At 59.2% G+C, this 57,671-nt stretch carries 49 protein-coding genes (1 of these 49 running past the window's edge); 24 read left to right on the top strand and 25 right to left on the bottom strand.

Going from position 1 to position 57,671, the window contains the following annotated elements; translation table 11 throughout:
* Positions 1-849, top strand: partial view of a LysR substrate-binding domain-containing protein gene (locus D3P04_RS02795; RefSeq protein WP_119745756.1) — the 3' portion only. The gene continues 117 nt to the left of window position 1, outside the view; 849 of the gene's 966 nt are visible here — the last part of the coding sequence; its start codon lies beyond the left edge, outside the window; its stop codon occupies positions 847-849.
* On the opposite strand, the gene D3P04_RS02790 is transcribed toward D3P04_RS02795, so the two are convergent.
* Positions 788-1,690, bottom strand: a complete 903-nt coding sequence (locus D3P04_RS02790) for a LysR family transcriptional regulator (RefSeq protein ID WP_119745755.1) — start codon at positions 1,688-1,690, stop codon at positions 788-790. The genes D3P04_RS02795 and D3P04_RS02790 overlap by 62 nt on opposite strands.
* Positions 1,691-1,793: 103 nt before the next feature.
* Between D3P04_RS02790 and D3P04_RS02785 the strand changes: the two genes are divergently transcribed.
* Positions 1,794-2,864: a tartrate dehydrogenase gene (locus D3P04_RS02785; protein ID WP_119745753.1), complete on the top strand. Its 1,071-nt coding sequence runs from the start codon at positions 1,794-1,796 to the stop codon at positions 2,862-2,864.
* Positions 2,865-2,974: 110 nt separating this feature from the next.
* On the top strand, positions 2,975-4,048 hold the full coding sequence (locus D3P04_RS02780; protein WP_119745751.1) for a tartrate dehydrogenase: 1,074 nt from the start codon (positions 2,975-2,977) through the stop codon (positions 4,046-4,048).
* Positions 4,049-4,096: 48 nt separating this feature from the next.
* On the opposite strand, the gene D3P04_RS02775 is transcribed toward D3P04_RS02780, so the two are convergent.
* Positions 4,097-5,104, bottom strand: a complete 1,008-nt coding sequence (locus D3P04_RS02775) for a LacI family DNA-binding transcriptional regulator (protein WP_119745749.1) — start codon at positions 5,102-5,104, stop codon at positions 4,097-4,099.
* A 211-nt stretch (positions 5,105-5,315) separates the two neighbouring features.
* Between D3P04_RS02775 and D3P04_RS02770 the strand changes: the two genes are divergently transcribed.
* From D3P04_RS02770 to D3P04_RS02750, 5 genes are all read left to right on the top strand, one after another.
* Positions 5,316-6,401: a Gfo/Idh/MocA family protein gene (locus D3P04_RS02770; RefSeq protein WP_119745747.1), complete on the top strand. Its 1,086-nt coding sequence runs from the start codon at positions 5,316-5,318 to the stop codon at positions 6,399-6,401.
* A 20-nt stretch (positions 6,402-6,421) separates the two neighbouring features.
* A complete protein-coding gene (locus D3P04_RS02765) occupies positions 6,422-7,336 on the top strand; it encodes a sugar phosphate isomerase/epimerase family protein (RefSeq protein ID WP_119745745.1) in 915 nt (304 codons plus the stop codon).
* Between the two features lie 65 nt (positions 7,337-7,401).
* Positions 7,402-8,580 carry an aldose 1-epimerase family protein gene (locus D3P04_RS02760; RefSeq protein ID WP_119745744.1) on the top strand — a complete coding sequence of 393 codons (1,179 nt, stop codon included), beginning with the start codon at positions 7,402-7,404 and terminating at the stop codon, positions 8,578-8,580.
* Complete coding sequence (locus D3P04_RS02755; RefSeq protein WP_119745742.1) at positions 8,577-9,329, top strand: SDR family NAD(P)-dependent oxidoreductase; 753 nt, start codon at positions 8,577-8,579, stop codon at positions 9,327-9,329. The genes D3P04_RS02760 and D3P04_RS02755 overlap by 4 nt, the downstream gene beginning before the upstream one ends.
* 14 nt (positions 9,330-9,343) lie before the next feature.
* Positions 9,344-9,556 carry a hypothetical protein gene (locus D3P04_RS02750; protein ID WP_119745740.1) on the top strand — a complete coding sequence of 71 codons (213 nt, stop codon included), beginning with the start codon at positions 9,344-9,346 and terminating at the stop codon, positions 9,554-9,556.
* A 31-nt stretch (positions 9,557-9,587) separates the two neighbouring features.
* Here D3P04_RS02750 and D3P04_RS02745 read toward each other — a convergent pair whose 3' ends face one another.
* The 10 genes from D3P04_RS02745 to D3P04_RS02700 all read right to left on the bottom strand — a co-directional run bounded on the left by D3P04_RS02745 (position 9,588) and on the right by D3P04_RS02700 (position 20,518).
* On the bottom strand, positions 9,588-11,105 hold the full coding sequence (locus D3P04_RS02745) for an aldehyde dehydrogenase (NADP(+)) (RefSeq protein WP_119745738.1): 1,518 nt from the start codon (positions 11,103-11,105) through the stop codon (positions 9,588-9,590).
* Positions 11,106-11,148: 43 nt separating this feature from the next.
* Positions 11,149-11,910: an SDR family oxidoreductase gene (locus D3P04_RS02740; protein ID WP_119745736.1), complete on the bottom strand. Its 762-nt coding sequence runs from the start codon at positions 11,908-11,910 to the stop codon at positions 11,149-11,151.
* Positions 11,910-13,085: a fumarylacetoacetate hydrolase family protein gene (locus D3P04_RS02735; protein WP_119746482.1), complete on the bottom strand. Its 1,176-nt coding sequence runs from the start codon at positions 13,083-13,085 to the stop codon at positions 11,910-11,912. The genes D3P04_RS02740 and D3P04_RS02735 overlap by 1 nt, the downstream gene beginning before the upstream one ends.
* Positions 13,086-13,093: 8 nt before the next feature.
* The gene (locus D3P04_RS02730; RefSeq protein WP_119745734.1) at positions 13,094-13,864 is read right to left on the bottom strand and encodes an enoyl-CoA hydratase/isomerase family protein; all 771 of its coding nucleotides are present in this window, start codon (positions 13,862-13,864) and stop codon (positions 13,094-13,096) included.
* Between the two features lie 13 nt (positions 13,865-13,877).
* Complete coding sequence (locus D3P04_RS02725) at positions 13,878-15,029, bottom strand: type 2 periplasmic-binding domain-containing protein (protein ID WP_119745732.1); 1,152 nt, start codon at positions 15,027-15,029, stop codon at positions 13,878-13,880.
* The gene (locus tag D3P04_RS02720; protein ID WP_232844867.1) at positions 15,026-16,228 is read right to left on the bottom strand and encodes a CaiB/BaiF CoA transferase family protein; all 1,203 of its coding nucleotides are present in this window, start codon (positions 16,226-16,228) and stop codon (positions 15,026-15,028) included. Before D3P04_RS02720 ends, D3P04_RS02725 begins: the two co-directional genes overlap by 4 nt.
* Positions 16,229-16,286: 58 nt before the next feature.
* Complete coding sequence (locus tag D3P04_RS02715; protein WP_119746478.1) at positions 16,287-17,432, bottom strand: ABC transporter ATP-binding protein; 1,146 nt, start codon at positions 17,430-17,432, stop codon at positions 16,287-16,289.
* A 40-nt stretch (positions 17,433-17,472) separates the two neighbouring features.
* Positions 17,473-18,300, bottom strand: a complete 828-nt coding sequence (locus D3P04_RS02710) for a carbohydrate ABC transporter permease (protein ID WP_119745730.1) — start codon at positions 18,298-18,300, stop codon at positions 17,473-17,475.
* A gap of 1 nt (position 18,301) precedes the next feature.
* Positions 18,302-19,219: a carbohydrate ABC transporter permease gene (locus D3P04_RS02705; protein ID WP_119745728.1), complete on the bottom strand. Its 918-nt coding sequence runs from the start codon at positions 19,217-19,219 to the stop codon at positions 18,302-18,304.
* Positions 19,220-19,303: 84 nt separating this feature from the next.
* Complete coding sequence (locus D3P04_RS02700; protein ID WP_182912717.1) at positions 19,304-20,518, bottom strand: extracellular solute-binding protein; 1,215 nt, start codon at positions 20,516-20,518, stop codon at positions 19,304-19,306.
* Between the two features lie 240 nt (positions 20,519-20,758).
* Between D3P04_RS02700 and D3P04_RS02695 the strand changes: the two genes are divergently transcribed.
* Positions 20,759-21,571: an IclR family transcriptional regulator gene (locus tag D3P04_RS02695; protein ID WP_119745724.1), complete on the top strand. Its 813-nt coding sequence runs from the start codon at positions 20,759-20,761 to the stop codon at positions 21,569-21,571.
* Positions 21,572-21,731: 160 nt separating this feature from the next.
* Here the strand turns inward: D3P04_RS02695 and D3P04_RS02690 are convergent, their stop codons facing one another.
* The gene (locus D3P04_RS02690; RefSeq protein WP_119745722.1) at positions 21,732-22,604 is read right to left on the bottom strand and encodes a helix-turn-helix domain-containing protein; all 873 of its coding nucleotides are present in this window, start codon (positions 22,602-22,604) and stop codon (positions 21,732-21,734) included.
* A gap of 444 nt (positions 22,605-23,048) precedes the next feature.
* On the opposite strand from D3P04_RS02690, the gene rfbC reads away from it, so the two are divergent.
* The 9 genes from rfbC to D3P04_RS02645 all read left to right on the top strand — a co-directional run bounded on the left by rfbC (position 23,049) and on the right by D3P04_RS02645 (position 36,063).
* Positions 23,049-23,621, top strand: coding sequence for a dTDP-4-dehydrorhamnose 3,5-epimerase (gene rfbC, locus D3P04_RS02685; RefSeq protein ID WP_119745720.1), 573 nt, complete (start codon positions 23,049-23,051; stop codon positions 23,619-23,621).
* A complete protein-coding gene (gene rfbB / locus D3P04_RS02680) occupies positions 23,618-24,667 on the top strand; it encodes a dTDP-glucose 4,6-dehydratase (RefSeq protein ID WP_119745718.1) in 1,050 nt (349 codons plus the stop codon). Before rfbC ends, rfbB begins: the two co-directional genes overlap by 4 nt.
* A gap of 46 nt (positions 24,668-24,713) precedes the next feature.
* Positions 24,714-25,565 (top strand): dTDP-4-dehydrorhamnose reductase, encoded by an 852-nt coding sequence (gene rfbD, locus D3P04_RS02675; RefSeq protein ID WP_119745716.1) that lies wholly within the window; start codon positions 24,714-24,716, stop codon positions 25,563-25,565.
* Positions 25,562-26,452, top strand: coding sequence for a glucose-1-phosphate thymidylyltransferase RfbA (rfbA, locus tag D3P04_RS02670; RefSeq protein WP_119745714.1), 891 nt, complete (start codon positions 25,562-25,564; stop codon positions 26,450-26,452). Before rfbD ends, rfbA begins: the two co-directional genes overlap by 4 nt.
* 25 nt (positions 26,453-26,477) lie before the next feature.
* Positions 26,478-28,625, top strand: a complete 2,148-nt coding sequence (locus D3P04_RS02665; RefSeq protein WP_119745712.1) for a glycosyltransferase WbsX family protein — start codon at positions 26,478-26,480, stop codon at positions 28,623-28,625.
* A 4-nt stretch (positions 28,626-28,629) separates the two neighbouring features.
* Positions 28,630-29,550, top strand: coding sequence for a glycosyltransferase family 2 protein (locus D3P04_RS02660; protein WP_119745710.1), 921 nt, complete (start codon positions 28,630-28,632; stop codon positions 29,548-29,550).
* A 144-nt stretch (positions 29,551-29,694) separates the two neighbouring features.
* Positions 29,695-33,570: a glycosyltransferase gene (locus D3P04_RS02655; protein ID WP_119745708.1), complete on the top strand. Its 3,876-nt coding sequence runs from the start codon at positions 29,695-29,697 to the stop codon at positions 33,568-33,570.
* Positions 33,567-34,508 carry an NAD-dependent epimerase/dehydratase family protein gene (locus D3P04_RS02650; RefSeq protein ID WP_119745706.1) on the top strand — a complete coding sequence of 314 codons (942 nt, stop codon included), beginning with the start codon at positions 33,567-33,569 and terminating at the stop codon, positions 34,506-34,508. Before D3P04_RS02655 ends, D3P04_RS02650 begins: the two co-directional genes overlap by 4 nt.
* Before the next feature lie 157 nt (positions 34,509-34,665).
* Complete coding sequence (locus D3P04_RS02645) at positions 34,666-36,063, top strand: sulfotransferase family protein (protein ID WP_147391871.1); 1,398 nt, start codon at positions 34,666-34,668, stop codon at positions 36,061-36,063.
* 60 nt (positions 36,064-36,123) lie between these two features.
* On the opposite strand, the gene D3P04_RS02640 is transcribed toward D3P04_RS02645, so the two are convergent.
* From D3P04_RS02640 to D3P04_RS02615, 6 genes are all read right to left on the bottom strand, one after another.
* Positions 36,124-37,077, bottom strand: a complete 954-nt coding sequence (locus D3P04_RS02640; protein ID WP_119745702.1) for a hypothetical protein — start codon at positions 37,075-37,077, stop codon at positions 36,124-36,126.
* Entirely contained in the window at positions 37,074-37,901 is an 828-nt protein-coding gene (locus D3P04_RS02635) for a sulfotransferase family protein (protein ID WP_119745700.1), read from the bottom strand. The genes D3P04_RS02640 and D3P04_RS02635 overlap by 4 nt, the downstream gene beginning before the upstream one ends.
* A 200-nt stretch (positions 37,902-38,101) precedes the next feature.
* Positions 38,102-40,165 carry a hypothetical protein gene (locus tag D3P04_RS02630; RefSeq protein WP_119745698.1) on the bottom strand — a complete coding sequence of 688 codons (2,064 nt, stop codon included), beginning with the start codon at positions 40,163-40,165 and terminating at the stop codon, positions 38,102-38,104.
* Between the two features lie 3 nt (positions 40,166-40,168).
* The gene (locus D3P04_RS02625; protein WP_119745696.1) at positions 40,169-41,488 is read right to left on the bottom strand and encodes an HlyD family type I secretion periplasmic adaptor subunit; all 1,320 of its coding nucleotides are present in this window, start codon (positions 41,486-41,488) and stop codon (positions 40,169-40,171) included.
* Positions 41,485-43,212 carry a type I secretion system permease/ATPase gene (locus D3P04_RS02620; protein ID WP_119745694.1) on the bottom strand — a complete coding sequence of 576 codons (1,728 nt, stop codon included), beginning with the start codon at positions 43,210-43,212 and terminating at the stop codon, positions 41,485-41,487. The genes D3P04_RS02625 and D3P04_RS02620 overlap by 4 nt, the downstream gene beginning before the upstream one ends.
* A gap of 176 nt (positions 43,213-43,388) precedes the next feature.
* On the bottom strand, positions 43,389-43,778 hold the full coding sequence (locus D3P04_RS02615) for a hypothetical protein (RefSeq protein WP_147391870.1): 390 nt from the start codon (positions 43,776-43,778) through the stop codon (positions 43,389-43,391).
* Between the two features lie 415 nt (positions 43,779-44,193).
* Here D3P04_RS02615 and D3P04_RS02610 point away from each other — a divergent pair, with 415 nt between their 5' ends.
* Entirely contained in the window at positions 44,194-46,173 is a 1,980-nt protein-coding gene (locus tag D3P04_RS02610; RefSeq protein ID WP_147391869.1) for a polysaccharide pyruvyl transferase family protein, read from the top strand.
* Positions 46,174-46,257: 84 nt separating this feature from the next.
* Positions 46,258-46,980 carry a class I SAM-dependent methyltransferase gene (locus D3P04_RS02605; protein WP_147391868.1) on the top strand — a complete coding sequence of 241 codons (723 nt, stop codon included), beginning with the start codon at positions 46,258-46,260 and terminating at the stop codon, positions 46,978-46,980.
* Positions 46,981-47,084: 104 nt separating this feature from the next.
* Here D3P04_RS02605 and D3P04_RS02600 read toward each other — a convergent pair whose 3' ends face one another.
* Positions 47,085-47,891 carry an FkbM family methyltransferase gene (locus D3P04_RS02600; protein WP_182912716.1) on the bottom strand — a complete coding sequence of 269 codons (807 nt, stop codon included), beginning with the start codon at positions 47,889-47,891 and terminating at the stop codon, positions 47,085-47,087.
* Between the two features lie 160 nt (positions 47,892-48,051).
* The gene (locus D3P04_RS02595) at positions 48,052-48,873 is read right to left on the bottom strand and encodes an ABC transporter permease (protein WP_119745684.1); all 822 of its coding nucleotides are present in this window, start codon (positions 48,871-48,873) and stop codon (positions 48,052-48,054) included.
* A gap of 170 nt (positions 48,874-49,043) precedes the next feature.
* On the opposite strand from D3P04_RS02595, the gene D3P04_RS02590 reads away from it, so the two are divergent.
* From D3P04_RS02590 to glf, 3 genes are read left to right on the top strand one after another with little or no spacing between them, the layout of a single operon-like run.
* Entirely contained in the window at positions 49,044-50,318 is a 1,275-nt protein-coding gene (locus D3P04_RS02590; RefSeq protein WP_119745682.1) for a hypothetical protein, read from the top strand.
* Positions 50,315-50,983 carry an ABC transporter ATP-binding protein gene (locus D3P04_RS02585; RefSeq protein WP_119745680.1) on the top strand — a complete coding sequence of 223 codons (669 nt, stop codon included), beginning with the start codon at positions 50,315-50,317 and terminating at the stop codon, positions 50,981-50,983. Before D3P04_RS02590 ends, D3P04_RS02585 begins: the two co-directional genes overlap by 4 nt.
* Positions 50,984-51,017: 34 nt before the next feature.
* On the top strand, positions 51,018-52,163 hold the full coding sequence (gene glf / locus D3P04_RS02580; RefSeq protein ID WP_119745678.1) for a UDP-galactopyranose mutase: 1,146 nt from the start codon (positions 51,018-51,020) through the stop codon (positions 52,161-52,163).
* 67 nt (positions 52,164-52,230) lie between these two features.
* Here the strand turns inward: glf and D3P04_RS02575 are convergent, their stop codons facing one another.
* The 4 genes from D3P04_RS02575 to D3P04_RS02560 all read right to left on the bottom strand — a co-directional run bounded on the left by D3P04_RS02575 (position 52,231) and on the right by D3P04_RS02560 (position 56,861).
* The gene (locus tag D3P04_RS02575; RefSeq protein ID WP_119745677.1) at positions 52,231-53,229 is read right to left on the bottom strand and encodes a hypothetical protein; all 999 of its coding nucleotides are present in this window, start codon (positions 53,227-53,229) and stop codon (positions 52,231-52,233) included.
* A 28-nt stretch (positions 53,230-53,257) separates the two neighbouring features.
* Positions 53,258-54,160: a glycosyltransferase family 2 protein gene (locus D3P04_RS02570; RefSeq protein ID WP_119745675.1), complete on the bottom strand. Its 903-nt coding sequence runs from the start codon at positions 54,158-54,160 to the stop codon at positions 53,258-53,260.
* Positions 54,161-54,167: 7 nt separating this feature from the next.
* Complete coding sequence (locus tag D3P04_RS02565) at positions 54,168-55,793, bottom strand: glycosyltransferase (protein ID WP_119745673.1); 1,626 nt, start codon at positions 55,791-55,793, stop codon at positions 54,168-54,170.
* A 111-nt stretch (positions 55,794-55,904) separates the two neighbouring features.
* On the bottom strand, positions 55,905-56,861 hold the full coding sequence (locus D3P04_RS02560) for a glycosyltransferase (RefSeq protein WP_232844865.1): 957 nt from the start codon (positions 56,859-56,861) through the stop codon (positions 55,905-55,907).
* A gap of 488 nt (positions 56,862-57,349) precedes the next feature.
* Between D3P04_RS02560 and D3P04_RS02550 the strand changes: the two genes are divergently transcribed.
* On the top strand, positions 57,350-57,671 hold a 322-nt coding region (locus D3P04_RS02550), incomplete at its 3' end, for a hypothetical protein (RefSeq protein ID WP_220475259.1).

The raw sequence follows: 57,671 nt of genomic DNA, 5'->3' as shown, positions 1-57,671 counted from the left end.
GAGGAATGGTGCGGTTCGACCTTGATCGACCGCAGCACGCACCGGCTGAAACTGACCCCAACAGGGGAGATCATGCTGGAAGCCGCGGCGGATGTGATGCGTCGACTGGAACGGGTTCAACAGGAACTGGAACTGGCCCGCGCCGCGACCGCAACGCTGACCTTTGCCGCGACTCACGCGCTTTCCTTCATCTTCTTTCCCCAATGGGTACAGAAACTGGGGGCGGCAGCATCGACCATACCGATCCGGTTACTGTCGGATAACATGAATGAATGCGAAAGGATCATGCTGTCGGGGCGCGCGCAGTTTCTGTTATGCCATCATCATCCCGACAGCCGGATCAATCTGCCGGCAACCGATTTTCAGCATATCGGACTTGCGCAGGACCGTCTGATTCCCATTAGCGCAAAAGATCATGACGGGTTGCCATTGCATCGCCTGCCGGGATCCGCCGCAGCACCCGTTCCGGCCATCATGTTCGAGCAGACATCGGGTATGGGGCGGATTCTGCAGTCGAATCTCTTTGACCGGACAACCGAGTTGCATCTGACTCCGGTGTTCAGCTCTCACCTGGCGATGGTTCTCAAGGCGCTTGCCACGGATGGCAAGGGCGTGGCATGGGTTCCTGAAAGTCTGGTCGGCACAGATATCGCACCGCAGGGACCGCTGATCCTCGCGGGCACGCAGGACTGGACAGCAGAGGTTCAGATATCCCTGTTCCGTCCGCGCATCCGCATGCCAGAGATGGCGGAAGAGTTTTGGGAACTTGCGTGCAGCATAGCTCAAGCTATCCCGGAAGTTGAAGCAAGTCAGCTTTCGCCCGAATCCGATCGCGCAGAAAATCAATGAACAGGCGGACCTTTGCGGATAAATTCAGCCGCTCGGGGTAAACGGCCATCACATCCGCACGGGTAAAATATCGCGGCAGCACGACGAGCAGACGCCCCGAGCGGACATGAGGGGCAATATCCCATTCCGAACGCAACATGATTCCATGCCCATCCAGCGCCCATGTAACGGCTGTTTCCCCGTCATTGGTGGATAACCCGCCCATCACGCGTACGGTTTTGTCGCCGCCGAAGCGCCAGACATCATAGGCCGCATGTTCCTGACGCAGGACGATACAGGAATGTCGGGTCAGATCCACCAGCCGTTCCGGAGCGCCAAACCGTTCAAGATATGCAGGCGAGGCCACCAGCAGGCGGCGATTGCGCAGCAACAATCCCATCACCTGCCGTGTCGCCGTCGGCTCGCCAAAACGGATCTGCAGGTCGAAGCCTTCCTCGATGAGGTTCAGCGGCGCATCGGTCAGGATCAGCTGAACCTGCACATTCGGGTGCCGGAGACAAAATGCGGATACCGCAGGAGCAATATGTTTCCGCCCGAACTGAAAGGTCGCATTGATCCGCAGCAATCCCTGCGCTTCGCCCCGCGCGGAGGCGATTGCTTCTTCGACGGTCGCGATTCTGTTGATGATGTCGAATGAGGCAGCAAGATATGCCTCGCCCTCACTCGTCAGGCTCAACCGGCGTGTCGTGCGGTTCACCAGTCTGACGCCAAGACGATCCTCGATCCGGGCCAGACGGCGGCTGACTGCCGATGCAGTCAGCCCCAGTTCCAGCGCGGCTTCGGACAGGCTGTTTCGCTGTGCTAATACCGCGAAAAACTGCATGTCGGATTCACCGGTCATAAACGCCCCATTTATTCGCAAGATTCAATAATGAAATGAATATATAGAAATTCCCAGCATTCATATCAGCAGTTATTCTGCCCGCCAAGGCAAGGAGAATCCAATGACCAGCAACCGCATGAAAATCGCCGTCATCCCCGGTGACGGCATCGGCAAGGAGGTGGTGCCCGAAGGCGTCCGCGTATTAGAGGCCGCCGCACGCCGCTATGGCCTTAGTTTCGATTTCGACGATTTCGATTTTTCCTCTTGCGATTATTACGCGAAACACGGGCAGATGATGCCCGATGACTGGAAAACCCGGATCGGCGGCCATGATGCGCTGTATTTTGGCGCCGTCGGCTGGCCCGAAACCGTCCCCGACCATATCTCGCTATGGGGCTCGCTGATTCAGTTCCGACGCGAGTTCGATCAATATGTCAGCCTGCGCCCTGCCCGTCTGATGCCGGGGGTGTCCTCGCCATTGGCGGGGCGCGAACCGGGCGATATCGACATGATGATCGTGCGCGAGAATACCGAGGGCGAATATTCGTCGATCGGTGGCAGGATGTTTCCCGGAACCGAGCGCGAGCTGGTCATGCAGGAAACGGTCATGACCCGTACAGGTGTCAACCGCATCCTGCGCTATGCCTTTGAACTGGCGAAAAAGCGCGGCGGCAAACTGACATCGGCCACCAAGTCGAATGGCATCTCGATCACCATGCCGTATTGGGACGAGCGCGTGGCCGAGATGGCCGAGAACTATCCCGATATCAGTGTCGACAAATATCATATCGACATCCTGACCGCACTTTTCGTGCTGCATCCGGATCGTTTCGATGTCGTCGTGGCCTCGAATCTGTTTGGCGACATTCTTTCGGATCTCGGTCCCGCCTGCACCGGAACCATCGGCATTGCGCCCTCGGCGAATATCAACCCCGAACATACCTTCCCTTCGCTGTTCGAGCCGGTCCACGGATCTGCGCCCGATATCGCCGGAAAAGGCCTCGCCAATCCGGTCGGGCAGATCTGGGCGGGCGCGATGATGCTGGATCATCTTGGCCACCCCGAAGCCGCCGCCGGCATCGTGGCCGCCATCGAGCGGGTGCTGTCCGAACCCGCCTTGCGTACGCGTGATCTGGGCGGAACATCCGATACGGCGACCTGCGGAAAAGCCATCGCCGACGCTCTTGCGTGAGTTACCGGTTCAGGTCGCGCATATTGGTAAACCTGATCTCCGCCACCTGATTTCCGGGTCGGGATCATAGAGGCCACGATCTGTGCGCGGAATAAATCAAGGGAGTTTCCATGAGAGAATACAAGATCGCCGCCATCCCCGCCGATGGGATTGGCCCCGAAGTCATCGCAGCAGGGCTTCAGGCATTGGTGGCGCTGGCCCGGCGCGACGGCGGTTTCGGCTTTGACGTGACAAGCTTCGACTGGGGCTCCGACCGTTACAAGAAAACCGGCACGCTGATGCCGGAAGATGGTGTCGAGCAGTTGAAAACCTTCGACGCCATATTCTTCGGTGCCGTCGGCGCGCCGGATGTGCCCGACCATATCACGCTTTGGGGTCTGCGCCTGCCGATCTGTCAGGGTTTCGATCAATATGCCAATGTCCGCCCGACCAGAATCCTGCCCGGCATCCACTCACCGCTGGAAGGCGTCGGCCCCGGTGATCTGGACTGGGTTATCGTGCGCGAGAATTCCGAGGGCGAATATGCGGGCAGCGGCGGCCGCGCGCATAAGGGACTCCCCGAGGAAGTCGGCACCGAAGTCGCCATCTTCACCCGTGTCGGCGTCACAAGAATCATGCGCTACGCCTTCAGGCTGGCGCAGTCCCGCCCACGCAAATTTCTGACGGTGGTCACCAAATCCAATGCGCAGCGTCACGGCATGGTGATGTGGGACGAGATCGCCGCCGAAGTATCGGAAGAATTTCCGGATGTTAGCTGGGACAAGATGTTGGTCGACGCGATGACCGTACGCATGGTCAAGCAGCCGCAAAGCCTGGACACTATCGTCGCCACCAACCTGCATGCCGATATCCTTTCGGATCTGGCGGGTGCGCTGGCGGGTAGTCTGGGCGTGGCGCCAACCGCAAATATCGATCCCGAGCGCCGCTACCCGTCGATGTTCGAGCCGATCCACGGCTCTGCCTTCGACATTACGGGTAAGGGCATCGCCAATCCTGTCGCGACCTTCTGGACCGCCGCGCAGATGCTGGACCATCTGGGAGAGGCAGATGCCGCCAAACGCCTGATGATCGCGGTCGAGCAGGTTTGCGCCGATGGCGTGATGACACCGGATGTAGGCGGCACCGCCACCACCCGGCAGGTCACGGATGCGGTCTGCGAGGCGATCCGGGGCGCAAATCTGTAAGCGATGGGCCGATCCGGCGGATGCCGGGGCGGAACAATCGGCGGCGGATCAGATTTCAGGGATATTCTCGCGGAAGATCACCTGGAGTCGCGGCAGATAGAGGCTGCTCGTCACGTTGCGGACGGCATCGGTCAGCAGCCTGATCACCTCTCGCGCTTCGACCCGCGCATTCTGGTCAATCACCGCATCCATGGTGCGATCGATCAGCATGATACGCGTGGCATCGGTCAGGTCGTGGCCGATGAATACCGTCTTCCGGCTTGTCCGGGCCTCGTGCAACGCCTGTGCGATCCCCTGATTCCCGGATCCGACATTGTAGATCCCGGCAACCTGCCCCGAATTCAGGATCCGCTGCATCTCGTGATAGGCACGATCCCGATTGTCGCCGACTTCGGCATAGGTGGTGATCCGCAGATCCGGAAATTCGTCGGCAAGGATCGAGCGGAAGCCCATCTCTCGCTCCTCGTGGCCGCGATAGGCGCGCAGCCCGACCAGCAAGGCAACGTCCCGTCGCGTGCCTGCGCCGATCAGCCGCCCCAGCAACAGCCCCGCCAGCCGCCCCGCGGCGCGGTTGTCTACCCCGACATAGCCAACCTTCTCGACCGAAGGCAGGTCCGACACCAGTGTCGCGACCTTGATACCGGTCCGGGCAAGTGTGTTCAGTTCCTCGCGCACTTCCGGACGGTCGGGGGCGACGATCCCGATCGCATCTGTCTGGCCGTGCAGCTCCCGCAATTTCTGCGCGACACGGCCGCTGCTCCATTGCTCAACATCGTGGATGCAAATGGTCAGGTCGGGCTTCCCTCCCGCCTCGCCGATCAGATGCGTCCGCAACTGCCGCATGAAACTGTTGCGGCCCGCTGGCAGGACAAAATCGATCCTGACGCCCGTTGCGGCGCTATCGGTCTGCGGTCCGAAATAACCAAGATCGCGCGCGATGCGCAAAACGATCTCACGCGTGCGGGGACGAACGCCTTCGCGCTCGTTCAGAACCCGGTCGACTGTCGCGGTCGAGACACCTGCCTTGCGTGCAATTTCAGCGATGGTGGTACGCATATGTGCGGGAAACCTTGATGATGCGGATCGGCGGATTATCTCACATGATTCCATCAAATTATATCATTCAGATTCATGATTTTGAATATCATTCCACAAATGATCTGAAATGATGCTTTATGATTGATTATGATGATTGTTTTTGTGTGGATCGGCTGTCAGCTTCCCAATAGTTTCGGGACCGGGAGGGTCCTGCATCAGGGAGGAAAGGATGACCGCATCGGATCTGCAGCCGGATCCCGGAATACGCTGCCGCGATTTCAGGATCGGTGCCATTGGCGCCGGGATGATCATGGCGGAGTGCCATTTGAAAGCCTACCAGCTTGCAGGTTTCCCGGTTGCGGCCATCGCTTCGCGCACCCGGTCACGGGCGGAAGATCTGGCGAAGCGCTATGACATCCCGGTAACCCACGATACGCCCGAGACACTGATCGAGGATCCGCAGATCCAGATCGTCGACATCGCCTATCCGCCGCATCTGCAACCCGCGCTGATTCGCCTTGCTCTGCGACAGCCGCATGTGAAAGGGATATTGGCGCAGAAGCCTTTGGCCCTGTCACTCGATGAGGCGCGCGCATTACGTGACGAGGCCAGGGCAGCAGGCAAGCTTCTGTCGGTCAACCAGAACATGCGTTACGATCAGTCGATCCGGTCACTGAAGCAGCTTCTGGATCGCGGCAGCCTTGGCGAGCCGGTCTTCGCGCAGATCGACATGCACGCAATCCCGCACTGGCAGGGCTTTCTTCAGGGTTACGACCGGCTGACCTTGGCGAATATGAGCGTGCATCACCTTGATGCATTGCGGTTCCTGTTCGGCGAACCCACCGAGGTGACGACGATCACCCGCACCGATCCCCGCACCGATTTCGCGCATGAGGACGGTATCGTCGTGACCACGCTGCGCTTTCCTTCGGGGCTTCTGGCGCTCTCGCTTGAGGATGTCTGGTCGGGGCCGCGCGCCGGGGATTATGATGACGACCAGCAGATCACCTGGCGGGTCGAGGGGACGAAGGGCGTCGCCAAGGGCTCGATCGGCTGGCCGACCGGCGCGCCGTCGACCCTGTCCTATGCCTCGCAGTTGGAAACCGGCGGGCAATGGGTCAGTCCGGAATGGGACACGATGTGGTTCCCGCATGCGTTCATCGGCGTGATGGAACAATTGCAATGGGCGATCCGCAGCGGCACTGCCCCTGCCCTATCCGTGGCCGACAATGTTCGCACGATGGCACTGATCGAGGCCGCCTATCGCTCGATCGCGCAGGGACGCAGCGTCGATTTCGACATCTCACAAGACTGAACCGCAAGGAGAACGGCACCATGATGCAAACCGGCATCTTCACAGGGTATTTCCCCTATGATCTGAAAACCACCGCGCAGAAGATTCGCGCGCTTGACTTCAACACGGTGCAGCTTGATCTGCATTTCACCGATATCGACGTCTCCGACGGGCAGGTCACGCCGGATAAATGCCGCACTATCCGCGACACGTTCCGGGATCATCATCTGCCTGTAAGCTGCATCTCGGCCTATACCAATATCGTTCATCCCGACGCGGCCGCGCGCAAGGCGCGGCTGGACCGGCTGAAGGAAATTCTGGCCCATGCGCAATATCTGGGCTCACCCTATGTCATCTCGGAAACCGGCACATTCGCAACCGACAGCGACTGGGTTCACCATCCGAAGAACAAGACCGAGGAAGGCTGGGAGGATTGCCGCGCCGTCATCACCGACCTTGCGCAATTCGCCTGGGATCACGGCGCGGTCTTTCTGCTGGAAACCTATGTAAACAACGTCATCGGATCGGTCGAGGAAACCTTGCGCATATTCGCCGAGGTCGACCATCCCGGTCTGGGCCTGCTGATGGATCCGACCAATTATTTCGAGGCCCATAATATCGACCAGATGGATCAGACGCTGAATCGGGTCTTTGACGCGCTGTCCGACAGGATCCTGATCGGCCATGCCAAGGATGTGAAACGGTCAGGCGACGACAAGTCCGAGAAACATTCGGATATCGGCGACAGCTCGGCCGCCGAAAGCCATACTTTCCGGGGCGTGGGCGAGATCGAGCTGCCAGCACCGGGTCTGGGCGAGTTGAACTATGACCTTTACCTGAAGCGTCTGGCGCAAAAGCATCCCAACATCCCGATGATCATCGAGCATCTGGACGAGGCGGATGTGCCCCGCGCCAAGGCTTTCCTTGACGCCAAACTGCGCGAAAACGGCTGCTGAAACCGACAGGCAGGGCGCCCGCGCCGCCCTGCCGCAACGGTGCGTGAAACGGATCAGGACAGAGAATGGTTGAACTATACGGAAAGACATTCACCCGCCGCGAGATCGAGGCCCGCAGCGGTGGACTGAGCCACGCCGCAGGCGTGCGGCTGATGGAGTTACAGAATGGGCTGGAACGCGGCAACCGGTTGCTGGAGTTCCGCACCGGCTCGGGTCTTCGCTTCACGGTGCTGGTCGATCGCTGCATGGATATCGGCGATTGCGATCATAATGGCCGCGCGATCGGCTGGCACTCGCCTGCAGGCTTCCGCCATCCTTCACTGGCCGAATACGAAGGCGAAGGCGGTCTTGGCTGGATGCGCAATTTTTCCGGCCTGATGGTGACATGCGGACTGGATCATATCCTGTTCATGAACGAGGTATCCACCGAAAGCTACATATACGGCCCCCGCAAGTCCGCTTCCCATTCGCTGCACGGTCGCGCGGGCGCGATCCCGGCGCATCTGACCGGCTATGGCGAAAGATGGGAGGGGGACCGCTGCTTCCTTTGGGCCGAGGGTATTGTCACCCAGGCCGCCGTCTTTGGCGAGCATCTGGAACTGCATCGCCGCATCGAGGCCGAGGTCGGTCGCGATGAAATCCATCTGTCCGACCGGGTGGTGAATCGCGGCTTTTATCGCACGCCGCACATGTATTGCTATCACATCAATGTCGGCCATCCGGTGCTGGAGGAAGGCGCGCGTTATCTGGCGCCTATCGCGGAAACACTCTGGGCGGCACATGCCGATAATTATCGCGATCAGGAAGTCGGCTATCGCAGGCTGCCCGCACCGCAACAGGATTTCCACGAACAGGTCTGGCAACACGAGCTGGTCGCGGACGGTTTGGGCGAGGTGCCGGTGGCGCTGGTCAACGACCGTCTGGCACTGGGTTTCATGGTCGTCACCCGTAAAGATCAGTTTCCCTGCCAGTATCAATGGCAGAACCTTCAGGCCGGGCAATATGCAATGGGGATCGAGCCGTCCTCGCATCACGTCCTGGGCAATCTGGCCGCGCGCGAACGGGATGAGATGATCTGGCTGAACCATGGCGACGAACGCCGCTATGACAGCCGTTTCTTGATCCTGCCCGATCAGGATTCGGTCGCCGGGGCCGAGGCACGCATCCGCGCGATCCATGGTCAGCCGGACGAGGACTATCCTGCCCCCTCCGGAAATTTCCGAAAGCTGGAGGGTCGGGCATGAGCAGTCTGAAGGGGCGGCGCATCCTCTATACCGGGGCCTCTGGCGGGTTGGGCCACAGGACAACGCTGGATCTGCTGAATGCCGGGGCAGAGGTCTATGCGCTGGATCGCGACCACAGCAAGAACGAAGCATTGCTTGCCGATACGCCAGCACCCTTGCAATCGCAGCTTCATCTGATCGAGGCCGATCTGGCCGATCAACCCGGCCTGCAATCCCTGCTCGCCCAACTGACGGTGGACCGGGCACTGGACGCGGTGATCAATAACGCCGCCATCTATCCGTCGAAAGCTTTCGAAGAATACAGTCTTCCGGAACATGCTCAGATCCATGCGATCAATGTCGAGGCGGCACTGATCTGCACGCTTGCGGCGCTGCCCGGGATGCGGAAGCAAGGCTGGGGCCGGATCATCAACGTCACCTCTATCACCCTGTCGGGCGAGTGGGAAAACCTCGCGCCCTATATCCAGTCAAAAGGAGCGTTGCTGGGGCTGACCCGGGCCTGGGCGCGGGAATTCGGCAAATGGGGCATCACCGTGAATGCCATTGCTCCAGGCGCGTTTCCCACCGATGCCGAGAAGATCCATCCCGATCCCGAAGGCTACAGCGCCATGGTGCTTGATCGGCAAGCAATCAAACGGCGCGGTCACGCCGGAGACATCGCGGCTGCCATCCGCTTCTTCCTGTCGGAAGAAGCAGGCTTCATCACCGGACAAACCCTTGCCGTCAATGGCGGCTGGACGATGCAATAGGGAGCCGTCCTTATATGAATATTCTCGACGGAATCATCGCCCCAGACCGTTCGATCTCGATGGCCGGACCCTTTGCCGCGCGGCCTCCGGGCGATCCGGAGACGAATGTTATCAAGATCGAGCCGCTGGCAGGCGGCATTACAGGGAACAGAATCATCGCCCTTTGCGACCGCGTCACGCTTCTGTCGAAAGGACGGTTGCGGGCTCAACGCCGCTCCGCCCCATAATGGTTCGCCCTCGAATCTCCGCGCTATATCTTTACTGACGAAGCTCCTCTGGAAGCAGCGCCTGGGGGAAGTTCTGATAGCTGACCGGCCGCAGGAAACGGCGGATCGCCAATGTGCCGACCGAGGTTGCCCCGAAATTGGTGGACGCCGGATAGGGTCCGCCATGAACCATGGAATCGACGACCTCGACTCCGGTCGGAAAACCGTTAATCAGAATTCGGCCTGCCTTGCGTTCCAGGACCGGGCGGAGTTTCTGGGCCTGAGCCAGATCGCCCTCATCCATATGCAGGGTCATGGTCAACTGGCCTTCGAAACCCCTGGCGAGCGTCAGCATTTCATCGACCGATGCCACCCGGACGATCAGGCCAAGCGGGCCGAACACCTCTTCGCCCAATGCGCGATCCTGCAAATAGGCTTCGGCGGTGGTTTCATAAAGATTCGGGTTGGCCTCGCGTCCCGCGGATTCGGTCACATGAACCGGCTTTACCGAATTGCGGGATTCGAAGCGTTGCTTGCCGTCGCGATAGGCTGCCGCAATGCCCTCGGTCAGCATCGGCTGAGAGCCGGTTTTCTCCAGACCCGACTTTGCCGCGGCAATGAAACGGTCGGTATCGGGGCCGTCTATGATCACCGCGATACCGGGATTGGTGCAGAACTGACCGGCACCCATGGTCAACGATCCCGCCCAACCGCTGCCGATTTCCTCGGCCCGCGCGGCCATGGCTTCCGGCATCAGGAACATCGGGTTGACCGAGCCAAGCTCGCCGAAGAACGGGATAGGTTCGGGCCGCTGGGCGCAAAGATCGAACAGCGCACGTCCGCCGGCAAGCGAGCCGGTAAAACCCACGGCCTTGATCAGGGGATGCTGGACCAAAGCCTGTCCCACGTCGCGCTTACCGCCCTGAACAAGACTGAAGACACCCTTCGGCATCCCGGTCCTGTCAATGGCAGCAAGAATCGCCTCGGCAACGATCTCTCCGGTGCCGGGATGGGCGGAATGGCCCTTGACCACAACCGGACAGCCTGCGGCCAAGGCGGCGGCGGTGTCGCCACCCGCAGTCGAGAAGGCCAGTGGGAAATTCGAGGCCCCGAAAACCGCGACAGGCCCGACAGGACGCTCCACCAGCCGGATTTCCGGGCGCGGCGCGGGTTGCCGGTCGGGCAAGGCGGGATCCATGCGGCGATCCAGATATTCGCCCTTGCGGATATGTTCGGCGAACAGCCGAAGCTGGCCCGTGGTACGACCGCGTTCGCCCTGAAGCCGCGCTTCGGGCAGGCCGGTTTCCTGCGTGCCGATTTCGGTGATGGCATCCGCGCGCGCCTCTATCTCATCGGCGATGGCGTCAAGGAAAGCCGCGCGGTCCATGCGCGAACTATAGCCATAGGTCCAGAAGGCATCCTCGGCCGCCTGCACCGCGCGATCCACCAGATCGACGGTCCCAATGCTGAAATCATGTGCCGGGCCGTGGGCGGGTTCGGATCTGAAATGCTGATCGGTCGCGATCCATTCACCTGCGATCAGATGCTTGCCATGGGGGGTGAAGGTCATGATGCACCGTCCTTTGTCCGTGAAGGGTAGATATGGGTGAAGATTACATAGCGGCGAGGAAACCGCCATCAACATAGAGGGTCTGGCCAGTCACGAAATCCGACGCGCGCGAAGCCAGAAACACGGCAACACCGCCCAGATCCCGAACCTCACCCCATCGTCCGGCGGGCGTCCGGTGCCGCGCCCATGCCTCGAAATCGGGTTGCGCCCGCGTCGCAGCGGTCATCTCGGTGACGATATGCCCGGGCCCGATCGCATTGACCTGGATCCCGAAAGGAGCCCATTCGACAGCCATCGCTCGGGTCAGCATCCGAAGCCCGCCTTTGGCCGCCGTATAAGGGCCGACATCGGGGCGCGCGACTTCCGCGGTCAGAGAGGTGATATTGACAATCTTGCCACGCCCCCGCTGCCGCATCCCCGGCACCACATGGCGGGATACCAGGAATGCCCCGGTCAAATTGATATCGATGATACGCCGCCAGTCTGCCGGGTCCATGTCCAGCAGGGACTGGCGAAGTTGCGATCCGGCATTATTGACCAGAATGCTGATCATGTGCCCCGTATCCGCCAGTTCCCCGAAGCCCTCCGCGACCGAGCTTTCATCGGCGATATCGAAACAGGCGCAACCCGCGACCCGATCCGGCGCGAACTGTCCGGCGGCGACTTCCAGCTTCCCACGATCGCGCCCATGCAGCAGAACCCATGCCCCCGCTTGCGCCAGAGCATGGGCGATACCCAGACCGATCCCGCTTCCCGAACCGGTCACCAGCGCCAGCTCACCGGTCAGATCGAAATCCGTAGTCATCAGATCGCATCGCCAAGACCACGCCGGACAAGGCTGCGCATCAACTGCCGCAGCCCGAAATTCCAAGGCGGGCAGCGGTCGGAGGTTTCGACGGTGTTGACCAGACATCCCAGCATAGGCGCGGAAATCTCGACCAGATCGCCGCGATGATGCGTAAAGCCCTGCCCTGCGCCATCGCGATCCTTCACCGGCGCGAACATCGTGCCGGTGAACAGAACGATCCCGTCGGGATATTGGTGGTTCGCCCCCATCGCCTGCCCGACCAGATCGGTTACATCGCGGCTGATCTGCGCCATCGACGACGATCCGTCCATCACGAATCCGTCCTGTCCCTCGACACGCATCTCGACTTCGGTCCGGCGCAGGTCGTCCAGCCCGAAGCTGTCATCGAACAATCGCATGAAGGGGCCGATGGAGCAGCTGGCATTGTTATCCTTGGCCTTCGACAGCAAAAGCGCCGAGCGCCCTTCGAAATCGCGAAGATTGACGTCATTGCCCAATGTGGCCCCAACGATGCGGGCATCCGGTGACACTGCAAGAACCACCTCCGGCTCGGGATTATTCCAGACCGATTGCGGGTGTATGCCGACATGGGCGCCGCAACCGACCGAGGCGAACACGGTGGTCTTGGTAAATATCTCGGCATCCGGTCCGATGCCGACTTCCAGATACTGGCTCCACATCCCCTTTTCGACCAGCACCCGCTTCATCTCGGCCGCCTGTTCGGATCCCGGACGCAGCGCGGCCAGATCATCGCCGACGATCCGGCGCACCTCTGCGCGAATATCTGCGGCATCGGCGGCGTTACCCCGCGCCCGTTCCTCGATGACGCGTTCGAGCATCGATACCACAAAGGTCACGCCCGCAGCCTTGACCGCCTGCAGGTCCAAAGGCGGCAGCAGATAGGGCCGGTCGCCGCCAGCTGCGCCGGGGCCGGAATTCTCCAGCACCTCGGCAAGCGAGGCGATCCGCTCGCCCGCAACCGCGTTCAGTGCGGCCGCCGGGTCAGGCAGGGCGTAAAGATGGCTGGTGGTGGGAAAATGCGCAGTGACGTCATGCAGGCCGGTTTCCCGCACCGCGACCAGCGAAGGTCCCTGATGGCGGGGATCCCACAGCCGCGCCAGCAGTGTTCCGCGATAACCGTCTTTCGGCAGAACTTGCTCGGGAGTCATCATATTGGGCCTCATTTCCGTTGAAAGACCGGAGCGCGCTTCTCGGCAAAGGCCCGACGGCCCTCCTGCGCATCCGCCGTAGCGAAACAAATGGTCTGCAGGTCACGCTCGTATTCGATTGCCTTTTCAAGCGGCATCGTATGCGAGGCACGCAGGTTCAGCTTGGCCGTCTCGGCCGCGATCGGCGCACGCGATGCGATGATCGCCGCAAGCTCATGCGCACGCGGCAACAGATCCTGCCCGGCCACGATTTCAGAGATCAGGCCCCAATCCAGACCGCGCTGGGCCTCGATAGGTTCCCCGGTCAGAAGCATCAGTGCCGCATTGGACATGCCGGCAGAATGACTGAGAAAGGCCGCCATTCCACCGCCGCCGATCCATCCCAGCCTGATTTCCGGCGATGCAAGCGTTGCGTTGGGCGAGGCGATGCGGATATCGCAGCTCATCGCCATTTCCAGGCCGCCACCAAAGGCATAACCGTTGATCGCGGCGATGGTTGGCTTCAGCAGCTTGCGGATCGCATCGCAATAATCGGGCCGGTTACGAAAATTCCACGGCGTATCGTAGCCGTCCAGTTCCCGGATATCCGAGCCTGCACAGAAGGATTTCTCGCCCGCGCCGGTCAGAATCACGCAGCGGATCGTATCGCTCGCGTTGCATTCGGCCACCGCCTCCAGCAGGGCGTCGGCCATCTCGGGCGTCATCGCATTCAGTTTGGCCGGCCGGTTCAGCGTGATCTGCGCCACATGGCCGCTGATCTCGAAAAGGATATTTTCACTCATGTCGTCCTCATGCTCAAAGCGCCGCACCGGGCCTGCCGGCCTGCGGGCGGTGGTTGCGATAAAGCCGGTTCAGATGGTCAAGCAGATCCCGATGGGCGCATCGCGTCGTGAAGCCTTCGCGCAGCAAAGCCGACGCGGCTGTCTGGAAAGCGATATATCCGTCAAAGCGCGGCCTCACCCAAGCCGCTTCCAGCGTGGCTTCGGTATCGCGGTAGAAGTTGCCCCACCGCGCGTTGACCGCCTTATCCGTCCAGGCCCGGCGCAGACTTGGCTGGCCGTCATGCGCGGGGATGAAATCGCATTGCGCAGTCTCGGACATCAGCCATAGCAGATGCCGGATCAATGCCTCCGAGATCTCGGTGCGGCGACTGACGGCCAACCCTGTCCCTCCAAGAGTCGAACCGATCCCTTCGGGTCCGGCGGGGGCATCAGCGAAGGCGAGCGGGCGATGTTCCGGATCATCCGGCGCGGCGTAATTCACATAGCCGTAGATCAACGGGCAATAAGCAGCTTCGTCACTTGTCGCCATCAGTTGCAGGATCCCGATCGGGTTCAGGTTCAGGACGGCGGCCGGAATATGCGCGTAAAGTTCGGCAAGGATATCCAGCGCTTCAAGCCCCGGTTCGGTCCCGATATAGCCCTCGTCCAGTCCCGGAAACGCACCCAGCGCCACGCAAATCGAACCAAAGCTCAGCAATGCATGCGGGCCAGAGACCGACAAGGCGACACCCCCCGATTTCGACAGGCGCAGCACCTCTGGCCAGGTCGTCGGCACGGTAGCGTCAAGCTGGTCCGGACGCGATGCGGCCACCTGCGTCGCGGCATCCAGCGGCAGGGCCCATAGTCTGCCCTCGTAGTGATACGATTGAAGCGAAGGCCCGATCACTGCGCCGGAAACCTTTTCCAACGCATCGGCTGGCAGGATCGCGTCGATCGGCGTCAGGCAGTCCTGCGCGAAAGCTTCGCCGACATGCGGGTGATCCAGCACAACCAGATCATAGCGCTCGCAAAGATCGGCGATGGGCGCGCTTTCGAAGCCTTCCAGCGGCTGCTTGTCCCAATCGATGGCCAGATCGTCATGTTCCGACAACCTCGCCGCAGCGGCGGCCAGCGCGTTATAACCGCGCGGATGATCCCAGGTCAGGCCCTTGTAGCGGTGCTTCATTGGCTGTCCCCCAGATGGATCGCACCCGATGCGGAAAGCGCCTGAATCCGGGTGTCGTCATAGCCAAGGGCACGCAATACCTCTGCGCTGTGCTGTCCGACCAGTGGCGTCGGGCGGTCGATGGCCGGTGGCGTTTTCGAGAATTTATAGGGAAACCCGGGCGTACGCACCCGACCCTCGGTCGGATGATCATATTCGACAATCGTCCCATTATGCCGAATCTGTGCGTCATTTTCGAGATCGGCATAGCTATAGACGGGGCCGCACCAGATATCCGCTGCCCGGAACAGTTCAAGCCATTCCGACGATGATCTTTGCAACAGCTTCTCGCGCGTCAGGGCAAATATTTCGTCGCGCCGCGCCCAGCTGTCGGTTTCGTCATCCATGTTCAGGAATGACGGTTCCCCGATAACCTCGCCAAGCGTCTTCAAGGGGGGGAAAGCAAGCGTGATGTAACCATCGGAGGTCGCAAAGGCACCATAAGGCGCGCGGATATAGACATGGGCATGAGGCTCGGCCGAGCGTTCCTGCGGTTTGCCGGTCTGAAGATAGACGGACAATTCCTGCATCTGAAGCGTGGTAATCGCATCAAGCATGTTCACCTCGACCTTCTGACCCTCTCCCGTCCGTTCGCGGTGGAGAAGCGCCGCAAGAACCCCCTCGAAAGCGGTGGAAGCGGCAACGGCATCAACCAGGAACTGGCCCGCCGCGGTCGGCGCCTCATCCGCGCGTCCGGCAGACAGCATCGCCCCCGACAAGCCCTGCAGGATCAGATCCTGACCGGGATGGTTCACATAAGGCCCGTCCTCGCCATAACCCGACATCGAGACATAGACGAGCCGGGGATTCAGCTTCGACAGCGTTTCGTAATCCACCCCCAACCTGTCCGCGACTCCCGGACGGTAATTCTGGATGAAGACATCGGCGGTTTTTACCAGCTCCAGCAACAACGCCTTGCCGTCTGCGTCCTTCAGATTGACGGCAAGCGAGCGCTTGTTGCGGTTCAGCGACAGGAACGAGACGTTGATCTTGTTCCCGCGCGCGCCGCCGGCGGATACATGGCGCTGCCATTCGCCGCTGATGGGTTCGATCTTGATGACATCCGCCCCCAGATCGCCCAGGCGCTGGGCCGCGAATGGGCCCGCCATGGCGATGGAGCAGTCAAGAACACGGTAACCGGACAAGATATTTTTGGTCAATTCGGAATTCCCTGATCGATCGGAGGATGGAAATCCGGCAGGTGCCGGATGACTGAAGTCAGTCGATGCGCAGACCGCTGTCGATGTCGAAATAGGAGGCCTGCGCGATATCGAGCGTCAGCCCGACCCGATCGCCTGCCACGATGCCGCTGTAGCCGCTTTGTGTCGCCATGATGTCGGATTGCCCGTCCTCGTCCCGAGCTACGCGCAAGCTACCCGGATCGAAGGCCAGCAGCGATTCCGCCCCCGCATGCTCGACCAAGGTCACCCGCACCGGCAGCGCATCCGCAGCATCGGCGGTGGTCAACGAGATCGCATCGGGGCGAATACCCAGCCAGACCTTGCGATCATCGCCGCGCGGCGCTGTTTCCGGCAGCGGCAGAAGCCGGTCGCCGATGCGGAGAGAATCCCCCTGAAACTGCGCCTCGATCAGATTCATCGGAGGTGTTCCGATGAATCGGGCGACATAGGTATTCGCCGGGCGCTCATATATCTCGCGCGGGGTTCCGAATTGCTGGATATCGCCGCCGCGCAGCAGCGCGATCTTGGTGCCCATCGTCATGGCCTCGACCTGATCATGGGTCACATAGACGAAGGTGCCGCCAAGGCGATGATGCAACCGGGTGATCTCGGCCCGCATGGCGGTACGCAGCTTCGCGTCCAGATTAGACAGCGGTTCGTCCATCAGAAAAGCCGCAGGCTGCCGCACCATCGCCCGGCCAAGCGCAACCCGCTGGCGCTGGCCGCCCGAAAGCGTGCGCGGATGCTTGTCCAGAACCTGCGTCAGGCCAAGAGTTTCGGCAGTTATCGAGACCAGCTCGCGAATGTCGGGTTTGGTTTCGATCCGCCGCTTGGCCAGATAGCCGACAAGCGGGATATGGAACCACCATTTATGTTCACGCATGATCAGCGGGAAGGTAATATTCCGCCGAACCGTCATATGCGGATAAAGAGCATAGGACTGGAATACGAAAGCCATGTTCCGGTCGCTGGGCGGCAAATGCTCGACCTGCCTGCCGTTCAGGTGGATCTCGCCCGAAGTCACCTCTTCGAGGCCGGCGATCATCCGCAGCAGGGTCGATTTGCCGCAACCCGACGGTCCAAGAAGGACAAGAAAATCGTCATCCCCCACATCCAGCGAGATGTCGCGGATGACCGTAAGATCTCCGAATTTCTTTTTGATATTCTGAAACCTGAGAGCCATGATCAGTGCCTGTTTGACAAATTTCCGGGACGCGACGGCATCATCCTTTGACACCCCCGCTGGTCATGCCCGCCACGATGTAGCGCTGCACGAGAAGGTAGAAGACGACCGCCGGAAGCGTATAGGTCAGACCCACGGCCATGACGGTATCCATAGGTGTGGACAGTTCGCCTACGAAACTGGCCAGCCCTACCGAGGCGACCTTGAGGGATTCGTCCGAGATGAAGGTCTGCGCGAAGACATATTCGTTCCAGCCCTGAAAGAAGGCGATCACCGCGACCGCGGCCAGTGTCGGCGCAATCAGCGGAAGCACGATCGTCAGCACGATCCCGACACGGGAGCAGCCGTCGATCCGTGCCGCTTCCTCGATCTCGGTCGGGATGCCGTCGATTGCGCCCTTCAGGATCCAGGTCACCACCGGCACCGCAAAAGCGGTATTTGCAAGGATGAGCCCGGTCAAACTGTCCAGAAGCGCGAAACGCGAGAAGATGTCGTAAAGCGGCACGACCAGCATCGCCTCGGGCAGCATCTGGGTCACGAACAGGCCCAGCGCCAGCAGCAGCTTGCCGCGAAAGCTCATCCGCGACAATGCATAGGCGGGCAGGATTGCAAGCAGCAGCGACAGCGCCGTCGTTCCAAGCGCAATGATCAGGCTGTTACCAAGCCATGTCAGCAGCGGGGTCGAGACAAGCGCGCGGGCATAAGTGCCGATCTGCGCCGGATCGGGCAGCAGACGGGGACTGCCGGCGAAAAGCTCCTCCGAAGAGGTCATCGAGGTAACCGCCATCCAGTAAACCGGAAAGGCGGCTATTCCCAACACCGCCAGAACGGCAAGGATGCGAAAATGGAAGGCCCAGGATCGGTTCATCTTATTTCCCCGCTGCCCGGTCGGCACGTGCCGACAACCAGAAATAGATGAAGGTCACTACCAGCGCGATGCAGACACCGATGACGCCGACAGCCGCCGCATGACCAAGATCCAGATAAACGAAGGCGCGGCGATAGAGATCAATGACCAGCGTGTTCGTCTCGCCCAGAGGACCGCCTTGGGTCATCACCCAGATCACATCGAACCGGCGCAGGGACCAGACGGTCAGCAACAGCGCAAGAATCGCGACCGTGGGCCTGATCGTAGGCCAGACGACCGCCTTGAAGACGCTTAGTTTATCGGCCCCGTCGATAATCGCGGCCTCTCGCAGCTCGGACTGGACGCCCTGAAGCGCCGACAGGATGACGACCGATGAAAAGGGAAATATCTGCCAGATCGTGGCGAAGAGAACTGCTGGAAGCGCCCGTTGCGGATCGTCCAGCCAGTTGATCGGTTCGGCGCTGATTCCCAGCCCGGAGAGGATGTCGTTGAAGATGCCGAATTGGGCGTTGTACATCCAGATGAAGATAAGCGCGACGGCGACCGGCGGAGCAGCCCAAGGAATGGTGATGAGCGCACGGGCGAGGCCACGCCCCCGGAAGTTGAAATCCAGAAGCAGCGCCACCAGCAGGCCAAGACCGACCCCGCCGGATACACAGATCACGGTATAGATTGCGGTGATGCGCAGTACTTTGTGGAATTCGGGATCTCCCAGCACGTCACGATAATTGTCGAGACCGACGAATTCGCGAAGAGACGGATCCAGCAATGATGTATAGGTCGTGCTGAGGATAAATTCCTGCATCAGAGGATATGCATGGAAGATCAGCAGGTAAGCCGCCAGAGGAGCAATGAAGGCATAGGGCAGGAAACGCGCCGGGTCCTTGCGCCTTGTCTGAATCTTCACCGAATTGCGCATAATGCCAAAGGTCCGTGAGCGAGGGTACGAAAATCAATTCTGCAAGGATTGGCAGGCCCTGCTACGAAGGCCCGCCAGCCGCTTTCAACGCCGGAGGATACGGGTTTCGACATGCTCCTGGACCCGGTCCATCGCGTCCTGCGGGCTGACCCCGCCCTGAAGCACCCGCAGCACCTGCTCGACCACGATCTGCTGAATTTCGGGCGATTTCTCTTCCAGTCCCTGGGCAAGCGCCGGAACAGAATTCGGGGTCTGCGCGTCATAGGCGGCAAGCCATGGATTGGCGGCCAGTTCCTCTTCGCTACGCTCGACTACCGTTGCGACATTCGCCGCACCCAGAAGCTGTTGCAATTCCTGCTGCTGTTCCGGCTCTAGCGCCCATTTCAAAAACGTTCCGGCCGCCTCTGGCGCCTTGGTGTTGGCGTTGATCGTCACGGGCGCGAGAATCATCCCCTGTTCGGGATGCGGAAAGGGTGAGGCAGAGGCATGGATCGGCTTATCGGCGCCCTGTGCGGTCAGGATTGTGGCGACGCCGCCATTGTCGATCTCCATCGCAACCCGGCCTTCCCAGAACATCCGCCGGTAGGTCGCGGCATCGGTTCCGCGCGGGATCACTTCGGCATCGTATACCTGCTTGTATGCCTCGATTCCCGCAACCACCTCGGGACTGTTGAAAGTGGGCGTACCATCGGGAAGCGACCAGCGCCCACCGAAGCCATAAACGAAATTGGTAACGTCATACCAGACACCGCCGCGTTCCGCCATCGTCGCACGATACGCAAAGCCATAATTGTCGTTACCTGTCGCGGCCTTGGCATATTCCAGAAATTCATCGAAATCCTTCGGAGGCTCTCCACCCGGAAGCAGGTCGGCATTATAGATCAATGCGTAATTGGCGCTGTCGAAAACCACCCCGAAGCGGGTATCGTCCACCTTCATATAGGCATCGGCGCTGGTGAAGTCATATTGGGCATCATCGATGACGTCATCCATCGGAAGCAACCGGCCGGCATTGGCCGCCGCGTAGAACTCTGGCAGGTCGAACCGGACCAGATCAGGTCCCGCACCCCCGCCCATCTGGGTAAAAATCGTCGAGGCATAAGAGGAGAACGGGATGGTGATGGGCTGGACCTCGATCTCATCCTGACTGCCATTGAATTTCGCAACCCATTCACGCAGCGCGTCACCGCGCCCCACCTCGGCAAAATGCGACGCCGAGAACGTGATCACGGTCTTCTCCTGCGCCGACGCCTGGGCCAGCGACAAAGCGATGGCGGCAGCGCCGATTACAGGAACCATCCGGTATCCTCTTGATTTCTTAATCATATTCCCCCCTTTGCATTCGGCGAGACGCAATTTTCAGGCAGAACACCAGATCACGATCTTGTTGCCGCCTCGCATCTCGCCGTTTAATATTTAAAATTAATTTTTACAAGTAAAATTTATTTACCTTGCGGAACAGGACAACTTGCAGGAAATGCTGCTATCCAACATGCACCGGGGCCTTCCCGGCCCAGCGTTCAGAATGGTGAGGTAAAAATGACAGCCAGCGAAAATGGAGATGTCGATGTGAGCGGCGGCAAAAAATCTCAGGCCGGCAGCTATGCCGCACCGGCGCTGGAGAAGGGGTTGGACATTCTTGAACTGATCTCGGCCTCACCGCAGGGAATTTCGCAACAGCAGATCGCCAAGCGACTAAACCGCACCACGACCGAGATCTTCCGCATGCTGAATGTTCTGGAACGGCGGAACTATCTCAGCCGGGACAGCGATGGCTCCTATCAGCTGACACTGAAGCTGTTCGAACTGTCACATCGACATCCGCCGACCAAACTGCTTCTGCATGTGGCCCTGCCGCTGATGCAGCAACTGGCCGAAGACAGCCGGCAATCCGCGCATCTCGCCGTTTACCATCAGGGCTGCATTCTGGTCATCGCGCAGGTCGACAGCCCGGAACCTCTGAGCTTTGGCGTGAAGCTGGGCACCCATTTTGTGATAAAGCCGGAACGAACCTCTGCACTGGTCCTGACGGCATTCGCGCAAAACGCGCGTGCCGCGCAGATGGCCGAGGAAATGCTGCAAAATGACGATTCCGGGCTGACAGCGGAAGAACTCGAACAGAAACTTCGCGGCATTCGTGCGGCACGTCATTACCTGAACCCCAGTCAGACAACGGCCGGAGTCGTTGATGTCAGTTGCCCGATCTTCGGGCTGGATGGCACAACTGTCGCGGCACTTACCGTTCCCTTTCTCAGCCAGAACAACATCACTGTGCAGGTGGAAGATGTCCAGCATATGTTGCAGAATACTGCATATCTGATCTCGGAAGGCATCGGAATGCGCAGGAAATGATCCAGATGACACATCTGCCCTGCCCCGCAACAGAATCGACCGCCTGAAATGGAAATTTACAGGGGCTGTTCTCCTGCTGCCGGTCAGACAAGGAAACGCATGTAAAACGTTTCGAATAACCTCTGCCCTTTACAATTCCCGCAAAGGGCAGAGGTTATGATCAATCGGATGATTTACGTAACCCCGCCCGCAACATACGCCGGTAGATCGTCGTCCGCCCTATTCCCAAAATACGTGCCGCTTCCGAGACTTTCCCCCCGGAACGAGCAAGAGCCCGCAGCAAAACGGCGCGATCAGTCATATTCAAAGTGAGCTCCGGGTTATCCTCATTGAACCCTAAAAGCTCGGCTGCGGGAATATTCTTGATGTCCCCTTCCACATCCAGATTCAAAGCACGACGCGCGGTGCGGGTCGCGCCAATGGCAATATCGTCACTATCCACAGCCAGAAGCGCTGCCGGATCGCCGCCGTCTTTCGAGATGGAAATAATCCGTGACTTCGGATGGATAGCCCGAAAATACATTGCCTCGACGATCTTGGACATAAGGGTGATCTGGGACAGAATAAGCCGGTTATATTGTGTATTCTGTTCACAGCGGGTCGAGGTAACATCAAGGACCGCAAGCGGTCGCCCATCCGGTCCCCAGATAGGTGTACTCATACAGGACAGATCGATATTGCGCGCACGAAAATGCTCGTCCTGGTGAATGGAAATCCTCCGCTTTTCCACAAGGCAGGTGCCGATTCCGTTCGTTCCCTGTACCACCTCGGACCAATCTGCGCCATTCCACAGATCCCATTCCTGAAATTGCGTCTTGTCGGAATCATTCACACGCTGATCAATCACAACGCCTTCGGCATCTGTCAAAAGAATGCCTTGCCCGTCCCTACCCACCAATTTGAAAAGCTGATCGAGCTGAGAGGATGCAATATTCAGAAATCCCCCCAGCGCTTCTCGCCGCAACGACACTTCTAATTGCGTCAAACGTTCCGGGCGATAATCATCCGCCGGATCAATGCCATATTTTAGCATCGACCGCCGCCAGGATGCCGTCAGTCCGGATCCCGCAAGTGATGAACTACAGCTTTTTAAGACGTCTGAAACGTGTTTTTTTTATACATAACCAACTACCGTGAACTGTTTAACATTTACCGATTTTCTGACAGATCAGCACGATAAACAATAAGATCGATAATATTTGATATATATTCCATATAGTCACCCAACGTTTTTCCAAAATTTGTTTCGAAAATGGAACGTCTCTAAAAAAAACATCTCCCCCTGTGCAGTCACCAGGACGACAGGCCACAATGTGCAAAGCGTAGTCTGATCGCCCGCCCAACGGGATCTTCGTTGGCATCCGGATGGCCGAAGGCTTTATGTCCTGCAAATCTCCTGATAAGGTCGCCGCCGACGCGGTTTCCCTACCGGGATCTCTCCGCGATTATTCTGAATAATTGTTTCTGCTGACCGATCATGAAAATTGACCCCACCTCGTTGCCTGATGTCGTTGTCGTCGAACCTGTCAGGTTCGGCGATGCCCGGGGCTGGTTCTCGGAAACCTGGAATGCGGCGCAAATGGCTTCGGCTGGCTTCGATCTTTCCTTCGTGCAGGACAATCATTCCTTCTCGGCCGCGCAATACACGCTGCGTGGTCTGCATTACCAAAGCCCGCCTCATGCGCAGGATAAGCTGGTGCGTTGCAGCCGTGGGGCGATTTTCGACGTGGCGGTCGATATCCGCCTTGGCTCGCCACATTACGGCCGATGGACCGGGGTCGAGCTAAGCGCCGAAAACATGCGGCAGTTGCTGGTGCCGAAAGGCTTCCTTCACGGATTCCTGACCCTGACCCCCGATTGTGAGGTGCAGTATAAATGCAGCGATTTCTATGCTCCGGATTGCGACGGCGCCATTCGCTGGGATGATCCCGATATCGGCATTGACTGGCCCCTGCCTTCAGGCGTGCAGCCTGTGCTTTCAGCCAAGGACAGCGCCGCCCCCCGGCTGGCGGGCTTTGATACCCCTTTCAAATGGACAATGACAGAATGAAGCTGCTGATTACCGGCGGAGCCGGGTTCATCGGATCCGCCGTGGTCAGGCTGGCAATCGCGCGCGGCCATCAGGTCGTCAATCTGGACGCGCTTACCTATGCCGCCTGCCTTGAGAATGTGGCGGGCGTCGCCGAAAGCCCGCTTTACGCCTTCGAGCAGACCAATATCCGCGACCGGGCGGCGCTTGACCGGATTTTCGCCGCGCATCGCCCCGATGCGGTGATGCATCTCGCCGCCGAAAGCCATGTCGACCGCTCGATCGACGGGCCGGGCGCATTCATCGAAACGAACATTACCGGCACCTATAACATGCTGGAATCCGCCCGCGATTTCTGGGTGGGCGAAGGGCGTCCTGAAGCTTTCCGCTTCCATCATATCTCCACCGACGAGGTTTTCGGATCCCTGCCGAACGATCCTTTGGTGAAGTTCACCGAAGATACAGCCTATGATCCGCGCAGCCCCTATTCGGCATCGAAAGCCGCTTCGGACCATCTGGTCAGGGCCTGGCACGAAACCTATGGCCTGCCGGTTGTTCTGACCAATTGTTCGAATAATTACGGCCCCTACCATTTTCCCGAAAAGCTGATCCCGGTGATCATCCTGAACGCGCTGGCCGGCAAGCCATTGCCCATCTACGGGGACGGTTCGAACATTCGCGATTGGCTTTTCGTCGAGGATCATGCCGATGCGCTTCTGCTGGTGGTGGAGAAAGGCCGCGTCGGCCGCAGCTATAATATCGGCGGCGAGAATGAGCGGACCAATCTGGAGCTTGTGCAGACGCTTTGCGCGATCCTTGATGAAAAGCGGCCGAAGGCGCAGGGGTCTTACACGGACCAGATCACCTTCGTTGCCGATCGTCCCGGCCATGATGCCCGCTATGCGATCGCGCCCGGACGTATCCGCGAGGAACTGGGATGGCGGCCCTCGGTCACGGTCGAGGAAGGGCTTGCGCGGACCGTGCAATGGTATCTGGACAATGAGAATTGGTGGAAGCCATTGCAGGGCCGTAAGGGAATCGGTGAAAGACTGGGGGTGAAAACGTGACCGGCAGGCAGGTCTGCGGCCCTGCGGACGGCATCGGAGAATCCGGATGAAGCTTCTTGTCTTTGGCCGCAATGGGCAGGTTGCCACTGAATTGCAGCGTCTGCGGCCGGAAGCGCTGTTTCTCGACCGGGCAACAGCCGATCTGTCGGTTCCCGCCGCCTGTGCCGCCGCGATCCGCGCCCATCAGCCAGAGGCCGTGATCAATGCCGCCGCCTGGACTGCTGTGGACAGGGCCGAGACCGAGGAGGCCGCCGCGACCGTGGTGAACGGGGACGCTCCTGCCGCCATGGCGCGGGAATGCACCGATCTGGGGATTCCCTTCATCCAGATTTCCACCGATTACGTTTTCGGCGGTAGCGGTGAGACTCCCTTTGCTCCCGACAGCCCGACCCGCCCCTTGGGCGCCTATGGCCGCTCGAAACTCCGGGGGGAGGAAGCTGTCCGGCTGACGGGCGGCATCTATGCGATCCTGCGCACCTCATGGGTATTTTCCGCCCATGGCGATAATTTCCTGAAGACCATGCTGCGGCTTGGACGCGAGCGTAACAGCCTGAACGTTGTGGCCGACCAGATCGGCGGCCCCACCCCGGCACGCGCTATCGCGAACGCCTGTCTGACCATTGCGGAACAACTTGCAACAGAACCGGGAAAATCCGGGATCTATCACCTTTCGGGAACGCCCGATATATCCTGGGCAGGCTTTGCCCGCGAGATCATGGCGCAGGCCGGGCTGGATTGCGTGATAGAGGATATCCCGACCTCGGAATATCCTACCCCGGCGAAACGGCCGCTCAATTCCCGGCTGGACTGTGCGGGCCTTGCCGGTTTTGGACTTGACCGCCCCGACTGGAAACAGGCAGTCCATGAGACGTTAACCGAACTCGAGGCGATCCGATGACAACAGCTCCCTTTCCGGCCCGCAAGGGCATAATCCTCGCGGGCGGATCGGGCACAAGGCTTTACCCGATCACCATCGGCGTGTCGAAGCAACTTCTGCCGGTCTATGACAAGCCGATGATCTATTATCCGCTTTCCGTGCTGATGCTGGCTGGCATCCGCGAGATTGCCATCATTACCACGCCTCATGACCAGGAACAGTTCCGTCGCACTCTGGGGGATGGCAGCCAATGGGGCATCGGCCTGACCTGGCTGGTTCAGGACAGCCCCGACGGGCTTGCCCAAGCCTATCTTCTGGCCGAGGATTTCCTTGCCGGCGACGCTTCGGCGATGATTCTCGGGGACAACATGTTCTTCGGACATGGCCTGACCGAGCAGATGGAGACTGCTACGGCCCGTCAGACCGGCGCCACCGTCTTTGGCTATCGCGTCTCGGATCCGGAACGCTATGGCGTGGTGGGATTCGACGCGGCAGGAAAGGTCGAAAGCATCATCGAGAAACCGGCGAAACCGGCCTCGAACTATGCCGTTACCGGGCTGTATTTCATGGATGGAACAGCTCCGCAAAAGGCAAGATCGATCAAACCCTCGGCCCGGGGCGAGTTGGAGATCACCTCGCTTCTGGAACTGTACCTGGCCGAGGACAGGTTGATGGTGGAACTTATGGGGCGCGGTTATGCTTGGTTCGACACCGGAACGCATGGAAGCCTGCTTGACGCCGGAAATTTCGTCCGCACCCTGGAACTGCGTCAGGGCCTGCAGGTCGGAAGCCTTGATGAGATCGCTTTTGAAAAAGGCTGGATCAGTGCTGCTGTTCTGCGTGAACGCGCGGCATTTTTCGGCAAGAATGAATATGGCGCCTATCTGTCGGGCCTAATTCGGACGTAAGGTCCGGGAACTGCAGGAGGGGCACATGTCGGAAATCACCTGGGATCTGAACCAACTGACCGAAGGGCCTGCCTGGCGCGGTGCGGTCGACGGATTCACCGATGAATGGATTTATGGCTGGGCGGTATCGGCATCCGAGCCCCAACGGCCGGTCGAGCTGGAGATTTACCTGTTTGGCGAGCCGGTCCTGACCGCGATCAGCACCATCTTTCGGGAAGATATCGCCGGACTGTTGAAACAGCCGGTCCGGGCGGGATTTTCCGTTCCTTTGCGCGACATGACACAATCGGCTGCGCAACAGGTCCTGGATCACCTGCGCAAGGCCGGACCGGGCGAGGCACGGATTGCCGATATCCTGCGCATCGAAGTCCGCGGCACTGGCCTTGCCTTGCCGCTTTCCTCCAATCTGGCCGGGATCGACCGGGGGCTTTTGCAGCGCGCCATTACCCGGCGCGCCAATGGGATTTCCAAGCGCGAGGAAGACCGGTTGCGCCAACGCGATCGCCTGCTTGAATCGACCCTGGACGGTGGACCTGTATCCGCACCGGTGACTGTCCTGGCCTTCTATCGGTCACAATTCTATCCCTATGCCCTGCATGATGGCTGGTATGGCCGGGACACGACCGATTGGGCGGATGTCGCTGCCGCGCGGCCTCTATTCGATGGTCACACCCAGCCCAGACTGCCGGGAAATGGCGGTTTTTACGATCTGCGCGTCGATGCCGTTCAGCAAAGCCAGATCGCGATCGCAAAAGATCACGGGCTAAGCGGGTTCTGCTATGACTATCACTGGGCCGCCGGACAGGCCCGGATGACCCTGCCCATCGACCGCCATGTCGCGCAGGATTACGATTTCGGCTTCTGTCTGTGCTGGACGAATGAGGGCCTGCTGCGCGCGCCCTCTGGTGACGGAGGGGCAACCGTCCCTCCGCATGAACACAGCTATGGCGGCGATAATGATTTCATCCGGTCCTGTCTGAAATATTTCCGTTCGCCGCGTTATATCCGCATCGACGATGCCCCGCTTCTTCTGATCCGCGGCATTTCATCCCTGAAAAGCCCCCCCGAAACCATTCGCCGCTGGCGCGAGATCATGCGAGACGAAGGATTCCCGGATCTGCATGTCTGCATCGTCGAGACCGAACCCGATATGAATCCCCATGATTACGGCGGCGACAGCAGCTGTCAGTATCCGCCCATCGGCCTTGCGGGGGCTGCGGAAGGACAGGGTGAACATGACATGGCTCCGGGATGGCAAGGGGACATCCGGGATTATGCCGATATCGTGCAAGGAGAGATTTCCCGGCCAGCGGCAGGGCATCTGCGCTTCCGAACCGCCATGCCGGGCTGGGACGATACGCCCCGCCATGGCCTCCGGGGCACTGTTTTCACCGGCGCGCGGCCAGAATTGTTTGGCCTGTGGATGCGCCATCTGGTTGCCGAAGCGCGCGACCAATTGCCCGAGGGACGGCGTTTCGTCTTCGTCAGATCGTGGAATGACTGGGCCAGCGGCGCTTGTCTGGAACCCGATCGCCAAAGCGGGACGCAGATCCTGACCGCGATGCGTGACACCCTCACGCCCCAGGCGCTTGCACTTGCGCCGCTGCGCCCGCCACCCGACGGACAGCCCGACCCACTGGCGGAAACCCGCCGCTGCGTTGAAAACCTTATCGCCGCCAATCAAGCGCTTGACGCTCTGGTCGCGCGGCGTGGCCGGGGACTCTGGAGCGGGGACGCCTCGGTCTTCGTTCCTGTTGCGGCACAGTTGATGAGGGTCGAACGACAACCGGGCCAGCCAACCGGAATCGACATGCTGAACGGTCACCCGGTCGGAACCGGAACTGATCTGCCTGTTGCGCGCTGGCAGGGGCTTGCGATGCGTGGCTGGTTCTTGGTGGGTGGGCGCGGCGCCGCTACGGCAATGATCGCACTACGCGACACGGAAGCGCCCGAACGCCGCTATGTCGCCGCGATCCATAATCGTGAAGGCCGTCCGGATGTGGTTGCAGCCCTGTCGCTGGACTCCGGCGCGACGGATTGCGGCTTTACGCTTAATGCCAGCCTCAAAGACGTGCCGGCCGGGCGCTATGAGGTGGAATTCCTGATCCCGGATCCCTACCGCCCGAAACACGCCCTGGCGGTCTGCCCGGATATCGTTCTGCTGGTGGGTTAGGGTCATGACGGCAGTCCCCCTTGTCAGCGTTATTGTCCCGACCTATTGCCATGCGGGCTATCTGGCCGATTGCCTGCAATCGATCCACGATCAGACTTATGACGCGCTGGAGCTGGTTCTGATCGATGATTGCTCGACCGACGAAACCTGGGAGCGCGCGCAGGAACTACTGTCCGGCCCGCTCGCGCAGCGGTTTCAGAACGTGGTCCTGTTGCGCAATGAACACAATCTCGGAGCGCATGCCACGATCAACCGCGCCATCGCCGCCGCGCAGGGCAACCATCTTTCGCTGATCAATTCCGACGATCGTTATCATCCCGACCGGATCGCGACATTGATGGCGGCGCTGTCGGATACCGGCTCGGAAATCGGATTTTCGCTGGTCGAGGTGCTGGCCGAGGCGGGTCCCAGCGCCAAGATAGACGAATTCTTCCGTCTCTTCGCGCTGCGGCAGCTTTTTGCGTTTGATCGCGATCCGACTACCGGTTTCGCATTGATGCGGGCAAATGTCGCGATCTCCACCGGCAATCTTCTGTTCACACGCAATCTTTACGAACAGGCTGGCCCGTTCCAGCCGCTGAAATATTGTCATGACTGGGATTTCCTGCTGCAGGCGCTCTTTTTCACCGAGCCGGTCGTGGTCCAGGAACCGCATTATTTTTACCGGTTGCATGACACGAATTCCTTCTCGTCGCTGGGTCATGTCACTTCGATCGAACTGGAAGAGACGACCCGCCGTTTTCTGCGCCGTGGATTGCAGGGCAAACCATCGCCCAACCCGCTTTTCCCCTGCGAGGCGAACTGGCCGGGTTATTTCGAACATGTTCTGCGCGAATGCGGCTATGAGGGCCATATGCGGCGCGAAAAGGACGGGGTCGCCGCGGGTTTTCCCTTCGCGCCCGAGCTGATCAATCCTGCCGGCTGACAACAGGAATGCCCTGCGGCAGATGATGGCTGCGGCCCGGTTTTGCGATATGTTGTGGATCCTTTCAGTTGTATCCACTAAGCAGAAGCTGCCTTGCAGCAATGACCGCCACGTGATGGAGTGACAGAGTGAACGGGGTAGGAAATGTCTTCCAGAAACTCTGAAAAAAGCGAGCTCCTCGCATCCGGCCTGTTCGATCCTGACTGGTATCTTGAACGCAATGGCGACGTCAAATTGCTGGGGATGGATCCGCTGGAACATTATCTCTGGCTGGGCCATCGGCTTAACCGGAGCCCCGGTCCGAAATTTGATAGCGACCGATATCTGCGCATCAACGGCGATGTCGCGCGGCACAAACTCAATCCGGTTCTGCATTATATCCGCCATGGCCGGGCCGAGGGCCGGCAGGCGTTCGAGGTTTCCGCCACCGGAGCGGTCACCACGGGAGCAGCCCCTGGATTGCGCCGGGTGGCGGGCGGCATCGCAACACGCCCGGGCCGGCCTGTGGTCATGTTGTGCAGTCACATAGCGGGTAACAAGCTTTTCGGCGGCGAGCGCAGCCTGCTTGATATGCTGGACGGTCTGAATGCGCTTGATTTCAATGTGATCGTCACCGTGCCCGGCGCCGATAATCCGGCTTATTTCGAAACTCTGCGCGCAAAATCCGTGGCTGCTTACGTCCTGACCTATGGCTGGTGGCGCGACGGAACACCGGTGAGTGACGCGGTGACAGCGCAATTTGCCCGGATTATCGCTGATGAAGCCGTGGATGTGGTCCATGCCAATACCATCGTTTTGCGCGAGCCGCTGATTGCGGCACGGCGAATGGGTGTCAGAAGTATCGTCCATGTGCGCGAGCTTATCCGCCATGACGAGGCCCTGTTGAACATGATCGGTGAATCCGCCGACGCGATCGTCGAAAAGGTATGGGACAGTTGCGACCGCGTGATCGTGAATTCCATGGCAACACTTTCAGGCTTTGCGCAGCCCGGTCGCGAAGCGGCTCTGGTTTACAATACCGTCGATTTCGGGGAACTGGCGCGTCTGTCGCCTGCACCGGCACATGACGGGCTTCGTGTTGGTCTGATCAGCTCGAATCTTCCCAAGAAAGGACTTTGGGATTTCGTGCGTGTGGCACAGGAACTGGCCGCCCACCCAGAGATATCCTTCCGTCTGATCGGCCCGGAAAATGAGCATACCGCCATCATTGCCACGAAGATCCAGGCGGGCGAACTACCCGCCAATCTCGGGCTTATTGGCTATCGTGAAACTCCTGCACAGGCGGTCGCGGAAACCGATATCATCCTTAGTCTGTCGCATTTTCAGGAATCTTTCGGCCGGACGGTCCTTGAAGGCATGGCTGCGAGCCGTCCTGCCATCGTCTATGACCACGGAGCGCCGCCCGAATTCGTCGCACATGGGGAAACCGGCTTTGTCGTCCCGGTCGGCGAGACAGGAGCCGTGGCCGAAGCGATCCGCAAGCTGGCTTCGGATCGCGAAGGACTGCGCAGGATGGGCCTGGCGGCCCGGGCAAAGGCTATCGCGCGCTTCGACCGGACTGCCTATACCAACCAGTTGCGCAGCGCCTATGAAGGTCTCACCCATGCGCCGGAACCGCAACGCCTCAGGTTGCCGGCCCGCCGGGATCTGACGCCGCAACCGCGGGAGACGATGAAAATAGCCTATTTCTGCTGGCATTTCCCGGTACCCTCGGAAACTTTCGTGCTCAATGAGCTGCGGCTTCTTCGCGAACAGGGTTTCGATGTTCGGGTCTTCTGCAGACAGTCGCCTTATCCGGATTTCAGACCCGATTTCGATATCGAATGGGAAACCGTGCGCGACGCCGCTCATCTGGCCGAACGGTTGACCGGGACCGGACGCAGCATCGTGCATTCCCACTTCGTTTATCCGACCGTGACGGATATGGTCTGGCCGGCCTGCGAGGCGGCAAAGATCCCGTTCACCTTCATCGCCCATGCGCAGGACATTTTCCGCTACCGCAATGACGCAATGAACCGTATCGGCGAGGTGGCGCATTCGGATTGGTGCCGCAAGGTCTTTGTTCCGTCGCGCTTCCATCGCCAGTATCTGGCGGCGCGTAACGTGCCCGACGGCAAGATGATGATCAGCCCGAATGGCTGCGATCCCCGGCTTTACGCGCAGGGCTGGAAGGAAGGGCGAGAGAAGCGCCCCTTCCGGCGCATCATTGCCATCCACCGCTTCACCGAGAAAAAGGGACTGATCCACCTGATCCGGGCCGGGAAGCTTCTGGAACAGGACAATATTCGCATCGAGCTTTACGGCTATGGTGAACTGGAAGAAGCTTATCGAGCGGTCATCGCCGAAGAAGGCATCTCCAATGTCGCGATTTGCGGCCCGGTCAAGGGACGCGATGCGATGCTGGCACTTTACCGCGAAAGCGATTTGTTCGCATGTCCTTCAGTCCGTGCCGCCGATGGTGACATGGACGGCATCCCGACCGTGCTGATGGAGGCCATGGCCGCGGGCCTGCCGGTACTGACCACGGATTTGTCGGGGATTCCCGATCTGATCGAGGACGGCATCACCGGCCTTGTCAGCGATGCCACGCCCGAGGCGATCGCGGCACGCATCCGGGCCTATTACATGTTGCCCGACGTTGCCGTGACCGCGATGATCGAGAATGCCGCCGAACGCATTCGCAAGAATTACAATTCCGAACATCTCGTCGATAACCTGATCCGGGTCTGGGCGGGCGAGACCATCGATCTGATGATCGTCAGCTGGAACAACCTCGCACAGACATCCGAGGTGATCCGACGGCTTTACAAATATACGTCGCTCCCCTTCCATCTGATCATCTGCGACAATGGCAGCGACGCCCCTGCTCTGGCGAAGCTGCTGGAACTTTATGGCGAGCGTGACAATGTCACCATCCTGCTTAACCGCGACAACGCGATGGTTGGTCCCGGCACCAATCTTTGCCTTGCCGAGGGAAAATCGGATTATGCGATCTATGTCTGCGGCAAGGAAGGCATGACGACGCGCTACGGGTGGGAGACGGCATTCATACGTTACATGAACGCCCATCCCCGGGTCGGTCAGGCGGGGACGCTGTGCTATTCGCCCTCTTATCTCTTCGGGCGCGATTACCCCAAGGCCCAGGCTCTCTGGGACAAGTTCCGCAATCAGGAGTTCGCCCTGAACAATCCCGATCGAAGCTTCAGCCATGTGCAGGGCGGCTTCTTCGCGCTGCGGCGGAAGATGATCGATGAGATCGGCGGATTTTCGGACACGGTTCCGCATAATTCGACCGATGTGGAATTTTCCTATTATGTCGAAAGCTGCGGTTGGGAATTGGGTGGGGTTCCGGGAATGATGTCGCTGTTCAACAAGACGCGCCCCGGGTTATTCCACCGGATTGACGAACATATGGGCGCGCTGCATCCCCCCAGACTTGAAGATCTGCCCGCGCTTGACGCAATCGCGCGGCGTGAGGTCTATCACTGCAATGCCTGCGGCAGGCAAAGCCGGGAATTTATGGATCTCGACGGCGCGGCTGCCTGTCCGGATTGCGGTGCCGACCGGCGCGCGCGCTCGATTCATCGGGTGCTCGCGGAATCGATTCTGCTTTATCGCCGCCTGCCCGCATTGGGGGTCAATGTGCCTGCCGCCCTTGAAAATTTCTGGCGCGAACAGTTTCAGGGACGGATCTGCAATGCTGAAGAACTGACTCGGGATATCACCCGGAACGGGCGGATCGATCTGGCGGATTCACGCCTGCCACTTATCCTGCTGAACGACGCGACGGGCGCAATTGACAACGATCGCCTGCTGGCAGAAACCGCGCGGGTACTGGCACCCGGAGGCACTCTGATGATTGCCGGCCGTCATGCTGACGCACCGCTGACGTCGCGGCTGAGAAAGACGGGGCTCGTTCCGGCCGGCGTCAGACGCTACACAAGCAGCGTGAGCCATTACGATTGGCTGCCAGTGCTGCTTTACACCCGCAACCCGACCAATGCGGCAGCGGCCAGATGACGGGGCGGGTTGCCATCACGGGTGGAGCGGGCTTTCTTGGCACGGCGCTTGCCCGGCGGCTGCGCTCTGGCGGAGATGAAGTCTGCCTGCTTGACCTGCCGGATCGGCTCGCGGCGGTAGCAGATTTGCTTGTGGGCATCGAAACGCGGCCCTTCGCCTTTCCGGATATTACCGGGATAGAGCAGGCTCTCGCCGGCGCCACGGCACTGGTTCACATGGCCTGCACCACAACGCCCGCTTCTTCGATGACTGACATGGCCCGGGATGCGGCCCAGAATATTGCCCCCTCGGTCGCGATATTCCAGGCCGCCGGTCATGCCGGTATATCGCGGGTGATATTTGCGTCATCCGGCGGCACGGTCTATGGCGATCCCAAAAGCCTGCCGGTGCCGGAAAATGCAGCGGGCGGAGCATTGTCGGGTTATGGCGTCTCCAAGCTTGCCATCGAGAATTACCTGCGCCTTGTGGCCGGAAAGGCCGGCTTCACCGGAATCAGCCTGCGGATCGGCAACCCCTACGGACCGTTCCAGCTACGCGGTGCCACAGTCGGGGTCATTGCCAATTACCTCAGGCATATTCATGCCGGCCACGCCCCTGAAGTCTGGGGCGACGGCTCCGTCGTACGGGATTACATCCATATCGATGACGTCACATCGGCGATCCGCATCGCTCTTGCCACGCCGGAACTCTCTTCGGGATCGTATAATATCGGCTCTGGTGTCGGGCATAGTATCAACGATATCTTCGCTGCCATCCGTCGCGTGACCGGCACCGATCTCGCATTGCGATACAAGCCTGCCCGAGGATTCGACGTCGACGCCATCGTGCTTGACACAACCGAGTTTCGGCGGATGACACGCTGGGCGCCCCGGGTAGAGCTCGAGACCGGAATCGCGGAGCTCTGGAATATCCTGCAAGAACGGAAGGAGTCCGAATGACGGAACTGATCATCCGTGCAGAATGCCCCGGACGCGACGATGTCCTTCCGTGCCTTATCCTGAAAGCTGATCCGGACAGCAGGGCCACTTTTAGCGGAATGCATAGATTCCGCTTTCACGACACATGCTTATTTCCATTTCTAAGATGTAGCTCCATATGAACAAAAAGACATCAGATCGTACCGCCGTAGTTGTCCTGGGAATGCACCGTTCGGGCACCTCCGCGCTTTCCGGGGTACTGAATATCCTGGGCTGCGATGGGCCGGCCACCCTCATGGCCCCCAATGAAAGCAACGAAAAAGGCTATTTCGAATCCAGCAAGCTTTACCGGTTTCACACCGATCTTTTCGCGTCGGCCGGAACGCATTGGGATGACTGGCTGCCAATGCCAGCAACCTGGTCCGCCAGCCCCCCCGCCCGGGAATTCCACCAGCTTGCGGTTGAGACAATGACCGATGAATTCGGCCAGTCGCGCCTGTTCGTGCTCAAGGATCCGCGTATTTGCCGGCTGGTCCCATTCTGGGAGGATGTGTTCCAGGAGATCGGCGCGACGCCCGGATATGTTCTGACCCATCGCAATCCCTTGGAGGTCGCGGCCTCGCTGGGCAAGCGAAACGGGATCACGACCGGGCTTAGCCATCTGATCTGGCTGCGGCATGTTCTTGACGCCGAGGCCAATACCCGTAATCGGCCGCGCTGCTTTACCAGCTTCGCGCAGCTCATGTCGAATTGGACCGGAGTCGCAGAAAAAATCCAGACCGCGCTGGATCTGAGTCTGCCGCGCTTCTCATTGGGGGCCGCGACCGAGGTCGAAGCCTTTCTGGAAAGCGATCTGCAGCATCATAAGGAAGTGCCCGGGAAGATGCTTCAAAGCCCGATGCTTTCGACCTGGGTGCGGGATACCTATGAAATTCTGGAGCGCTGGGTTTCCGACGGCGAGAATAGCGAAGATCACAAGCGTCTGGACGCGCTCCGCGGCGCAGTTGACAGGGCCGCCCCGAACTTTGCGCAGGTCATAAAAAGCGGCCTCGACAAGGCAGATGCGCTCACGAAGGAACAGGCAACCATAACTGCCTGCATCGATGATCTGCGTCAGGACATGGCCGAGCGCGACGAGCAGGTTAAGCGGCTTGAGACTCAACTCGAACAAGCGCAATTCCGCGTTTCAGAGCTGGATCAGGCCCATGCTGCGCTTCTCGCCGAACATCAGCAGGATGTGACCGAGATTCAGCGTCTCAACAAAGAGATCGAGCGTGAGCGATCCGCCAGAAGTTCGGCCGAGGCCCGGTCTGCCGAATTCGATAGCCGCTTGCAGGTTCAGTTCCGGGAATTATCCGACGTGACGCGTCTTCTGGCCGAAAGTGAAAAACGCGAACAGGAAGGGGCTGCGCTTCTGTCAGAGACAGAGACCCGGAAAGAGGCCGAGAAGGCGGAGATTCAGGAGATTGCAAACCAGTTGCGCGATGAAATTGCGGCGCTGCATAACAGCAGATCCTGGCGCATCACATGGCCGCTGCGACGATTTACCGATGGGATCAGAAGCCTGCGGAAGTAATCCCTGCCGGATTATCCCGGTTACGCAGCCGTCCATTTCTCCGGCAGGATCGGCAATGACCTATACCTGAAGCAAGGCACTGCCGGAAATAAAGCGGGGCCAGAGGGCGCAGAACGCCTCATCCGGGGCCATTGGGGTCCCTTTCAAATAGGGATAGGACAGGAAATGCGGACGGGCGGCATCTGTTTCGCAGCGCGACAGGTACCGCTCGGCCTGTCCGGTAAAGATCTGGTCGGGATTCACTGCCCGCACGATTTCGTGGTGGAGGAAACGCGTACGGCAAAACACGATCTTCTGATAAAACACCGCCAGCATCGGCAAGATCAGGCGAAAGAAGCTGTCGCCGAAGATCAGAAGCGTGCGCTTGCTGACTGCCTGGGGCGAGTCGACCAGTATCATGATCCCGTCATTGCCGGAAATTCCGTTTGAGCCCATTGTGACCGGCACCAATGGCTTTTGCAGGCGGTCAATGATCTCTGACCGGGGCGGGGTCAGCTTGCGCCCCAGATCGCCGGGTTCTATCTCGCGCGGGGCCAGCCCCGCGAGACTGTCGCGCAGATAGGCATCATGCTCAGTCGGAAACAGATCGGCGACGATGGCCGAGGTGACCACGATATTGCCCCGCGCACTGTAATGGGTGTCAGTGCGCCGCATGGTCTGCCCGCTGTCGGTCAGCCTGTCGATCGGATAAAGTACTGACGCCTTCGCCTCGGCGGAAGGGGCACGCTCACCATACGCACGTTGATAGAGTGACGAAAGCTGTCGCTCTGGTTTCAGCAGATTTCGCAGAACCACGCATTTATCCGGAAAGACGACGTGACGATAGCCGATCCCTGCGCTGGCGCAGTAGGCCGCGCGCCCGGAGATGTTCTTCCAGAAGATCCCCGGCGCCTTTGGGAGCGGCAGCGCCGCGCCCGAGAAATAGTCAAATACGGAATGCGCACCTCCGGACAGGAAAAGATAACCATCGCCGCCTTCATGGACGACTTCATCCGGAAACGGCTCCTGCGTCATCGGCTCATGGAAAATGTCGCGGTCTCGGCGCTTTGACGGTCAGGCGCCGCGAATGCGGGAAATTTGCGCCACTCGTCCAGATCGAGTCCGGTCAGCCGCTCAGTCTCGGCGATATCTTCCTGCATCGTCGCATGCAGATCCTCAAGCTCGGTGCGGGTGAATTCCGGTCGATCCTCCGGTGGTGCGCCGGGGTCATCAATGACAAGCTTGTCGTCGCGCCAGGTAAGGCTGAACCCTGCATTGACCGTTTTGCGCAACACGGTTTCGCGCTCGGGAATCTCCAGGAAAGCAGTCGCCGCGCGGACGAATCCGGCCGGGTCATCCCTGAGTTGGTCGAATTTCAGAAAGCAGAAAGCTTCGCGCGGATAAGCGTCAAGCCAGCGCGTCAGGGACGGGGCATAGCAACTGGTTTTCGTTGAAGAGAGGCTGACGGGCATCGTGGCGGTGTCGCCGATCCGGATATCCCGGGCATAGCGCCCTCGCCGCCAATTATGGATGTAGAAGGAAACCGCCTTCTCGGTCGGATGGCGCATGCAGACGATGATCTTTGGCGTGCCGGGAATAAAGGTCTTCAGGTTCTTCAATGCCCGGGGCCATTGCAGATAGGTCGTTGAACCTTCGCCAACCCATTTTTCGTCCCGGGCATCGACGAAATTGGTTTCCAGATACTCCTCGTACCGGGTTTGATCGATTTCCGGTTTCGAGAAAAACAGCGGTTCCTTGGGAGAGCAGAAGAACACATCCGGATGGCGGGCCAGAACATTGGCCAGATAGGTCGTGCCGGACTTCTGGGCACCAATGATAAAGAGGTTCGGTGTTCTCATCACACTCTTTCTATTTTCTTATCAGAACCTTTCTTGCAAGCCCGAATGTAAAGGACTTGGATTGCCTCCGCTAGGGGCACGGCAATCCGACTCCAAAGTTTCACCCGGCCGGCATGCAGGTCCGGCAAGTAACAGCAGAGTGTATGAGCCGGCATGACGAAACGCGTGGCTCAGGCATTCTCTATTGATCAAACCGGTCGCTAGATCAGGCCGTGCAGCAGCGACCCGTTCGCATCGTCGACATGCGGCCCGGAATCATCCTCCATGACCGGTTGGCCAATGAAAGAGATGTTGGGCAGCAAGCCCCCAAGCAGTCCAGTTGATCCGTCGAGGATCTGATCAATGGCAGCGAAAATGTCCGGCCCCTGGCTACCCTCGGGCGGCGTGACCGCCATATCCGCCGTATCGGTTGCCTCAATATTGCTGGTATCGTCCGCCGCTGTTTCGATTGTCTCTGCAACCTCAGCAGGCCCGGTAATCTCGGCGGGCTCTGTCGAGGCAGTCTCCACGGCCGGTTCAGCGAGATCGGCGGCAACCTCGGTCGTCCCCCCGGTACTCTCGTCCGCACCAGCTCCCGTCAGACCGCCCAGTGCCGTGGTGAGCCCGCCCAGCAATCCGCCCGGGCCGACGACCGTATCGACAACGCCGGTCACCGTTTCGGTCACCGTCGCGACGGTTTCTCCGACCGTCCCGGTCAAGGTTTCGGCGACACCGTCATCGCCCAGCAGCGCATCCACACCCTCATCGATGGCGGTGGAGGCAGTCTCCACGGCCGGTTCAGCGAGATCGGCGGCAACCTCGGTCGTCCCCCCGGTACTCTCGTCCGCACCAGTTCCCGTCAGACCGCCCAGTGCCGTGGTGAGCCCGCCCAGCAATCCGCCCGGGCCGACGACCGTATCGACAACGCCGGTCACGGTTTCGGTCACCGTCGCGACGGTTTCCCCAACCGTCTCGGTCAAGGTTTCGGCGACACCGTCATCGCCCAGCAGCGCATCCGCAACTCCGGTGACGGCAGATGAGGCCGTTCCGACGGTTGCGCCGACAATATCCGCGACGACCGTCGTACTGTCATCGCCCTCGGCGTCAGAGCCGGTCAGCCCGCTTAGCGCCGTAGTGATCCCGCCCAGTAACCCATCCTGTCCGACCACGGCATCCAGCACGTCGGTCACGGTATCGCCTACCGTCGCCACGGTCTCTCCGACCGTCTCAAGGACGCCATCTGTCAAACCACCGTCGCCCAATAGCGCATCGGTCACGCCGGTAACTGCTGTGCCCACAGTATCAAGAGCGGTCCCCACGGTGCCGGTTACGGCACCGATAACGTCCCCGTCGCCCAGGGCACCGGTCAATTCCCCGACCGTATCCGTCAACCCGTCCAGAAGGCCATCCGGGCCGGCAACGACATCCACGACATCGACAACCGTGTCGGTAACGGTCTCGATCGTGTCTCCGACAACTCCGACAGTATTAGGGATCGCGCCATCTTCATTCGTAAGCGCATCGGTCAGATCGGTGACGACATCCACGACGCCTCCGGCCCCCCCTCCGACCGCATCGCCGACACCGTCAAGAACTTCGTCACTTTCGACCGGGGCAGTATCGGGCGTTTCCGCTACGATCTCGGTGGCATCATCCGGCACTTCGATCGTTTCGGGATTATCCGCAACATCAGCCGGTTCGGAAGGCTTGTCCTGAACGGGAGGCGGCGCCGGTTTGCCGGGTTCGATGCCCGTGTTACCCGGCACCGGCTCGCCAAGATCAATCACTTTATCGACCGGCGCGGTCACGGCTACCGGCTGACTACCCGCTTCTGCCCGCCCGCCATGATCCGCCGGGACGCCGGCGGCCATATCGGCGGATGCCGTCTGGACCGATGTGCCACCCCCGGAATCGGCGGGCCCCACCGCCTCTGCCTGTATTGCTCCGGTTTCGGTGGCGGCCTGAACCTGTACAACGGGAATATCCACCTGAACGGCATTCTGCGACTGCAAGGACGCGTCGGCTTCTGGTGCGACCACCGCGATCTGTTCTGCCGCTTCGGAGCTGTCGGTTTCATTCGGGACCGGCTTCGGCGCGGTATCGGGCTGTATCGTGGCTGCCTCTGCCTCGCTTTGTTGAAGCATGGTCAGGCCCAGGCCGATGGCGCCGGCAGCCAGAGTGACCAGACCGGCTTCGGCCGATGTTCCGTTACCCTGCCCATTGCCGTTTCGCAATTCCATGCGCTTACGAGCCTCGGGCTGTGCTTTCATGTCATGACTTGCCATGGCTTATTCCTCTCGAAAGGCATGGGTGATTTCATCCAGCAGAGGGCCAAGCAGATAGCTGACCATCGTGCGCGATCCTTTTGGAATGACGACTTCAGCGGGCATTCCCGGCCGTAACGGGACTTGCGACCGGCCGATCTCATCGGCATCCAGCCCGATCCGGACGGAAAAATAACTGAGGCCCGACTGGCTGTCAGTCATCTTGTCGGCCGAGATGCTGATGATCTCGCCCATCAGTTCCGGGCGATCCTTGCGCGGGATGCCGGTCAGGCGGATATCGGTGCGGTCTCCGACGGCAATGCCATTGATATCCGACAAAGGCAGACGGGCCTCGACAATGATCGGGTTATCGTCCGGGACGATATCCATCAGCTGCTGGCCCGCCTGAATGACTCCCCCTTCGGTAAAGACCGAAAGGCCGACGATCTGACCACTGACGGGGGCAAGGATCTTGCCGCGTTTCTCGACCAGAATGGCGGCATCGAGACGCGGCTGGGCTTCGGCCAGCGCCGAGCGGGTGTTCCGCAACTGGTCGGTGATCTCGTTGATCCGCTCATCCTCCAGCCGGGCCACGGCAAGCTCTGCCTCGGAGATTTCCTGCATGGCGCTGGCGATTTCGGCGCTGCGGGAGCCTTCATCGCCGATCACGCCCGCGATGGCACGCTCCAGTTCCCGGGTGCGGTTGCGCGAGGTCAGGCCCGAATCCAGCAGCTTGTGTGCAGTTTCCAACTCTTCCTCAAGCAGCTTGCGTTGCCGCGCGAGCCCCTGGGACTGTGCGTTCAGACCGCTGATCTGTTCGCGCAATTGCGAAACGCGCGAAGTCAGCATCCCGGTCTCGGTCCGGAATTTTCGGGCGCGGGTCTGCAAAAGTGCGGTTTCATTCGCAAGCGCGGCGGCCATTTCCGGATGATCCTCCTTGCCTTCCGCAAATGCCTGCAGACAGGATAGCGGGTCGCTCTGATCCCGCTCGCATTCCAGCCGGGCCTGCAGAGCCTGCAAGGCAATCACCTCGGATTCGGCGATATTGCGCGAGGCCCGGGCCTCGGTTTCATCGAGTTCGATCAGCAACTCGCCCCGGGCCACGGTCTGGCCTTCGATGACGTGAATCTGCGAGATCACCCCGCCATGCGGATGCTGGACCGACTGACGCTGCGCCATCACCTGCAGGCTGCCTTCAGCCAAAGCGGAACTGGCCAGCCGCGCGGAATTCCCCCAAACCAGCAAAACCAGCAGAAAAACCGCCACGATGACACAGCCCCAGATCGCGGGGCGCATCGGATTGCGGTATTCCGCCAGTTTCGGAAAGGAGGCGGGCTGACTCATTCACTCTCCCCCATTTTTTCCAATGTGCCGGCGAGTATCTGCTCGGGCGGACCAAGCCGCCGGATCCGCCCGTCATCAAGCGACATGATCGTGTCCACCGTTTCCAGAACGGCAGGTTGATGGGTGATGACGACGATCGCACTGCCCTGCGCCTTCATGACGAACAGCGCCTCGCTAAGCGCGCGCGCGCCGATGATGTCCAGATGCGCATTCGGTTCATCCAGCACCAGCAGCCGGGGTTTGCCAAGCAATGCGCGGGCCAGACCCAGCCGCTGGCGCTGCCCGCCCGACAGGCCCAGCCCGCCCGGTCCCAGCATGGTGTCATATTGCTTGGGCAGATCCAGGATCAGTTCGTGAATGCCCGCCAGCTTGGCGGCTTCGACGATCTGATCGACGGCCACATCCTGAAAGCGGGCGATATTCTCGCGCACCGTTCCCGCGAACAGCCCGACATCCTGCGGCAGATAGCCCACGATGCGCCCGAACTCACCACGATCCCAATGCTCGTAATTGATGCCGCCGAAGCGCAAGCGGCCTTCCGAGGGCGATAATGCCCCGATCATCAACCGCGCCAGCGTGCTTTTGCCCGAACCACTTGGGCCGACAATCCCCAGAACCTCGCCCGAATTGATGCTGAAGGACAGCTTGTCCAGAATCGGGCGTTTGCGGTTCTCGACCCGGTAGGAAAGCTCATTCACCTCAAGCGCGGTCTCTTCGCTGGGAACGATGGTGCGGACCTGCAGATCGGGATTTTCCTGCAACAATGTGCTGACTCGCCGATAGGCCGATCTTGCCGCGACCGCATGTTTCCATGCTCCGACCGATTGCTCGACCGGGACCAGCGCGCGCCCCATGATGATGCTGGCCGCGAATATGGTTGCGGGCATGATGATATGATCGATGGCCAGCCACGCCCCCGTTCCCAGAAGCAACGACTGCAACAGCAGCCGCGCAAAGCGGATACTGGCGGTGACCGAGGCATTTCGATCGCTGGCCAGGGATTGCTGTGCCAGCATGCGGCCGCGGTTGCCCTGCCAATGCCGCTCGACGGATGGCAACATGCCCATGGCATGAATCACATCGGCATGTTGCATGATATTGTCGGTAAAGACGAAAGCGCGCCGTGACGAGGATTGCGCCGTCTCAAGCGCGGTCTTGGTCAGTCTTTCATTGACAAAGACCAGCAGCAACAACAGGGCAGAGCCGATCGTGGCGACAAGGCCGAGGATCGGGTGGATCAGGTAAAGCAGCCCCAGATAAATCGGGATCCAAGGCAGATCGAAGGCGAAATGGATGCCCGGCCCGGTCACGAAGGCCCGGAACTCGTCCAGCTCGCGCAGGGTCTGCGCGCCGGGGGACATGCCCTGCCGGGCCGCCTTGCGCACCAATGCGCCAAAGACCGGCCCTGCCAGCCGATCGTCCAGCAGAACCGAACAACGCACCAGCAGCTTGCCCCGCAAGGCATCCAGCAACCCCATCACGCCAAGAGACAGCACAAGAATGAGGGTCAGCATCGCCAGCGTGGGAATGCTTTGACTTACCAGAACGCGGTTATAGACCTGCATCAGATAGAGCGGCGAACTGAGATAAAGCAGGTTAATCATGCAAGAGAAAACACCCGCGAAAATAAAATAAGTGCGCAGGGATTTCAGCGCATGGAGAACATAATTCTCCTGCACATCATTATCAGCCTCTTGAATATGTTGTGCATCAACTACGGACATCGGCAACTATGGACGTCGGACTGTTCCAGAGCATAGCGAAACATCGGGCGGCTTCCATAAAAAAGTCCGGGCGGATTGTATGTCAAATACATTCCGCCGCAACTGCATCTCAAATTAAAAGGCCCGAACATGAAGTTTCGCCCGGACCTTTTAAATGTCTAACTGAAGCGCTCACCTTAAAGGAGTGAGCCTCCCAAAATCGGCAAATCATCGGTCAGGCCATCGGCGCTGCCCAGGATACCATCTGCAAGGCCAAGGGTGTTGCCCAGCAGCCCTTCGATACCCAGACCGCCACCATCAGCCAGGTTATGCACAACTCCGCCCGGGCCAATTACATTGGCATAGACATCGGAGAGGCTGCCGGTGATGTCACCTTCGGCAAGATTATCAAGAAGATCACTAACTGCGCCATTGTCGTTCAACAGGTTCCCTGTCGTCGTCGTCCCGTCCATCGATCCGGGAGCCAGCCCCTCAACAACGTCCTGAACTCCATCATAAAGTGACGAGACGCCGCCAAAGAGGGAGCCCAGAACTCCGCTTACAGGTGAGAGAAGTCCACCAAGCATTGGTTCATACCCCTTGTTGATTCATTCGCATAACACTCAATTTTAGGAATTGAGCGATTGAAGTCTCTCTTGCTATGGTTGTGAAGTCAATTGTTTTTTGTTTTCACGAAATAATGCCGCCAGCAGCAGCCAGCGGCCCGATAAAAATGACAGAATTATGTTGCTATCGGATATCATCCAAAAGTATGGAAAATGAAACTTGAATAGCTATCAGGCAAGAAAGATTGCAATTGTCAATTTTACTGGATTTCGTCAGAATTGGGGCTGTCAGGCGACCAGTTGGGGTTTGGTGGAACTTCTGAACCGGGAACTTGAAACTGAATTCTTGCCAAATCTGACATTCGTTCCCCTTATTCTCCGGCATGAAATAGATCGCCGGATTGACGCGGAATCCCGGCAGGATATCCATGATGCCATGATGGATGTCTGCAGGGGCGGGCCTTCTGCGGACAGGTCTCTGGGCTATCTTGAACGGCTGACTTTCGAGCGATACGGCAGATATGCGGGCCAGATCAGGAGTTCCGATTTGGTGATTCTCCAGGCCGAAGGCACGATGGGAGGCACGGATTTCGTGTGCGGCGCGCGGTTGCTGCTACTTCCCTTCGTCGCCAAACATGCCTGGAAAAAGCCGGTTATGGCTGTGAACCAGACAATCTTTTCCTGCGATGAGACCTTCACGCAGGTCATGGCGGCGGCCTATAACAGTTTCGACCTGGTAAGCGTACGGGAAAATATCTCATTCGATGCGGCGCAAAAGGCGGGTATTCGGAACGTGGTTCATATCCCGGACGCCGCCTTTCTGACCCGGCCGCTGGCGGGAACCATCGATATCCCGGCCGGGCAGCATTTCGCCGTGACCGGTACGGGCTGGGCCGGCGATGAAACCTATCAGGATATCTTCATGGCCGCCGACCTGCTAAAACGGGAAACAGGTCTTGTTCCGATGATCATGATCTCGACGGCGGCAGACAGGAAGCTGCTTGAACTTGGCCGGCAACAATGGGGCGAAGACGGCTTTGCGACCGTTCCCCCGGGAATACCCCATGCAGCCGCGGCCCAGGTCTTGCAGCAATGCCGCTTCCTGCTTGGCGGTCGCTATCACATGGCCATCATGGCGGTGGTCGCCGGAACACCGGTCATCCAGCTTCCCGGCAATTCCTACAAGAACGAAGGGCTCTCGGCCATGTTGGGGGGATTGTCCCCGGTACGCGGCTTCGATGACCATGATGCCATTGCCGGGGATGCCGCCGGATTTCTGAGCAATCCTGAAAGAACGGCATCCGATCTTCGGGCAGCATTGGAACCGATCACAGAGCGATTGCAACAGGCAGGGCATTATTTCGCCGCTGTTCAGAAAGGCCAACCGGTCCCGGTTCCCGAATTGCTTGGAACCGTTCCGGGCAAGCCGGTTGCCGCCGCCGCGCATTTCGCAACTTACTGCGCGAACACTCTCATGCGCGCCGAGGGTTTCCAATATAACCAGATCGCCGGTGACGGTCTGGGAAAAGAGCCACCACCGCATGCGATATTCGCGCCACTTGTGACGGCCTATCATGCCGGGGATCATGCGGTACGGAACAGTCTTTTGCAGATGCTGCGAAGTTTTCCGGGAAAGATCGGCGCGTCGCAACCGGATTTCAGAAACGAGATCTATCGATTGCCCCCGGAAATTCTGGCCCAGGCAGGCGCCCCCCGCCCCGCGAACCCGCAAGAGCCCATTGCCGGATTACGTGACCTGCACCGGCTTTGCGGAAAACACATAGGAGAGATGAAGGCCCGGATCGTGCCCGGCATCGCACCTTCTCCACCGCGCGCCAAGGTTTCGGATATTTCTTCTCATATTGAAACGCTGCGCGAGGAATTCTCGGGCAAATCCGAACTGCTCTTCTATCATGCCGCCCTTATCTGCCTGATCCGGCGCGAAATCGAGACATCCGATGCATTTGCGCGCTTCAAGGCTATCTGGGACAAAGAGCCGGATTTTCTGCGGCAGGAACTGGACAGCCGATGGCTGATCTCGGCCTGCGATACATTCGCGGATCATGCGTATAATCCAACGGTTCGCGCGCTGGCCATGACCGGCTCGGTCCTTGTCAATACGGTAAAGCTGTATGAAACCGAGAACTGGGCGGCAGGCCGCCGCGGGCAAGACCTGAACTATCGCGCCGTCACATCGCAGGCCCGGCTTTATGACGGAATTTCGGCCTTTCAGATCGGCGGCGGAGATCTTATCGCGAATATGCAGAAACGGCTTTCTGCCATGCCTGACAGAAAGCATGCGATCTCGGCCATCCTTTCGGAATTGTTCAGCCGCATGCATATGCATGACACAGTTTTCCGCCGGTTCCGGGATGTCCATTACAATCCCAGATCAATTTGGGACACCAAGCTGTAACCGCCATTCGCCAGGCACTGCAATCCCGGGGACTTGCTTTTGAGGCGTCAGTATCGGAACCTTAAGCAAAAGGGAGAACGGGCTGTGGTGATTGATATAAATAGTGTGGCTGTGAACGAGGAAATTTCCGAACGTGACGGAATGGCCAAGGGCAATCATGTAACCTACCTGAATACCGGCAGAAACGCTCTGAAAGCGGTGTTGCAGGTTCTCTCGACGGCAAGGGTCGAGATTGGCGGCAACCACAGGGTTTTGGACTATGCTTGTGGGTATGGACGCGTTCTTCGCTGGCTGCAGGCTGCGTTCCCGCAGGCAGAACTGAAGGGCGTGGACGTCGACAAGAACGCTGTCGCTTCGGCGTCAGATATACTCGGGGTTGATGCTCGGGTTTTGGACCCGACTCTCAATACGCCATTGGGCGGCAAATTCGATCTGATCTGGGTCGGCTCTCTCTTCACCCATCTGCCGCGGGATGAAGCGATTCGGGTTCTGTCATACCTTCGAGATCATCTTACTGATCCGGGTGTGCTGGTTTTCACTACACATGGGAACTATGTTTATGATCGAGTAGCGGCCGGCGAGAAAACCTACAATCTCTCGGATGAAGGAGTGCAAAGGATACTCTCTGAATATGCTTCCGGTGATTTCGCCTTCTCCCCTTACCCTCATTCCGAGACATATGGAATTGCCCTCACGTCTCCGCTAACTATCTTCGCGGCTCTTGCCGAGGCCAGATTGTCGCCAATCTATTTTCAGGATCGTGGCTGGGTCAATCATCAGGATGTCTATGGGTGCGTGCTGCAATGAATGCGATCAATGCATCATTTCTACGGAATTATTCCGTAAAGCCGTTGCCAACGCTCGACAAATAACGCCGCGCCGCATCTGATCGGCGGCCGCGCATGCCCTGCCTATCGCCGGCCGAAAACGACAACCCCCTTCTTGCGCGTCTCAAAACCATGCTGCTGGAGCAGGGCTGTCACGTCTTTCTCGGGAGATTCACCATTCCGTTCCGGGGCGCAATCCACCGCGATCTTGTTGGCAAGCAACCCGCCCTCGCCCAGAAGGATTTCAAGCTCCACCCCTTCCGCTTCGATCTTCTGGAAATCGAAGACCGTAAGGTCATTTGATCTCGCAAGCGCGGCCACGGTCTGCGTCTGCACAGTGACGGTTCTGACGATCTCACCCTTGTCCGGCACCAGAAGCCCGTCATCGATCGCCGTTTCGCTGATGTTGAAATCCTGGGCGCCGCAGGCATTCCATAATCCGCATTGCAACAGCGTCACATTGCCCAGATCCTTCAGGTTCCGGTTTGCGGCCTTGTAATTGATAGGAGACGGTTCCACCGCGATGACGCGGCTTGCCTTGCCGGCGGCGGCGCTCGCCAGCCCGCCGATGAAAGAGCCGCAATCCAGGACCACGTCGCCCGCCTCGATCTCGCAGAACTCGGGACAGGAGTACTTCCCCAGGATAAAGTCATGATATCCAAGCGTCATTCTGTGCAGGTGGCTCCAGAATATGCTTTTGGGAACCACCCATGTCTTCTGATCGAACACGACCCGTTTCAGATCCGGATCCGGATCCTTATCAAATCTCATATTCTGCAGGCCCGGCCAGCTTCCCGATGCGAAGGCGATGAACTCACCCGCTTTCTGAGAGCCGAAGTTCAGATATATCTGGTTCCCCATCTGTGCGGCCATCTGCGGTGCGTTCGTCATCTGTCCGATCTCCTGCATGACGATTGTTTCTAAGCCGCCATACTGCGCGAGATCAATAAGGAAGCCGCTCTTCCCAGCAAGGCGCAATATCCGCATAAGAATACCGGAACCGGCGGTTCAGGGCGCAGAATCCGCGCCCTCGCCAGTTTCGCCGAACGGATCAGCTATGCAACAAATCCCGGTGATAACGGATCAGAAGCGCCAGGCCCAAGGCAATCAGCGTCAGTCCCAATCCGAAGACATAGATGGGGCTGACATAATCCCCCACATAAGACGGATAGAAGGATTTGCGCATCTGCCCCACGACATGAATCAGCGGATTGAACCACAGATAGTCCTGAAACGGCTGTGGAACATTGTCGAAGATGAAAAACAGGCCGGAGATCAGGAACAGGGGCCGGGTCAGGATCGACCAGACGAATTGCCACCAGGCAAAAGCCGCGAACAGAAAGCAGTTTATCACGCCTATGCCGACCGCCGTGGTGAAGGCCATCAGCATCGACAGCGCGATTCCCGTTATCTGAGGGTCAGTTCGGGTCTCCTGCGTAAGATAGACCCCCGTGAAGATCAGATAGGCCACCAGGATCTGGGTCACCGAGTTGAAAATGATCCGCGCCAGAAGCGCATCCATGAAGGTCACCGCCGGATAGGCCAGAAGCGCCTTCGAATACTGGATCGACATGGCCACCTTTCCCGAGATGCTCATATAGGCCATGAAGGGAACGAGTCCGGTCGCATAGAAAATCGCGAAATTGGTCCCGATCGGCGGCGATCTGAAACCGACCGAGAAGATCATGGTCAGCAGAATGATGCCTCCCACGGGCTCGGCCACGGCCCACAGATAGCCATGCGCCGTCCGGCCGTTGGTCGTCGACATCTCCCGCAGGATCAGCGCCCCGATGGCGCGGACACTGGCAAAGCTGCGCTGCTTGTGGACCGGCCGCAGCAGGTCTTCTTGTGCCGATGTGCTGGTGCTGGGCATCTGGATCGCGGTTTACTGGCTCAAAAATTCGACGTGATGTGATGTATCGGTGCTGGAACTGTTACGATAGGTTATGTATGACGCCAGTTCAGAGATCAACTACCCGTCGAGTACCGTTCCATGCCGGATCTGAACGCTCATGAAATAAATCGCCGTCTTCTCGGGACGCTATGGGCGAAAAGCAGCGCAAAGGGGCAAAGGTGAAAGAGGGCCAAAGCGGTAAGCCGGTTCCCGGCAATGTGCAGAAGCGTCGCGAAATGAAGCTGGCGGCCCAAAAGACACCTGCAGCTGCGCCTGCGCAGCCCGACAGCCCGCCGATTCAGCCCACCGCCCGCAGGGCCAGGCTGCACCGGCGGCATTTCGTGATCCTGTTCAGCTTCGTGCTGGGGGTCATTCTGCCGATCGCGGTTTCCGCATGGTATCTGTGGGCGCGGGCATCCGACCAATATGCCTCTTATCTGGGCTTCTCGGTGCGCAGCGAAACCAGCCCGATCGCTTCGGGCGAGGTGCTGGGCGGATTGACCTCGCTGGCCGGAATCACCGACAATTCCGGCAGCGATACGGACATTCTGTACAAATTCATCCAAAGCCATGATCTGGTCGCAAGGGTGGATAAGAAGCTGGATCTGCGCCAGATATGGTCCAAGGCGCCGGATGATCCGGTCTTTTCCTATACCGGCGGTGAATCCCTTGAGGATTTGCTGGAAGAATGGGAGCGCAAGGTCCGCGTCTATTGCGATAACGGGATGCTTGATCTGCGGGTTCTGGCTTTCGATCCTCGCGACGCCCAGGCGATTACCCAGGCGATCTATGACGAAAGCACGCTTCTGGTCAACGAATTGAATGACGTCGCGCGCGAGGATGCGCTGCGCTATGCCCGGATCGATCTTGAAGAGGCTCTGGAACGGCTCAAGACCGCGCGTCAGGCAGTGACCACGTTCCGCAACCGCCATCAGATGGTCGATCCGACCGCGGATGTGCAAAGCCAGGTAGGGGTCGTTACCTCGCTGCAGCAGCAACTTGCCGAGGCGCTCGTGCAGATCGGCCTCTTGCAGGCCAATGCCCAGCCGACCGATCCCCGGATCGAGCAAACCCAGTTGCGCATTGACGTGATCCGCGAACAGATCGGCGCCGAACGGCAGAAATTCGGCTCGGAAACCGCGACCGGAGAGGCGCTTTCGGATGTCGTCGGGCAGTATGAATCGCTGGCCGTCGATCGTGAATTCGCGGAAAGCACCTATACCGCCGCCCTGGCTGCCTATGACACGGCGCGGGCAGAGGCATCGCGCCAGTCGCGCTATCTGGCCGCCTATGTGAAGCCGACGCTTGCCCAGGATGCCAAATATCCCGAACGGGCCAAGCTGCTTCTGATCCTGTCCGGCTTTCTGCTGGTACTGTGGGTCATCGCGGTGCTGGTCTTCTACAGCTTACGTGACAGGCGATGATCCGGCTGCAGGATCTGACCAAGACCTATGTCCTGAACGGACGCCGCAAGACCGTCGCCGACCGGATCAATATCGTTTTTCCGACCGGTGTCTCGGTCGCGTTGCTGGGCCGCAATGGCGCCGGGAAATCGTCGCTTCTGCGGATGATTTCGGGCGAGATGCTGCCGACCTCGGGGGAAATCCTTTCCGATGGCACGATCAGCTGGCCGGTGGGTTTTGCAGGCTCGTTCAACGGTGAGCTGACGGGCGAACAGAATTGCCGCTTCGTTGCCCGCACCTATGGTGTGGATACCGATGAAATGATCCATTTCGTCCGCGATTTCGCCGAACTGGGCGAACATTTCTACCTGCCGATCCGTACCTATTCCGCAGGAATGAAAGCGCGACTGGCTTTTGGGGTTTCGATGGCCGTTCCGTTCAGCACCTATCTGGTCGATGAGGTCTCGGCGGTGGGCGATGCTGCTTTCAAGGAAAAGTCGAACAGGATTTTCAAGGACCGGATGAGCAAGGCCGGCGCCATCGTGGTCTCGCATTCGATGCAGATGCTGCGCCAGATATGCGACACCGGCGCGGTTCTGGAAAATGGCCGCCTGACCTATTATGAGGATCTGGACGAAGCCATCCAGACGCATCTGGCCAATATGAAAAGACCCATACGGCGATAAACGACATTGCGGCAGAAAGGAAAAGTTCCGGGACATGCAGATACTTCTGGTAGGGGCCGGGCTGTCCGGCGCAGTGATCGGCCGCAGGCTGGCCGAGGCGGGACATGACTGCCGCGTCATCGACAGCCGCGATCATATCGGCGGGAATTGCCATACCAGCCGCGATGCCGAAACCGGAGTGATGATGCATGTCTACGGGCCGCATATCTTTCATACCGATGACGAGGAAGTCTGGAATTATGTCAATGGCTTCACGGAATTCCTGCCCTTCCAGAACCGGGTCAAGGCGACTGCGCGGGGCGGGGTCTATTCCCTGCCGATCAACCTGCTGACGATCAACCAGTTCTTCGGCAAGACCCTGCGTCCCGACGAGGCACGGGAATTCATCGCCGCACAGGCCGACCGGACAATCACGGATCCGCAGACCTTCGAGGAACAGGCGCTGCGTTTCGTGGGTCGCGACCTCTACGAGGCGTTCTTCAGGGGCTATACCGAAAAACAATGGGGCTGCTCACCCACGGAACTTCCCGCCTCGATCCTCAAGCGGCTGCCAGTGCGCTTCAATTACGATGACAATTATTTCTTTCACCGCTTCCAGGGGATGCCGCGTGGGGGTTATACCCCGATGATCGAAGCAATTCTTGATCATCCGAATATCACCGTCGAGTTGTCCACACCCTATACGCCCGATATGGCTTCGGATGCGGATCATGTCTTCTGGTCCGGCCCTCTGGACGGATTTTTCGATTACGAGCTTGGCCGGCTGGGCTATCGCACGCTGGATTTCGAGCGCTTCACCCATCAGGGCGATTATCAGGGTTGCGCGGTCATGAATTACGGCGACCGCGACACGCCCTATACCCGGATCACAGAGCACAAGCATTTCTCGCCCTGGGAATCGCACGACGCCAGCGTGTGCTACCGCGAATACAGCCGGGAGGCCGGGCCTGACGACATCCCCTATTACCCGATCCGCCTGGTCGCGGAGAAGGCACTGCTTGGCGATTATGTCACCCGGGCCGAAGCAACCGAGGGCGTCACCTTCGTCGGGCGCCTGGGCACCTATCGTTATCTCGACATGGATGTGACGATCCGGGAGGCGCTGGACACGGCAGGCGTATTTCTGGAGAATATGACATCCGGGCGGGAAATGCAGGCCTTTGTCTCATCTCCGCTATAGCCGCATGTGAACTGAAAGACCTGTCGCGCCTCTACCAAGGGATAGCGGTAGGCAGAGGCCCAGGCCGTCACTTCAGCATCTTGTTTGCACGTTTGACGAATTCTTCAAGGAACGGCGCCATCATCCGCTCCATGAGTTCTTTCGAACTCCCTGGCAATGCCGGCGTGGTGACCGGTTCGCGGCGATCCGGCAGGGGTTCAAGAAACAGCGCGTCCCGCCCGAAATAGCGCCGCGCGACATTCCTGTTACCCGCCTCATATTCCTTCATGATCGCGCGGCGTTCGTCATGCGGGATCAGCAAGACCGGTCCGTTTTCGGCCCTGACTTTCCGATCCACGACCTCTGCAACCTCGATAAGCGCCAATCTGACCCCCATATCTGCCTCGATAAGGGGAAGGTGCCGGACGAATTCCGAAACCTCGGGGCACAGGCTGATATTCGAGCCGCCATGCGTTGTCAGTCCCTCTCCGCCTTCCAGTCCGAACTGACGGCAAAAGGCCGCGATCGGCCCTCTGGGCATCTGGGTTCTCTCGAACACATAGGGCCGGATATTCGATTGGCCAAAAAGTTTCTCCAGATGTGCAAGATAGCGATCGTAATCTATCCAGTGGAACTGCGCGCGACCAGCCATGAAATCCGGCCAGGAAATATTGCAAAGCTTCCGGTCCCATTGGCCTTTCACATTCTGGGCCCACCAGCTTTCCAGCCAAAGATCCTGACGGCGCATTCCGAAGATGATCTTTACATTGAAGAACTCCCGGAATGGCAAAAGCTGACTCAGGTCACGGCGCATCGAGATATCCTCGTCGCTCATGATCAATGTGTGTATTTCGGTTTCATGGGCCACCGCCCTCTGAGCCAGCATGGCCGCGACATCGCGCGCATCTTTTTTGTTATTGAGGATATTGTTGAAAACCCCGATATGCCGCTCGACCCCAAGCGGATACAGATATCCCCGATCTTTCAGCGACTTCCAGTTCCGGAACATGGTTGCCTGAATGGCCGTCGTCGCTGTTCTGTGAACACCGACATGGATATAAAGATCCTTCTTGGTACCGTCTGTCATTCGTGGAATCCCTTGCAGATCGACTGCATCATTTAACCAGGGCGATCCTTGGCCGAAACGCCATCCCGCGCAAAATGGCGCGGAAGATCTGACCGCGCAGCTTCCAGGACACATCACCCCGTTTCATCTGCCGGTGCACGCCGTAAGCATAGGCCAGAACACCTGGCAGACCTTGTTCGCGCCTGCGAAAAGAGGTTTCGTTACGGGCCCCGTATTTGAACTTCCAGAGGCTCTTTTCATCAACGAGCCCGAAATTGACGCCGCGATTATCGGGGGTGTCGTGGATGACCCGGCTTTCAGGGCAGAAGATGCCCGGATAGGATTTCGACAAGCGGCGTGTATATTCGGCGTCGTCGAACCAGATGAAGTAATCCGCGATCGGCAGACCATGTTCCTGCACCGCCCAGCGTGGGATAAGAACCGATACGAAAGAACATGAATCCACCAGCGCCCAGGGCTTTTCCGGCCGCAGGAAACGCGCCCAGTCCCAGACCGCCCGCGGCGTATTCATCTCGCACAGACTGCCGTCGATCCACTCGACGCGCGAACAGGCGAAACTGGGCCGCCACTGGTAGCTGCCTTCGAATTCGTGAAGCGCTTCCAGCAGCTTTCGGATCGCGTCGGGTTCGGGATAGGCGTCGTCATCCGAGATCCAGAAATAATTGGCCCCCTGTTCATAGGCGGCCTTGATTCCTTCGTGAAACCCGCCTGCCCCGCCGACATTCTTCGGCAGGCGCAGGTATCGGATGGAAGGCATCTCTTTTGCCCGCGCCTCGACCAGTTCCGTGGTGTCGTCGGTCGAGGCATTATCCACCACCAGGATGATTTCCGGTGCCAGAGTTTGCCTTTGCAGCGCGTCCAGCACCTTCATCAGCTTGGCCGAGCGATTGAAGGTAACGATAACGGCAGCGATCTTGTTCAGCAGGGCCATGATCTGCCTATCCCTTCCCGACAGTTCCGGCGGCGTCCCGGTAATGCGGCATCAAAACCTCTTTCGCGGTCGGATCCGCGGAAAGCCGGGTCCATGCCGCGCGTAATGCGGCTTTCTGCCGATCCAGAAAATCCTTGTCCCGCCATAGCCGCTCGACAATGCCGGCACATGCACTGACGGTTTCCCGGGGAGAAAGCGGCAAAAGCAGATCTTCAGGGATGATTTCATTCTGCGCGCCGACATCGGTCGAGATCGGGATACATCCATGCTCGACCGCCTCGTAACAGACCAATGCCAGTCCTTCGTTATTCGACGGCAACAACAGGATGTCCGAGCGATCGAGAAGCGCGGGCACATTGCAATCGGCAGCCTCCAGCGCGACCCTGTCAAGCAGACCAAAACGTCGCAGCAACTGTGTCAGGGGTCCGAGATAGGGCCCCTCGCCGACGATCGTGGCACGCAGATCAATATCCGCCTTTTTCGCCCAACCGGCCAGGGACCGAAGGATCTCGACAAGCACGATCGGGCGTTTCTGGTAATACATCCGCCCGATAAAAGTGATATGCAGGGATTTCTGGGCGGTCTGCATGGATATCGGACGCAGCGCCTTCTGGTCGCCCCTGGGATCCAGCATCCGGCCAAGAACCACGTTGTGCAATATCTGGAAACGATCGCGATAATAATCGGCCAGTTGCCTGCTGATGACATGATGAATGTCGATATAATTCGACCAAACACCTGAAATTCGGGGAAATCCGCCGTCCGCATATTCGACGACATGGGTGCTGTCGATGGTCTTGACCCAGGGCGTCTTCACCCGAATTTGCGGCAGGGCGTCATAAAGCTGCCGGCAATGGTGATTATGGACCACCCTGATATTCTCGGCCCGGATCAGGTTCTCGACATAGCGCGGCCATTGATCGTCCGGCAGATAGCGATCAAGGCGGATGAAGGTGACATCCGGCCTGTCGGGCAGTTTCGACGCCAGACGCTGCAGGGATGGAACACCGGCGACGACGAAGACCCGCAAACCGGCCTCAAGCGCCCAATGGATCGAGTCCAATCCCAGTTTCTCGGCACCGCCGACCTCGAGCCAATGCATGCCGATCAGGATTGCCGGAGCCTTGCCGCTATCCGGTTCCACTGCAGCCGGCAGCAGCGTACTGCCCCGGCTGAAAGGCAGACTGATACACTGATGGCGCTTCCCGGCCAACCGCTTCCGCCGCATCTCGGCCCGGTAGCGGATATCCTCGTAAAGGATCGGCGCAGCGGCATAAAGCGCCCCAAGCGGCCGGACGGGCCGCCAATCCGGATCCTGATGTCTGACTTCGTCCGGCGACGGCTCGCGCGGGATCGAAACTCGGATGGTGACGACGGGAGCGTTCCGGTCAGGACCGGGACACTCGACCCGGCCCAGATATCCCGCTCCGAGATCCGACGGCCGAAAGATCGGCTGGCCTTCATGAATGCTGGGTTCACCGCGGGTCGGATTATCGCCTTCCGAGATGACGAAGCTCAGGTTCCGGGCCGGATACAGAACTCTGTAGATATCGATGATATGTGCGATCTCGGCCTGCAGACGCTTGGACGCTTGTGGGGAGACAGCGACAGGCAAATCATGGTCATTACACATACTGAATTCCTTGCGGCAAGCTGGTCCTCCAAGCGCGTCATATTCATCAGGGGCTATCTACTGGAACAATCTCAAAAGTGGAAGTCAGGGGGGCGATAATCGCTTATGGGTTTAAAGAACAACCCCGGCACGACGCAGGATTTCCTGATGGCTGCGCTCCAGACGGTTCGCAAGCCCGTCCCGAACCGCGATATTCAGCATCTGCCGGAAACGCTCGCCATCCGATCCGTAATCCCGTGCCTGCCGGCGCCATTTGGCGACAAGCAGCGGAACAAGCGGCCAGAACCAGATACCGGCGGCCACGCGATAGGCGATCAAAGCATTGCGATACATGTAATAGGCTTTCCAGACCGGCTGTAACACAACCCCGCCATTGCCTTGCCGTGACGTCGTGTCATGCTCGAAGCGGATTTGCGGCACGAAGCCGATCCGCATTCCCTTGCGGCGCATCTGAAGCGTGTAAAGCTGATCGTCTCCGTAAATGAACAGCCTTGCATCGGGGAAACCGCAACATGCGATCGCCTTGCGCGACAGGAACAACCCCACGAAGGACGCCATGTCGATCCCGATTGCTCCGGCATCTTCGGCATAAGCGGCATCCCCAAGATGAAAGCCGCGACGCCCTTGCCCCGTCAGGGTTCTGGTGAATTCGCGGACATGCCAGAACGGATTGCGATAGGGCCTGTTCATCTCGCAGACATCGCCATCCGGGGTCAGGACCGCCGCACTGATCGCGTCCCATTCGCCATGTTTCATCTGCCGGAAGACGGCGACGGCACCTTGGGTCGGGCGGCCGTCATCATCCATGACCACGACCCAATCCGGATCCGCTAGTTCCACCGCCTGCTGCAGCGCTTCCGAGAAACCGCCCGCACCGCCGATATTCCGTTCGCTGCGCAGAACCGTCAGGCGTGGATCGGATTGCTGCGCCAGCCATTCCGCGGTGCCATCGGACGAGGCATTGTCGAAAACAAGAACGTCATCCAGCGGTTCCGCAAGCGCACGGGTAACAGTGATGCGCAGCTTCTCGATCCGGTTATGGGTCACTATTACGGCTGCGATCTTCATCTTCATCCATCACTGACATCCAAGGGTCCATGCGCCTCGCGGAACAGGTCCAGCAGATAGCACCGGCAATATTTTGCCAAGAGGTTCTGGGCCATGATCCGCCGATCGGGGCGAAATATGCCGAAATTCGCCTGAATGCGAGCGCAATCGGGCTCTGTCGCGAATTTTCGCGCAGCGCTTGTCCTGATTCCGTTACCGTCTCGTAAGACCGCATGCTGATGGGATTCCCCAATCCACCATTTCCCCACCTTCGGCGGTTTCCGTCGAACTCACGACGTCACGTGCCGACACTCGGCTTATCGAATATTGGAAGGCGAAATCTCCGGAAGGACGGGCGCAACCAACGCCATCGGAGGTGAAAAATTGTTCTCCATCGGCATGTAAAAAAACATGACCTATCTTATCGTCTTTTCTTCTCCCGACTGGCATGATGGGCTTGGAAATGGATCTGTTCCGGGTTCGTTGATCACGCTGAAGGGGATGTCTCCATGCCTCGAATATCCACCGGTCTGAATGACGCATTGACCAGAATGCCTCTGGACAAGGGGCTGCGCAAAGCCATCGATAATCAGCGTGATGCGATCTGCGCCATCGACATGGGCGAACGCGAGCTCCTGTCACCCGAACTTGCCGGGCCGGTCTCTATCGTCGAGCGGCGCTCCATCGCGGTCTATGTGGCTGCACTTCATCATGAACGCGAACTGGTCGACCGCTATCTCGCCCTGCTGGCGGAAAGCGACGGGGCCGGTCCCGCGCTGGCCCATGTGATCGAGGCCGAGGCCCGCCGCGCCGCTGCACATCACCCCGCCC

Source organism: Paracoccus onubensis (assembly GCF_003591515.1).
Lineage (GTDB): Bacteria > Pseudomonadota > Alphaproteobacteria > Rhodobacterales > Rhodobacteraceae > Paracoccus > Paracoccus onubensis.
Note: the sequence above shows the minus strand (reverse complement) of the source record. Positions and strands in the feature narration are given on the sequence as shown.

Excerpts from the sequence above, each read along its gene's own strand:
- D3P04_RS02730 (WP_119745734.1), bottom strand. The coding sequence starts at position 13,864 with ATGAGTGAAAATATCCTTTTCGAGATCAGCGGCCATGTGGCGCAGATC.
- rfbD (WP_119745716.1), top strand. The coding sequence starts at position 24,714 with ATGAAGCTTCTTGTCTTTGGCCGCAATGGGCAGGTTGCCACTGAATTG.
- D3P04_RS02770 (WP_119745747.1), top strand. The coding sequence starts at position 5,316 with ATGACCGCATCGGATCTGCAGCCGGATCCCGGAATACGCTGCCGCGAT.
- D3P04_RS02625 (WP_119745696.1), bottom strand. The coding sequence starts at position 41,488 with ATGAGTCAGCCCGCCTCCTTTCCGAAACTGGCGGAATACCGCAATCCG.
- D3P04_RS02570 (WP_119745675.1), bottom strand. The coding sequence starts at position 54,160 with ATGGCCCTGCTGAACAAGATCGCTGCCGTTATCGTTACCTTCAATCGC.
- D3P04_RS02640 (WP_119745702.1), bottom strand. The coding sequence starts at position 37,077 with ATGACGCAGGAGCCGTTTCCGGATGAAGTCGTCCATGAAGGCGGCGAT.
- D3P04_RS02740 (WP_119745736.1), bottom strand. The coding sequence starts at position 11,910 with ATGACTACGGATTTCGATCTGACCGGTGAGCTGGCGCTGGTGACCGGT.
- rfbB (WP_119745718.1), top strand. The coding sequence starts at position 23,618 with ATGAAGCTGCTGATTACCGGCGGAGCCGGGTTCATCGGATCCGCCGTG.
- D3P04_RS02665 (WP_119745712.1), top strand. The coding sequence starts at position 26,478 with ATGTCGGAAATCACCTGGGATCTGAACCAACTGACCGAAGGGCCTGCC.
- D3P04_RS02595 (WP_119745684.1), bottom strand. The coding sequence starts at position 48,873 with ATGCCCAGCACCAGCACATCGGCACAAGAAGACCTGCTGCGGCCGGTC.
- D3P04_RS02650 (WP_119745706.1), top strand. The coding sequence starts at position 33,567 with ATGACGGGGCGGGTTGCCATCACGGGTGGAGCGGGCTTTCTTGGCACG.
- D3P04_RS02620 (WP_119745694.1), bottom strand. The coding sequence starts at position 43,212 with ATGTCCGTAGTTGATGCACAACATATTCAAGAGGCTGATAATGATGTG.
- D3P04_RS02785 (WP_119745753.1), top strand. The coding sequence starts at position 1,794 with ATGACCAGCAACCGCATGAAAATCGCCGTCATCCCCGGTGACGGCATC.
- D3P04_RS02565 (WP_119745673.1), bottom strand. The coding sequence starts at position 55,793 with ATGTGTAATGACCATGATTTGCCTGTCGCTGTCTCCCCACAAGCGTCC.
- D3P04_RS02780 (WP_119745751.1), top strand. The coding sequence starts at position 2,975 with ATGAGAGAATACAAGATCGCCGCCATCCCCGCCGATGGGATTGGCCCC.
- D3P04_RS02755 (WP_119745742.1), top strand. The coding sequence starts at position 8,577 with ATGAGCAGTCTGAAGGGGCGGCGCATCCTCTATACCGGGGCCTCTGGC.
- D3P04_RS02655 (WP_119745708.1), top strand. The coding sequence starts at position 29,695 with ATGTCTTCCAGAAACTCTGAAAAAAGCGAGCTCCTCGCATCCGGCCTG.
- D3P04_RS02585 (WP_119745680.1), top strand. The coding sequence starts at position 50,315 with ATGATCCGGCTGCAGGATCTGACCAAGACCTATGTCCTGAACGGACGC.
- D3P04_RS02705 (WP_119745728.1), bottom strand. The coding sequence starts at position 19,219 with ATGCGCAATTCGGTGAAGATTCAGACAAGGCGCAAGGACCCGGCGCGT.
- D3P04_RS02760 (WP_119745744.1), top strand. The coding sequence starts at position 7,402 with ATGGTTGAACTATACGGAAAGACATTCACCCGCCGCGAGATCGAGGCC.
- D3P04_RS02735 (WP_119746482.1), bottom strand. The coding sequence starts at position 13,085 with ATGATGACTCCCGAGCAAGTTCTGCCGAAAGACGGTTATCGCGGAACA.
- glf (WP_119745678.1), top strand. The coding sequence starts at position 51,018 with ATGCAGATACTTCTGGTAGGGGCCGGGCTGTCCGGCGCAGTGATCGGC.
- D3P04_RS02645 (WP_147391871.1), top strand. The coding sequence starts at position 34,666 with ATGAACAAAAAGACATCAGATCGTACCGCCGTAGTTGTCCTGGGAATG.
- D3P04_RS02710 (WP_119745730.1), bottom strand. The coding sequence starts at position 18,300 with ATGAACCGATCCTGGGCCTTCCATTTTCGCATCCTTGCCGTTCTGGCG.
- D3P04_RS02690 (WP_119745722.1), bottom strand. The coding sequence starts at position 22,604 with ATGCTAAAATATGGCATTGATCCGGCGGATGATTATCGCCCGGAACGT.
- D3P04_RS02750 (WP_119745740.1), top strand. The coding sequence starts at position 9,344 with ATGAATATTCTCGACGGAATCATCGCCCCAGACCGTTCGATCTCGATG.
- D3P04_RS02635 (WP_119745700.1), bottom strand. The coding sequence starts at position 37,901 with ATGAGAACACCGAACCTCTTTATCATTGGTGCCCAGAAGTCCGGCACG.
- D3P04_RS02775 (WP_119745749.1), bottom strand. The coding sequence starts at position 5,104 with ATGCGTACCACCATCGCTGAAATTGCACGCAAGGCAGGTGTCTCGACC.
- rfbA (WP_119745714.1), top strand. The coding sequence starts at position 25,562 with ATGACAACAGCTCCCTTTCCGGCCCGCAAGGGCATAATCCTCGCGGGC.
- D3P04_RS02790 (WP_119745755.1), bottom strand. The coding sequence starts at position 1,690 with ATGACCGGTGAATCCGACATGCAGTTTTTCGCGGTATTAGCACAGCGA.
- D3P04_RS02700 (WP_182912717.1), bottom strand. The coding sequence starts at position 20,518 with ATGGTTCCTGTAATCGGCGCTGCCGCCATCGCTTTGTCGCTGGCCCAG.
- rfbC (WP_119745720.1), top strand. The coding sequence starts at position 23,049 with ATGAAAATTGACCCCACCTCGTTGCCTGATGTCGTTGTCGTCGAACCT.
- D3P04_RS02600 (WP_182912716.1), bottom strand. The coding sequence starts at position 47,891 with ATGACGAACGCACCGCAGATGGCCGCACAGATGGGGAACCAGATATAT.
- D3P04_RS02590 (WP_119745682.1), top strand. The coding sequence starts at position 49,044 with ATGGGCGAAAAGCAGCGCAAAGGGGCAAAGGTGAAAGAGGGCCAAAGC.
- D3P04_RS02745 (WP_119745738.1), bottom strand. The coding sequence starts at position 11,105 with ATGACCTTCACCCCCCATGGCAAGCATCTGATCGCAGGTGAATGGATC.
- D3P04_RS02715 (WP_119746478.1), bottom strand. The coding sequence starts at position 17,432 with ATGGCTCTCAGGTTTCAGAATATCAAAAAGAAATTCGGAGATCTTACG.
- D3P04_RS02630 (WP_119745698.1), bottom strand. The coding sequence starts at position 40,165 with ATGGCAAGTCATGACATGAAAGCACAGCCCGAGGCTCGTAAGCGCATG.
- D3P04_RS02575 (WP_119745677.1), bottom strand. The coding sequence starts at position 53,229 with ATGACAGACGGTACCAAGAAGGATCTTTATATCCATGTCGGTGTTCAC.
- D3P04_RS02660 (WP_119745710.1), top strand. The coding sequence starts at position 28,630 with ATGACGGCAGTCCCCCTTGTCAGCGTTATTGTCCCGACCTATTGCCAT.
- D3P04_RS02695 (WP_119745724.1), top strand. The coding sequence starts at position 20,759 with ATGACAGCCAGCGAAAATGGAGATGTCGATGTGAGCGGCGGCAAAAAA.
- D3P04_RS02610 (WP_147391869.1), top strand. The coding sequence starts at position 44,194 with ATGATGGATGTCTGCAGGGGCGGGCCTTCTGCGGACAGGTCTCTGGGC.
- D3P04_RS02725 (WP_119745732.1), bottom strand. The coding sequence starts at position 15,029 with ATGAAGCACCGCTACAAGGGCCTGACCTGGGATCATCCGCGCGGTTAT.
- D3P04_RS02615 (WP_147391870.1), bottom strand. The coding sequence starts at position 43,778 with ATGCTTGGTGGACTTCTCTCACCTGTAAGCGGAGTTCTGGGCTCCCTC.
- D3P04_RS02560 (WP_232844865.1), bottom strand. The coding sequence starts at position 56,861 with ATGAAGATCGCAGCCGTAATAGTGACCCATAACCGGATCGAGAAGCTG.
- D3P04_RS02765 (WP_119745745.1), top strand. The coding sequence starts at position 6,422 with ATGATGCAAACCGGCATCTTCACAGGGTATTTCCCCTATGATCTGAAA.